The organism is Xanthomonas sp. 3498 (genome assembly GCF_014199795.1).
Classification (GTDB): Bacteria; Pseudomonadota; Gammaproteobacteria; order Xanthomonadales; family Xanthomonadaceae; genus Xanthomonas_A; species Xanthomonas_A rydalmerensis.
Map to the genome: position 1 here is coordinate 1 of NZ_JACHOH010000011.1, position 47,934 is coordinate 47,934.

Annotated in this window: 33 protein-coding genes and 1 pseudogene; 18 read left to right on the forward strand and 16 right to left on the reverse strand. The window is 69.8% G+C overall.

All coding sequences use genetic code 11. From position 1 onward, the window contains the following. Positions 1 to 339 precede the first annotated feature (339 nt). Positions 340 to 1,518 (forward strand): benzoate/H(+) symporter BenE family transporter, encoded by a 1,179-nt coding sequence (locus GGR66_RS20815; RefSeq protein WP_160968487.1) that lies wholly within the window; start codon positions 340 to 342, stop codon positions 1,516 to 1,518. Positions 1,519 to 1,539: 21 nt separating this feature from the next. On the opposite strand, the gene bphP is transcribed toward GGR66_RS20815, so the two are convergent. The 6 genes from bphP to GGR66_RS20845 all read right to left on the reverse strand — a co-directional run bounded on the left by bphP (position 1,540) and on the right by GGR66_RS20845 (position 10,540). Beyond that, positions 1,540 to 3,450 (reverse strand): bacteriophytochrome BphP, encoded by a 1,911-nt coding sequence (bphP, locus tag GGR66_RS20820; RefSeq protein WP_184450433.1) that lies wholly within the window; start codon positions 3,448 to 3,450, stop codon positions 1,540 to 1,542. Next, positions 3,447 to 4,046 carry a biliverdin-producing heme oxygenase gene (locus tag GGR66_RS20825; RefSeq protein WP_184450435.1) on the reverse strand — a complete coding sequence of 200 codons (600 nt, stop codon included), beginning with the start codon at positions 4,044 to 4,046 and terminating at the stop codon, positions 3,447 to 3,449. Before GGR66_RS20825 ends, bphP begins: the two co-directional genes overlap by 4 nt. A gap of 156 nt (positions 4,047 to 4,202) precedes the next feature. After that, positions 4,203 to 5,453 (reverse strand): TCR/Tet family MFS transporter, encoded by a 1,251-nt coding sequence (locus tag GGR66_RS20830; protein ID WP_184450437.1) that lies wholly within the window; start codon positions 5,451 to 5,453, stop codon positions 4,203 to 4,205. A gap of 423 nt (positions 5,454 to 5,876) precedes the next feature. After that, complete coding sequence (locus GGR66_RS21395) at positions 5,877 to 8,180, reverse strand: lytic murein transglycosylase (RefSeq protein WP_326521091.1); 2,304 nt, start codon at positions 8,178 to 8,180, stop codon at positions 5,877 to 5,879. A gap of 167 nt (positions 8,181 to 8,347) precedes the next feature. Further along, complete coding sequence (locus GGR66_RS20840; RefSeq protein WP_184450439.1) at positions 8,348 to 10,069, reverse strand: diguanylate cyclase; 1,722 nt, start codon at positions 10,067 to 10,069, stop codon at positions 8,348 to 8,350. A 78-nt stretch (positions 10,070 to 10,147) separates the two neighbouring features. Continuing rightward, complete coding sequence (locus GGR66_RS20845; protein WP_184450441.1) at positions 10,148 to 10,540, reverse strand: YchJ family metal-binding protein; 393 nt, start codon at positions 10,538 to 10,540, stop codon at positions 10,148 to 10,150. A 96-nt stretch (positions 10,541 to 10,636) separates the two neighbouring features. Between GGR66_RS20845 and GGR66_RS20850 the strand changes: the two genes are divergently transcribed. After that, positions 10,637 to 11,410 (forward strand): sulfite exporter TauE/SafE family protein, encoded by a 774-nt coding sequence (locus GGR66_RS20850; protein WP_160968499.1) that lies wholly within the window; start codon positions 10,637 to 10,639, stop codon positions 11,408 to 11,410. A gap of 95 nt (positions 11,411 to 11,505) precedes the next feature. On the opposite strand, the gene GGR66_RS20855 is transcribed toward GGR66_RS20850, so the two are convergent. The 5 genes from GGR66_RS20855 to GGR66_RS20875 all read right to left on the reverse strand — a co-directional run bounded on the left by GGR66_RS20855 (position 11,506) and on the right by GGR66_RS20875 (position 19,667). After that, a complete protein-coding gene (locus GGR66_RS20855; RefSeq protein ID WP_184450443.1) occupies positions 11,506 to 15,306 on the reverse strand; it encodes an SbcC/MukB-like Walker B domain-containing protein in 3,801 nt (1,266 codons plus the stop codon). 95 nt (positions 15,307 to 15,401) lie between these two features. Continuing rightward, positions 15,402 to 16,085 (reverse strand): DUF4194 domain-containing protein, encoded by a 684-nt coding sequence (locus GGR66_RS20860; protein ID WP_184450445.1) that lies wholly within the window; start codon positions 16,083 to 16,085, stop codon positions 15,402 to 15,404. Beyond that, a complete protein-coding gene (locus GGR66_RS20865) occupies positions 16,072 to 17,541 on the reverse strand; it encodes a DUF3375 domain-containing protein (protein ID WP_184450447.1) in 1,470 nt (489 codons plus the stop codon). The genes GGR66_RS20860 and GGR66_RS20865 overlap by 14 nt, the downstream gene beginning before the upstream one ends. Positions 17,542 to 17,572: 31 nt before the next feature. Then, positions 17,573 to 18,172: a GTP cyclohydrolase I FolE gene (folE, locus tag GGR66_RS20870; protein WP_017909619.1), complete on the reverse strand. Its 600-nt coding sequence runs from the start codon at positions 18,170 to 18,172 to the stop codon at positions 17,573 to 17,575. 145 nt (positions 18,173 to 18,317) lie between these two features. Then, on the reverse strand, positions 18,318 to 19,667 hold the full coding sequence (locus GGR66_RS20875) for an MFS transporter (RefSeq protein WP_160968507.1): 1,350 nt from the start codon (positions 19,665 to 19,667) through the stop codon (positions 18,318 to 18,320). A 545-nt stretch (positions 19,668 to 20,212) separates the two neighbouring features. Here GGR66_RS20875 and GGR66_RS20880 point away from each other — a divergent pair. The 4 genes from GGR66_RS20880 (at position 20,213) to GGR66_RS20895 (ending at position 26,398) form a co-directional block, all read left to right on the forward strand. Continuing rightward, complete coding sequence (locus tag GGR66_RS20880; protein ID WP_184450448.1) at positions 20,213 to 22,321, forward strand: methyl-accepting chemotaxis protein; 2,109 nt, start codon at positions 20,213 to 20,215, stop codon at positions 22,319 to 22,321. Positions 22,322 to 22,553: 232 nt separating this feature from the next. Then, a complete protein-coding gene (locus GGR66_RS20885; RefSeq protein ID WP_167088067.1) occupies positions 22,554 to 23,459 on the forward strand; it encodes a type II toxin-antitoxin system RelE/ParE family toxin in 906 nt (301 codons plus the stop codon). Positions 23,460 to 24,081: 622 nt separating this feature from the next. Further along, positions 24,082 to 24,537, forward strand: a complete 456-nt coding sequence (locus tag GGR66_RS20890) for a hypothetical protein (RefSeq protein WP_184450450.1) — start codon at positions 24,082 to 24,084, stop codon at positions 24,535 to 24,537. 598 nt (positions 24,538 to 25,135) lie between these two features. After that, positions 25,136 to 26,398 carry a lipase family protein gene (locus GGR66_RS20895; RefSeq protein ID WP_184450453.1) on the forward strand — a complete coding sequence of 421 codons (1,263 nt, stop codon included), beginning with the start codon at positions 25,136 to 25,138 and terminating at the stop codon, positions 26,396 to 26,398. 292 nt (positions 26,399 to 26,690) lie between these two features. On the opposite strand, the gene GGR66_RS20900 is transcribed toward GGR66_RS20895, so the two are convergent. Continuing rightward, on the reverse strand, positions 26,691 to 27,338 hold the full coding sequence (locus GGR66_RS20900) for a DUF2306 domain-containing protein (RefSeq protein ID WP_184450473.1): 648 nt from the start codon (positions 27,336 to 27,338) through the stop codon (positions 26,691 to 26,693). Between the two features lie 326 nt (positions 27,339 to 27,664). Here GGR66_RS20900 and GGR66_RS20905 point away from each other — a divergent pair. After that, positions 27,665 to 28,268, forward strand: a pseudogene (locus GGR66_RS20905) (restriction endonuclease); the annotation flags it as partial. A 271-nt stretch (positions 28,269 to 28,539) separates the two neighbouring features. After that, on the forward strand, positions 28,540 to 30,123 hold the full coding sequence (locus GGR66_RS20910; protein ID WP_184450454.1) for a hypothetical protein: 1,584 nt from the start codon (positions 28,540 to 28,542) through the stop codon (positions 30,121 to 30,123). A gap of 432 nt (positions 30,124 to 30,555) precedes the next feature. Here GGR66_RS20910 and GGR66_RS20915 read toward each other — a convergent pair whose 3' ends face one another. Next, a complete protein-coding gene (locus tag GGR66_RS20915) occupies positions 30,556 to 30,915 on the reverse strand; it encodes a type II toxin-antitoxin system Phd/YefM family antitoxin (protein ID WP_326521092.1) in 360 nt (119 codons plus the stop codon). A 263-nt stretch (positions 30,916 to 31,178) separates the two neighbouring features. Here GGR66_RS20915 and GGR66_RS20920 point away from each other — a divergent pair, with 263 nt between their 5' ends. From GGR66_RS20920 to GGR66_RS20935, 4 genes are all read left to right on the forward strand, one after another. Beyond that, positions 31,179 to 31,511 carry a hypothetical protein gene (locus tag GGR66_RS20920; protein ID WP_184450456.1) on the forward strand — a complete coding sequence of 111 codons (333 nt, stop codon included), beginning with the start codon at positions 31,179 to 31,181 and terminating at the stop codon, positions 31,509 to 31,511. Between the two features lie 182 nt (positions 31,512 to 31,693). Then, positions 31,694 to 31,987 (forward strand): helix-turn-helix transcriptional regulator, encoded by a 294-nt coding sequence (locus GGR66_RS20925; RefSeq protein WP_184450458.1) that lies wholly within the window; start codon positions 31,694 to 31,696, stop codon positions 31,985 to 31,987. A 17-nt stretch (positions 31,988 to 32,004) separates the two neighbouring features. Next, complete coding sequence (locus tag GGR66_RS21400; RefSeq protein WP_184450460.1) at positions 32,005 to 33,267, forward strand: HipA domain-containing protein; 1,263 nt, start codon at positions 32,005 to 32,007, stop codon at positions 33,265 to 33,267. A gap of 1 nt (position 33,268) precedes the next feature. Then, a complete protein-coding gene (locus tag GGR66_RS20935; protein WP_221236545.1) occupies positions 33,269 to 33,769 on the forward strand; it encodes a hypothetical protein in 501 nt (166 codons plus the stop codon). A 29-nt stretch (positions 33,770 to 33,798) separates the two neighbouring features. Here the strand turns inward: GGR66_RS20935 and recD are convergent, their stop codons facing one another. The 3 genes from recD to recC all read right to left on the reverse strand — a co-directional run bounded on the left by recD (position 33,799) and on the right by recC (position 43,173). Continuing rightward, a complete protein-coding gene (gene recD / locus GGR66_RS20940; RefSeq protein ID WP_184450462.1) occupies positions 33,799 to 35,811 on the reverse strand; it encodes an exodeoxyribonuclease V subunit alpha in 2,013 nt (670 codons plus the stop codon). 121 nt (positions 35,812 to 35,932) lie between these two features. Then, entirely contained in the window at positions 35,933 to 39,760 is a 3,828-nt protein-coding gene (gene recB / locus GGR66_RS20945; RefSeq protein ID WP_184450475.1) for an exodeoxyribonuclease V subunit beta, read from the reverse strand. Positions 39,761 to 39,765: 5 nt separating this feature from the next. Beyond that, complete coding sequence (recC, locus tag GGR66_RS20950) at positions 39,766 to 43,173, reverse strand: exodeoxyribonuclease V subunit gamma (protein ID WP_184450464.1); 3,408 nt, start codon at positions 43,171 to 43,173, stop codon at positions 39,766 to 39,768. Between the two features lie 215 nt (positions 43,174 to 43,388). On the opposite strand from recC, the gene GGR66_RS20955 reads away from it, so the two are divergent. The 6 genes from GGR66_RS20955 to GGR66_RS20980 all read left to right on the forward strand — a co-directional run bounded on the left by GGR66_RS20955 (position 43,389) and on the right by GGR66_RS20980 (position 47,636). After that, a complete protein-coding gene (locus GGR66_RS20955) occupies positions 43,389 to 44,180 on the forward strand; it encodes an ATP-binding cassette domain-containing protein (RefSeq protein WP_184450466.1) in 792 nt (263 codons plus the stop codon). Next, entirely contained in the window at positions 44,180 to 44,929 is a 750-nt protein-coding gene (locus tag GGR66_RS20960) for an MlaE family lipid ABC transporter permease subunit (protein WP_017909945.1), read from the forward strand. Before GGR66_RS20955 ends, GGR66_RS20960 begins: the two co-directional genes overlap by 1 nt. A gap of 103 nt (positions 44,930 to 45,032) precedes the next feature. Next, complete coding sequence (gene mlaD, locus GGR66_RS20965) at positions 45,033 to 45,572, forward strand: outer membrane lipid asymmetry maintenance protein MlaD (protein WP_017909944.1); 540 nt, start codon at positions 45,033 to 45,035, stop codon at positions 45,570 to 45,572. Further along, the gene (locus tag GGR66_RS20970; protein WP_160968541.1) at positions 45,569 to 46,234 is read left to right on the forward strand and encodes an ABC transporter substrate-binding protein; all 666 of its coding nucleotides are present in this window, start codon (positions 45,569 to 45,571) and stop codon (positions 46,232 to 46,234) included. Before mlaD ends, GGR66_RS20970 begins: the two co-directional genes overlap by 4 nt. Continuing rightward, complete coding sequence (locus GGR66_RS20975; protein WP_160968543.1) at positions 46,224 to 46,541, forward strand: STAS domain-containing protein; 318 nt, start codon at positions 46,224 to 46,226, stop codon at positions 46,539 to 46,541. The genes GGR66_RS20970 and GGR66_RS20975 overlap by 11 nt, the downstream gene beginning before the upstream one ends. Positions 46,542 to 46,544: 3 nt before the next feature. After that, positions 46,545 to 47,636 (forward strand): VacJ family lipoprotein, encoded by a 1,092-nt coding sequence (locus GGR66_RS20980; RefSeq protein ID WP_184450469.1) that lies wholly within the window; start codon positions 46,545 to 46,547, stop codon positions 47,634 to 47,636. The last annotated feature ends 298 nt before the right edge of the window (positions 47,637 to 47,934 follow it).

The window sequence follows — 47,934 nt, forward strand, 5'->3', positions numbered from 1 at the left end:
AACACCTTGTTGATCAAGGCCTTGACGCCGCTTCTTCGTCCAAACCCGTAGGCTTTTCCTCGAAGCGAGCCGGCCATATTAGCCGACTTTTTCACGCTGTCAACACCCGATGTTCGCTAGGTGTTTCCGGCCCCGCCTGCCTCTGTCGTGCCGAAGCTCGGCAGTTGCGTAGCGGGCCGCGCAGTTTAATGGCACGGGAAAAAAGGTCAACCGTTTTTTGCGGCTGCCCTGCAGCGCCGCGTCCCTGCCGCGCTCTTCTCTCTATTAGTGCGGACTTGGCACGGCCGACCCCCGGCATTTGGCCGAGAATGCAGCCTGCGCTCCACCACAGGGTTCCGCATGACCGCTGCTGCACGCTCGCTCTGGCGCGACGCTTCGCTGCCCGCGCTGATCGCCGGCTTCGTCACCGTCCTGGTCGGCTTCACCAGTTCGGCGGCGATCGTGTTCGAGGCCGCGCGCAGCGTCGGCGCCTCGCAGGCACAGATCGCCTCGTGGATGTGGGCGTTGGGGCTGGGCATGGGCCTGACCTGCATCGGGCTGTCGCTGCGCTACCGGATGCCGGTGGTCACGGCTTGGTCCACGCCCGGTGCCGCGCTGCTGATCGGCAGCGGCGGCGGCCTGCCTCTGTCCGATGCGATCGGTGCCTTCGTGGTGGTGGCGGTGTTGTCCACGCTCGCCGGCTTCTCCGGGCTGTTCGAACGCCTGCTGCGGCGCATTCCGCTGTCGCTGGCTTCGGCGATGCTGGCCGGCGTGCTGCTGCGCTTCGGCCTCGACGTATTCGTGGCGATGCAGCACCAGCTCGGCATGGCGCTGGCGATGTTCGCCACCTACCTGCTCGGACGCCGCGCCTTCCCGCGCTATGCGGTGATCGCCACGCTGCTGGTCGGCATCGCGGTGGCCGCGGGCAACGGTGCGCTGCATCTGGAGGCGGCGCAGCTGCGCCTGGCACAGCCGGTGCTGGTGTGGCCGACGCTGTCGTGGCAGGCGCTGTTCGGGATCGCACTGCCGCTGTTCGTGGTGACGATGACCTCGCAGAACCTGCCGGGCGTGGCTGCGATCCGCGCGTCCGGCTATGCGGTGCCGATCTCGCCCACCATCGGCTGGATCGGCGTGGTCAACACGGTGCTGGCGCCGTTCGGCGCCTACGGGCTGAACCTGGCGGCGATCACCGCCGCGATCTGCATGGGCCGCGAGGCGCAGGAGGATCCGCAGCGCCGCTACATGGCCGCGGTGTTCGCCGGGGTGTTCTATCTATTGATCGGCGTGTTCGGCGCCACCGTGGCCGCGCTGTTCGCTGCCTTCCCGAAGGAACTGGTGATGGCGATCGCCGGCATCGCCTTGTTCGGCACCATTGGCAACAGCCTGGCGTCGGCCTTGCGCGAGGAACACGAGCGCGAACCGGCGCTGATCGCGTTCCTGGTGACCGCCTCGGGACTGTCGCTGTTCGGCATCGGCGCGGCGTTGTGGGGCCTGCTGGCCGGGGCGGCGACACTGGCGCTGTGGCGGCGCAGCCGCTGAGGCTGCGCTGCCGGACCGGACTCAGCGCGGGTCGCGCAACTGCAGCAGCCAGTGGCTGGGCACGCCGGAGGGATCGGGCAGCGGTTCGAAGTCGAACTGACGGTGCACCGCGATGGCGCCGTCCACCCGCAGCGGCAGGGTGACGTAGGCCGCACGTCCCTGCCGCAGCAGGGTATCGATGCGCTGGGTCTCCGCCAGTACCGCGTCGCTGGCGTACAGCCGCTCCAGATCGCAGCCGATCAGCTCGGCGACCTCGCGCTCGAACAGCGCGGCGAAGGCCTCGTTGACGAAGGCCAGGCGGCTGCGCCGCGGACCCTCGCCGCGCTCGACGATCGCCACCGGCTCGCGCAGCCGCGACAGCGACGTCTCCAGCAGCGCGAAATCCTGCTGGAAGCGCTTGCGTTCCATCAGCTCGATCAGCACCCGCAGGCTGCGTGCCGATTCCAGGCTGATCGGCGACCAGGGCTGCGCGCGCCCGCGCACGGTCTCCTGCCACAGGTCGAAGCTCTTGCGCGGCGACAGCCGCGAGCCGGCGATGTCCTGCAGCTTGGCCAACTGCGGATTGCCCGCCCAGTTGACCGTGCGTACCTGTTCGCGACGGGTCCACAGCAAGGCGCTGCGCGCCTGCGGCATCAGCGGCACGAAGATGAAGCCGGCCGCCAGCGGGGCCAGATCGGCCAGCGCCGGGAAGGTTTCGCCGATCTGGTCCGAGTGCAGGGCGCCGACCGCGTCGTGGCGCAGCGCTTCGTGATGGGTGGACTCGATCTGCTCGCGGATCCGCGCCAGATCCTCGGTCGCCGGCAGCATGCCGTGGCGGGTGACGTGATCGCCGTGGAACACCGCCACGCCGTCGGCATCGACCACGTCGAGCAGGTCCGAGGCCATCTCGTCGAGCATCGGCGCGGTCAGCATCTCGGCGTCGTTGAAGTTGGTGATCAGCTTCTCGCGCACGGTCAGCAGCACCGACTCGGTGCGCGCGCGCGCCACCGCGGTGATCGCGCCGATGCGCCCGGCCAGCGCGCGGCTCAATGCGTCGGCGACATCGCGCATTTCGTGGTTGCAGAAGTACGGGCGGTAGTGGTGGCAGGCGATCAGCCCCCACAGCGCGTCGTTGACCACGATCGAGGCCACCAGGGTGGCGGTGACGCCCATGTTGGCCAGGTATTCCAGGTGCACCGGCGAGACGCTGCGCAGGCTGACGTCGCTCAGGTCCACCGGCGCGCGCAGGCGCGGATGCAGGGTGGGCTGGATCGGCGACGGCACGTAGCCGACGTTGGCGATCTGCCGCACGCGGTTGCGCAGGTACAGCGCGCGGGCCTGGGCGGGAATGTCGCTGGCCGGATAGTGCAGGCCGAGATACGGCTCCAGTTCCTTCGCGCGCGCCTCGGCGACCACATCGCCGTTCCAGTCGTCGTCGAAGCGGTAGATCATCACCCGGTCGTAGCTGATCAGGCTGCGCAGGCTCTTGGCGGCGCGGTGGCAGGCATCCTCGATGCTGTGTTCTGTCTCCAGCCGGCGCAGCACCGGCAGCGCTTCGCGCAAGGTGGCGTCGGCCAGCGGCGCGTCGCGCGGCTCCAGTTCCAGCAGCCACTGCTCCGGATACAGATGCCAGGCGCCGACCCAACGCTGCGTCGAGGCCGCGGCGGTGACCTTGAGTCCGATTTCGACATAGGCCAGGTCGCTGCGCTCTGCCCCATCCGACAGCCGCCGCGTGCGCGGATCCTCCAGCACGAGCAGGGCGTCGTAGCGCTGTCCGAGCAGTTCGTCCAGCGACCGGCCGAACAGGTCGGCGGCACTGGCGCTGGCCTGGACGATGCAACCGTCCTGCGGCTCGATCACCAGCAGGACACCGTGCGGCTGAACCGAGCCGGGGATATGGATCGGCTCGCGCGCGCATGCGTCCATGTCCAGGGGCACGACGATGTCGCTCATGCGGCGATCTCCAGGGCGAAATGGGTATGGAAGTGCGCGAACATGGCACGGGCGCCGTCGACCGCGGCCTGGCGCAGCGGCGCACTCGGCAAGGCCCGCTCCAGGCGCTGCTGGAAATGCCGCCAGGCGGCCGGATCGGCATGGCCGAGTTCGAAATAGGACAGCGCCGGCGCGGCCGTGGGGAGGGTCTGGCGCAGTTGCCGGGCGATCACCCGCCCGCCCAGGCGCGAGCCCTCGACGACATAGAGCATGCCCCAGCGGGTACCGGCCTCGGCTGCCGGCGGCAGCGGTTGCGGCGCCGGCGGGGATGCCTGCAGCGCGTGCAGATCCTGCGCCAGCAACGGCGTGCGTGGCTGGTACTGCCACTGCGCATCGCCGCAGTCACGCAGCCAGGCCGCTTCGCGCTGCTCCCAGCCGGCCAGCACCGCGTGATGGCGACGCAGCACCTGCACGTAGTCGGCCAGCGACAGCGCCGGGTCCATCAGCGTGCGCATCGCCGGCAGGTCTTCCACGGCCTGATGCTGGTGCGCAGTGGACTCGCGCAGCAGGCGCGCAGCGGTCAACGGCAGGGCGGTTCCGTCGGGAGGAGACATCATGCAGGCGACTGGTACAGCAGCCGGCCGGCCGCGACGAAAGAGAGGGCACAGCGTAACAATCGCGACCGCGCGGTGCCAGGCGAGGCCGCATGGTCCATGCCGTCCGTGCCCGCGCAAACTGAGTCGTTCATGCCGTCCGCGCTGTCCGTGCCGCCCTCAGCGACCGGGAACCGCGGCGGCCGGCACGCGCGCGCGCCGCCAGGCCACGATCCAGCCGCCGCCCAGCAACAGCGCCGCCAGCAGCCAGGGCGCACCGGGAAAGTGCAGCAGCGCGCGCGGGCCGATGAAGGCGGCGAACACCCACGCGTAGAGCAGCGGCCCGATCACCCCGGCCAGGCTGACCAGGCTCATCAGCGCGCCCTGGACGCGGCCTTGCGCGTCGGCGCCGACGTGGCGGGTGACGATCGCCTGCGCCGCCGGCCCGGCCACCGCCCACAGCGCGCTGATCGGCACCCCGAGCAGGAACAGCGCGCCGCTGCCGGCCACGCTGTAGATGGCGAAGCCGATCACGCCGCAGCCCAGGCCGAGCAGCAGCGCCCCACGCTCGCCGAAGCGGCGCACCACCCGCGCCACCAGCACGGCGTTGACCACGATGCTGCACACGCCGACCAGGGCCAGCACCCAGCTGACCTGCTTCGGCCCCCAGCCGAAGCGGTAGTCGGCGAACAGCACGAAGATGCTCGGGTAGACGTAGTGCGCCAGGTTGGCCAGGAAGATCACCGCGGCCAGCGCGAACACCTGCGGATAGCGGCGCAGCAGGCGCAGCGCGCCGAACGGATTGGCGTGCGCCCAGTCCACCCGCGCGGTGCGCCGCTCCGGCGCCAGCGATTCGGGCAGCACCCACAGGCCGTAGAGGAAGTTGAGCAGAGCCAGCCCGGCGGCGAACCAGAACGGCGCGCGCAGGTGCAGGCTGCCGAGCCAGCCGCCGAGCAGCGGACCGACCACGAAGCCCACGCCGAACGCGGCGCCGATGATGCCGTAGGCCTGGGCGCGCTTGTCGGCCGGGGTGATGTCGGCGATGTAGGCGTTGGCCGAGCTGAAGCTGGCCGAGAACACGCCGGAGACCATGCGCGCCAGCAGCAGCACCGGCAGGCTCTGCGCCAATGCCATCACCATGAAGTCCACACCCAGCCCCAGGCAGGAGGCCAGGATCACCGGGCGCCGGCCGTAGCGGTCGGACAAGGCGCCTTGCAGCGGCGAGCTGACGAACTGCAGTGCGGCGAACAGGAAGCCGAACCAGCCGACCCACCTGGCGGCGGCGGCGAAGTCGCCACCGGTGAAGCCGCGCACCAGCGAAGGCAGCACCGGAATGATGACGCCGAAGGACAGCACGTCGATCAGCAGGGTGACGAAGATGAAGGCGACCGCGGCGCGGCGCGCGCGGACGGCGGGAGTCGGAGCGTGCACGGCAGGCCTCCTGGCGGACGCGGCAGTGTAATCGGCGCACCTGGTCAGCGGCGCACCGGCGGGTGTCGGAGGTGCGGGAGTGGACCGGGTGTGGTGTCTGCCACACCGTGGTAGCTTGGCGGTTGTCGCGAGAGCAGTTTCAACTGCGGCCGGTGGGGATCATCGCGTCGGGACTGAAGTCCCTCCCACAAAAGCTCGGGGCTGGCTGATTGCATCGGGACTGCACTTCACCCCGCACCAAGCGCCCCCCTCTCCCGCCGGGAGAGGGGTTGGGGGTGAGGGTCCGGCCCCAGCGACAGGGGTGAGTACGGCCGCGGCGACATCGGCCACCGCGCACCAGCCAGTGGCGCTGTCAGCAGCGGGCCGTGGCAGTCGTCCATCCACCGAGCCGCAGCAGGCGCCGCCGCCGCCATCCGCCAGGGATCACAACGCCGCGACGGAGATGGTCTGCTGCAACACGTGCTGGGCGCCCGGTGCCAGTTCGATGACCTCGGGCCCGGCATTGGCCGCCTCCAGGCACACGAACTGGCGCCAATGCGGGCCGACGTCGGCCATCTTCTGCGCGCCGGCCTCGCCCGGATTCCATGCCACCAACGTGCGGCTGCCGGTGGTGGCGATCTCGATGCGGCGCTGCAGGCCCGGGTCCAGCAGGGTGTAGCGGCCGCCGGCCTCGGTGTAGATGCGGTCGCTGCGGCCGGGATCGCGCGGATCCTGCAGGCTCCAGTCGCCGTGCTGGCGATGCGGCGTGGCGTAGTTCTCGAACTTGTCCAGGTAGTCCAGGCCGTCCAGGCCCTGCACGCGCACCTGGGTGGCGTCGGCGACACGGAAATAGTTGTGCAGCGCCTGGGTGAAGCGGGCCGGTGCGGTACCGACATTATCGGTGACCAGGCGCTGCTCCAGGGTGGCGCCGATGCGCAGTTGCATGCGCAGGCGCAGCGGCAGGTCGTCGAAGTCGGGCGGCGCCAGGGTCAGGACCAGGCTGCCGTCGGCCTCGCGCCGCGCGTCCTGCAATTGCCAGGGCACGGTGCGCACGAAGCCGTGCGCGGGCACGGCGTCGCTCTGGCCTTGGCGGCCGAAGTACGGCCAGCACACGGGGGTGCCGCCGCGGATCGGGGTCGGCGTGGGCTGCGCGCTCGGCGACAGCCACAGCGCGTCGGTGCCGCCCTTGGGCACGAACGACAGCACCTGGCCGCCGAACAGGCTGATCGCGGCGGTGGACTGCGGGGTCTCCACCAGCAGCGAGGGGTAGCCGTGGAAGTCGCCTGTGCTCAGGCCGGGGACGTCGGACATGGGGTGGATGCTCCGTGGCGCGGGGGATTGGGCGAAGGCCGGGTAGGCGGCCGGCAGCCGGAACGCGGTGGGCGGCGTGCCGCCGAACGGCGTGGTTGCGGGCGGGGGTGTGGGTGCCGGCGTCGATGTGGGTGCGGGTGCGGGCGAAGAGGCCGGTGCAGGCGGCTGCGACTGCGGCGGCGTGGCCGGTGTCGGCGCGGGTGTCGCGGGCGCGCCACCGGCCTCGCGGCGCAGCGCGTCGAGGATGCGTTGCCCGGCGCGGCCGTCGGCCGGCTGCAGGCCCAGGCGCTGCTGCTCGGCCTGGATCGCGCGACGGGTGGCGGTGCCGATGGCGCCGTCGGCCTGGCCGATGGCGTGGCCGCGCGCCAGCAGCAGGGTCTGCAGTTCGCGCCGCTCGGGGCGGCCCAGGCCGGGGTCGTCGGTCGGCCAGGCGGCGACCAGCCCGGGCTTGCCGCGCAGCCGGTCGGACAGCAGCGCGATCGCCAGCGCGTAGCTTTCGGCGGCGTTGTAGGCGTAGATCGCGTCGTAGTTGCGGAACACCAGGAATGCCGGGCCGTGCACGCCGGCCGGGATCAGCACCGCCGCCGGCGTCTGCGCGGCCAGCGCCGGCAGCGCGCTGCCGTCGGCGGCGGTCAGGCCGCGCGCACGCCAGTCCGACAGCGGGCGGCGCTGGGTGCGCCCGGCCAGCGCCGGGTCGAAGCCCGCCGGCAACTTCACTTCCAGCCCCCACGGCTGGCCGCTCTGCCAGCCGGCCAGCTTGAGATAGTTGGCGGTGGAGGCCAGCGCATCGGGAATGCTGGCGACCAGATCGCGGCGGCCGTCGCCATCGCCGTCCACGGCGACGCGGGCATAGGTGCTGGGCATGAACTGGGTATGGCCGAAGGCGCCGGCCCAGGACCCGGTCAAGCCCTCGGGCCGCAGGTCACCGGACTGCAGCAGCTTCAGCAGCGCGAACAGTTCGCTGCGGAAGAACGGCTGGCGGCGGCCTTCGCAGGACAGGGTCAGCAGCGACACCAGCAGCGGACGCTTGCCGGAGATGCGGCCGTAGTCGCTCTCCACGCCCCACACCGCGACCACCGTCTCCGGGTCCACGCCATATTTCTGCGCCACCTGCGCGAGCAAGTCGCGGTGCGTGGTCAGCATGGCGCGGCCGTCGTCGATGCGCTGGCTGTCGACCAGGCCGGCCAGGTAGTCCCAGATCGGCGTGGTGAACTCGGGCTGGGCGTCGAGCAGCGGCAGCACGCTCGGGTCCGGCTGCAGGCCAGCGGTGAAGCGGTCGAACGCGGCGGCGGTCACGCCGCTCTTGGCCGCCGTCGTGCGCAGCGTGGACAAGCAGCCGACGAACGCGGGGTCGGGCGCCACCGGCGGCGGCGCGGGCAGGGTCTGCGCGGCGGCGCAAGGCGCGGCCAGCAGCAAGGCCCAGGCGAAACGCTTCATCGGAGTTCCTCGCCAACAGCAGGCCGGACATCATAAACAACCGTGGGCAATGGCTGCTCACGTGGCCGGATGCGCCCGCGCGGTGGCGGTCTTGCAGGGGTCGCGGGCCGGTGTGGAGTACGGTCGCCACCCGCACTGATCCCGACGCGCTGCGACACGGCGCGCATTCAATGCACGGCGACCATGCGGTTGCGGCCGCCGCTCTTGGCCGCGTACAGCGCCTCGTCGGCACGCTGCACCAGGCCGTTGGCATCGTCGGCGGGGCGCAGTTGGACCACGCCGATGCTCACCGTCGGCTGCAGTTCGGGAAACGCCAGCGCGGCCTGGACACGGAAGCGCTCACGGATGCGTTCGGCGATCGGGGTGGCCTGCACCGCATCGAGGCCGGGCAGCGCGATCACGAATTCCTCGCCGCCGTAGCGGCCGATCAGGTCGTCGCCGCGCAGCTCCGCGCGCAGCGCCTGGGCCAGCGCGCGCAGGCCGTCGTCGCCGGCACGATGGCCGTAGCGGTCGTTGAGCCGCTTGAAGTGGTCCACGTCCAGGAACATCAGCGCCAACGGTTGCCGCCGGCGCCGGCTGGCCTCTTGCAGCGCGGTCAGGCGCTCGTGCCAGGCGCGGCGGTTGAGCAGGCCGGTCAACGGATCCAGGTCGGCCAGTTGCCGCGCCTGGTCGCGGTCGCGGCGCAGCGAGGCACTGCGCTCGGCCAAGCCCAGCGACAACACCAGTGCCTCGAACGCGCCGGCCGCCAAGGCGGCCTCTTCGCTCCAGGTCCAGTGCGCCACCATGCCGAAGCCCTGCAGGCTGCCGAGCGCGGTGACCACGAGCAAAGGCGTCCAGCCGAGCAGGAACAGCCGCGCATAGCGCGCGCCGCGCCACGCCGCCGCCACGGCGACACCAAGCAGCAGCGGTCCGCCGAGGATCAGCAGCGGGTTGACCAGCGCCCGGCCGAGCGCGTCCAGCCACGGCAGCGGCAGCAGCGCCGGCAGCGCGACCAGCGCCACCAGCAGCGCATAACCGCGCAGCCAGCGCCGCGCGCGCGGCAGGTACTGCCCCAGGTCGGCGAAGCGTTCCAGGAACAGCACCGCCGCCACGATCGACGTGGCGACGCCCAGACGACCCCAGAAACGCGCGGCCTGGCCGAGCGTTTCCAGGCCCAGCGGATGCACCACGTAACCGGTCTCCAGCGCCATCACCAGGCCGTAGCCGAGCACGTAGACGGCGTAGTACAGGAACGTCGTCTCGCGCAGGCGCCAGGCAAACACCAGCGCCATCGCCGCCATGCTCAGCATGATCGCGAAGCTCAGGCTGGCGACCACCAGCCAGCGGCCGTCCTGACGCAGGTAGTCGGACTCGCTGCGCAGCTGGAAGCGCAGCGCACCCGCCATGACCCCGCGCTGGTCCACCCACAGCCGCAGCGATTGCCCGGCGGGTGGGGCGACGTCGATACGGAAGCCGAGACGGCCATTGCCGGGCAACGCCTGCGGGTCGTCGCGCATCAACCAGCGCTGCCGCGGCGCCGCGCCGGCCACCGGCGCAAACAAGGTGACCCGCTGCAACGCAGGACTGGGCACCTCCAGCACCCATGGCGCCGGCGGCCATTGCCCCTGCGCCGGCGACAACAGCACCCAGACGCCTTCCTCGCCGCCTTGCAGCTTGGTCAACCGGCTCGGATCGAAACGCTGCAGGGCCGGATCGGTGGGAGATGGCGGCACCCCGCGGTCGGTCGCGGCGACCGGGCGCCAGGCGCCTTCCAGCGCCGGCATGGGCGTGGGCGTGGGCGCCGCCATGGCGCCCTGGCTGGCGAGCAGCAGGCAGCCGCACAGGACTGCGTGGCCATGGCGACGCCAGCGGCGCAACCGGGCGAAGCGCGCGGGAAACACGAAAGGCATCACGACGGCAGGCTCGGCGAACACGACAACCCGTCTCGGCCAGCGGGCGGAACTCCGATGCCACACCTGGCCATGGCGTCAGTCCAGCGCGTCCAGGTAATACCAACGCCCGTCCTCGCGCACGAAACGGCTGTGCTCGGTCATGCGCACGGCGCTGCCGCCGCCGATGCGATAGCGCGCCAGGAAGGCGACTTCTGCGCTGTCCGCGCCGGTCTGCAGCACGCGCTGCACGGTAAGGCCGAGCCAGACCGTGCGCGGGTCGATCTCCACCTGCGGCGGGCAGGTCGACGGATGCCAGCTCGCGCGCAGGTAATCGGCATCGCGGCGCACGTAGGCGCTGTAGCGCGAGCGCATCAGGCTTTCGGCATCGGGCGCGGCGGCGCCGGCATGGTACGGCCCGCAGCACTGCGCATAGTCGCGCGGACGGCCGCAGGGGCAAGGATCGGCAAGGCGCGGGGCGGACGGAGGCATGTGCCGATTGTGCCGGCTGCGGCGACCCAGCGCACGCCGCGCACGCGCCGCGGCCGGTGGCGGCTATGCTTGCGGCCCCTTGCGCGGAGCGCCGGCGTGCTCGAGTCGATCCCCACCGAACTGCCCTGGCTGCTGTGCATCGCCTTCGTCGCCGGGCTGGTGGACGCGGCGGTGGGCGGCGGCGGCCTGATCCAGTTGCCCGGGTTGTTCGCGACCTTGCCGCAACAGGCGCCGGCGGTGGTGCTGGGCACCAACAAATTCAGTTCCATGGCCGGCACCGGCGTCTCCGCCTGGCGCTATGCGCGCCATGTGCGCCTGCCGTGGCGGCCGGTGCTGTACGCGACCGCCGCCGCGTTCGTGTTCGCTTTCCTCGGCGCCACCGCGGTGAGCCTGCTGCCGAAACAGGCGGTGCGGCCGCTGATCCTGGTGCTGCTGATCGCGATGCTGGGCTACACGCTGGTCAAGAAGGACTTCGGCGCGCTGCATCGCCCGCGCCATGTCGGCCGCCGCGAACTGGCGATCGCGCTGGCGATCGGCGCAGCGATCGGCTTCTACGACGGCTTCTTCGGCCCGGGCACCGGCAGCTTCCTGATCTTCCTGTTCATCCGCTTCTTCGGCCTGGATTTCCTGCGCGCGTCGGCCGCGTCGAAGGTGGTCAACCTGGCCACCAACCTAGCGGCGCTGTGCTTCTTCGTGCCCAGCGGCAAGATCCTGCTGGCCGCGGCGGTGCCGATGGCCGTGGCCAACGTCGCCGGTGCGGTGACCGGCACGCGGCTGGCGCTGCGCGGCGGCACGCCGCTGATCCGGCAGTTGTTCCTGGTGCTGGTAGTGGTGCTGATCGGCAAGATGGGCTGGGATTTGCTGCACTGAGTGCCGCGCGCGGCGCTGTACGGTCGCCGCGTCCCTGCCCTGCCGCCGTGCTGGCGAGCGCACGCGCCGATGAGCACGTGCGGCGCCAGCGCGGCTCAGCGGCCGCGGCGTTTGGCGCTCGCGGGAGACACCTTGGGCACCGCCGCCTTGGCCGGCTTCGCAGGTGTGCTGCCTGCGGCGGCTTTCGCGGTCTTCGCCGACGCCGACCGCGTGGCCGGCCGGGTGGCCGTGGACGCAGGTGCCACGGCCGCGGCGGCCTTAGGTGATGTCTTCGGGGCCTTGGCCGCAGGTGTCGCGGCAGCGGTGCGGGCGCGTTTGCCGGGCATCGCTGGCGGCGCCTTGCGCGTGGTCGGTGGCTTGGCGGCGCTATCGCGGCCAGCGCGCGCCTTGCCGGACGCGCGCGCCGGCGCGGCGACGTCTGCGACGGGATCCGCGGTTGCGGCAGCAGCCGGCGGCGGCGGCAGATCGGCGCCGGCCTGGTCCACCACCTCGGCCGATTCCACCGCAGGTGTCGTCGCCTCGTTACGGCTGCGCTCGGGCAACTTCAACCGGTGCGCCTGCTCGTCGTATTCGATCAGCAGCACGCCGGAGTTGTGGCGGCCGCTGATCTCGACGAAACAGGCGCCGCCGATGAACGGCTCCAGCGTCATCACCGATTTCAGCGGCGTGGCCACCACCATCTGGAAGCCGAAGTTCTCGAAGATGTTCATCGCCAGCGCGGTGAACTCGTTGTCGGCCTTGTCGAAGGCCTCGTCCAGCACCACCGCGGCGTAGCGCGGCAGTTCGCCGTCCTCGCCGCCGAGCTGGTAGCGCAGCGCCGCGGCCAGGCAGGTGGTGGCCAGCTTCTGGCGCTGGCCGCCGGACTTGCCGGCGCCGCTGCGGTAGATCTCCACCTGCGTGCGGCTGTCGGCATCCAGTTCCACGCCGACGAACTCCACGTGCTGGCGCACGTCCAGCACCTGCTCGCGCCAGCGCCGCAGCTCCGGCTCCTGCGCGCCGAGCCGCTGCACCAGGCCGCGCAACATGGCGAACTGCGCCTCGGCCAGCGCGCGGTCCTCGGTCTGCTGGTGGCCGAGCACCGCGCGCAACTGCTGCTGGAACTCCTGCACCTCGAGCAGGCGCCGGTCGCTGACCTCGATGGTCAACAGGGTGCCGCGGTTGAACGGCACCTGCTCCAGGCTGGCGTTGACCTCGTCCATGCGCTGCTTGATCGCCTTGTGCGCTTCGGCGGTGTAGCGCTGCAGGGCCAGCAGGTTGTTCTTGCTCTGGGTCTGCAGCAGGTCGAAGAAGCGGCCTTCGTGGCGCGGCAGGCCGTCGCTCTCCAGCCGCTGCAGGCGCGCCAGGAAATCGTCGGCGCTGGCCAGGCTGACGGTGAAGTCGCCACTGTCCTCCGGCCACTGCTGGCAGTAGCGGCGGAAGCAGTCCAGCACCTGCTGGCTCAGCCGCGCGTCCTGCGCCTGGCTCTGCGCCAGCTGTTCGCCGAGGCCGCGCTCGACGCTGCGCAGATGCGCTTCGAGGTTGTCCAGGCTCAACGGCGGCAGCGCCGCCAACCGTGCGTCCAACCCCGCCACCTGCGCCGGGCCGATCACCGCGGTGGCCACGCGCGCGGCGCAGGTCTCGCGCTGCGCTTCCAGGCGCGCGCGCTCGCGGCTCAGCTGCGCGCGCTCCAGGCGCACGTCCTCGTAGGTGCGGCGGGCCTGGTCGCGACGCGCGCGGACGGTGGCGATCTGCTCGCCCAGCGCGCGCAGCGCGGTGTCGCCCTCGCGCAGCTGCAGCAGTTGCTCGGCGATATCGCTCAGGCGCTGCAGCTTGGGCGCGACGTCGATTTCGTCCCACTCGCGCTCGGCCAGGGTGTGCGCGGCCAGTTGCCGGCCCTGGTCCTGCTCGCGCTGCTTGCGCAGGGCGGCGACGTCGGCATCGCAGGCGGCGATGCGCTGCGCCAGGGTCTGGCCCTCGCGCTCGAAGACCTTGAGCTTGTCGCGGTTGTCGTAGCCGAGCAGCCAGCGCTTGCGGTCGCCGACGGCGTGGCGGTCGTCCTTCTCGTAACGGTCGCCCGGATGCTTGACCTGGCCTTCGCGGGTGATCGCGCGCTCGGCGTCGCGCAGCTGCGCCACGGTGTCCACGCAGGCGTAGTCGAAGCGCCGCGCCAGTTCCTGGCGCAGCCACGGCGCGTAGGCGTGGTCGCGCAGCTCCAGCTTGCGCAGCAGCGACTTGGCATCGGGCTCGCGGTGCTGCAGCGGCGCGTTGTGGCGTACCCGGAAATACACCAGGCGGGTGCCGAGCTGGGTCTTGTTGACCCAGTCGGCGACGCTGGCGTAGTGGCGCTCGTCGACCAGCAGCGACTGCGCGAAGCCGTGCAGCACGCGCTCGATCGCGCCGCGCCAGGCAGCCTGGTCGGCCTCCACCTGCACCAGTTCGCCGACGAACGGCAGGGCCGCTTCGGACAGGCCGGTCTCGGCGCACAGCCGCGCGCGCAGCGCCTGCATCGGCGCGGGAATGCTCGAGGGCGCCTTCAGCAGCGCCTCGATCTCGGTGCGGATGACCGCGAAGCGGCGTTCGTCCTCGCGGCGCTCGGCCATGCGCTCGGCGATCGCCTCGTCCAGGCTGCTGGCCTCGCCGGCGACGCCGTCGCGCAGCGCGCGGGCCTGCGCCACCTGCTCGGCGAAGCCGCTGGCGCTGCCGGCCAGGCCCATGCCGAGCTGGCGGCAGGCCTGTTCGACCTGACTGCGGCGGCGCATGCGCTCGTCACGCTCGCGCTCGACGCGGCCGTGCTCGCGCTCCAGCGCCTCGACCTGCTCGCCGCCCTGCGCGCGTTGCTGCGTCTCCAGCTCGGCCAGGGTCTGCTCGTGGTTGTCCAGTGCTTCGCGGCGCGGCCCTTCCTCGCCGGCCAGGCCGCGGTCCTGGGTGTCCAGTTCCTGCAGGCGCGCGTCCAGCAGCGCCAGGCGGCGCTGCTCGCGGTAGCCGTCGATGCCCAGCTGCAGCTCGCGCAGTTCGCCGACGCCGCGCCGCAGCGCCAGCAGTTCGGCGTGGTAGTCGCGTGCCGGGGTCAGGGTCTGCACCTGGCGCCGCGCGGTGACAACCGCGTGATGCGCGCCGTCGAGTTCGGCGAAGTCCTCGACCAGGCGGTCGGCCGCCTCGAAGGTGCGCGGCTCGTCGAGCATGAAGCTGCGCAGGAAGGCGTTGAGATCGCCCAGGTTCTTCGCCGACTGGGTCTTGTGCAGCAACCGCAGCGCCATCTCGTTGCCGATGCCGAGCAGCTGGCGGAAGCGCTCGGCGTAGCCGGCGAAGCTGTCGAAATGGTGCACGTCCTCGCCCAGGCGCAGCTTGAGTCGGCGCAGGTCCAGGTCGAAGCCGTCCAGTTCGGCGGCCACGTCGAAGCCGCGCGGCACCACCATGTAGTGCTTGCGCACGTCGGCCGCGGCGGTGCCGCTGCCGGCGATCCAGAACAGCCGCACCAGGCTCACCGCCTGGCCGTGCGCGTTGCGGTACTCCAGCGCCAGCGCCGACCAGGTCGCGCCCTTGCGCAGGTACTGGGTGGCGATCTCGCCGGAGGCGCTGTCCTGCTGGTCGGCCCAGGCGCCGCGCACGTAGGAGACCAGGCTGCGGTCGCGGCCGCTGCGTTCGGCCTCGCGCGCGGCGGCGTTGAAGTCGACGATGCTCGGTGGCGTCAGCAGGGCCGACATCGCATCGAGCAGGGTCGACTTGCCCGAACCGGAGCGGCCGACGAACAGGAAACCCTTCTCGGCGATCGGCACGTCGGTGAGGCCGTTGAAGGTGCCCCAGTTGTGCACCTGCAGGCGGCGCATGCGGTACTGCTGCGCGCGTTGCTCGGCCAGGGTCTCGGCGAACAGGGACGGAGCGACGGGGACGGTGGACGATTCGGACAGGGACGTCATCGGGAACTCATCGGAAAACGGGGACGGCCGCCATGGCGGCCAGCGCACGGCGCCGGGGCGACGCTAGGCGCGGGCGACGCGCGGGCGCAGGCCGGTCATGGCGCCGCCTCGGCCGCGCCGTCGCGCAGGCCGCGGTAGGCCGCCGCCAGCGCCTGCACGTCCTCGGCCGAGAACAGCAGCTTCAGCGCGGGCGAGACTTCGTAGCGGTCCTCGCTGCCGCGCAGCTTGGACAGCAGATGGTTGTCGCGCATCTTGGCGATCGCCGCCAGTACCCGCCGGGCGAAGCCGGCGCGGTCGGTGGACACGTTCTTCTCGTACACCGTCAGCACTTCCAGCAGTTGCGCCTCGTCGACCACCGCGCGCTCGCCGCGGGTGTCGGCCTCGGCCAGTTGCTGGCGCAGGAACAGCAGCAGCACCGACTCGATGAAGGTCAGCGGCGCGGTGCGCAGCAGCGCCGGGGTCTCCAGCTCGCCGGTGTCGGCCTGGCGCGCGAATGCCACGCCGCCGTCGCGGTCCAGCACCAGCTCCAGGAACAGCTCGCTCAGCACGCGGCGGATCGCCACCTCATGGCGCAGCAACGCCTGCCATAGCGGGCCGTGCCGGTAGGCATCGACGCTAGGGCCGGACAGCAACTGGCACAGCGCACGGCGCGCTTCCAGCGGCAGGCTGCCGCTGTCGCCGGCGAACAGCGTAGTGCCGGCCTCGGCGGCGGTGGCGGCGGCCGTGGCGACATCGCCGGCATCGGCCTGGTGGCCGTGGAATTCGTCAGACCAGTTCATTGCGTTTTTCCTTGGTGAACCACACCAGCGGGATGCGCGCGCGCCGCAGCTGGCCGTCGCCGCCCTCCCATTGCACCGCTTCCCATTCGCCATCGACGACCACGCCGTGACGGGTGCCCAGCGCCAGGTAGCCGATCACGCTGCCCAGGCCCTGCGCCGCCGGGCGCTGCCGCAGCGCCTCGCCGATGCTCAGCTGCGGCTGCCGGCCGAGCAGGTCGTGCAGGTCGTTGCGCAGGCCGCGCAGATCGATCTCCGACTGCGCCACCAGGTCGCCGACGCTGTCCAGCGAGATCGTCGCCGCCTCGGCCGCCTGCACCCGCCCGTCCACCTGTTGGCTGCGCGGGTCGTGCAGGCGCCACTGCGACAGCGAGCGCAGCCGCGCGCTGCTCAACGGCAGCACGTAACCGGTGGCGGCGGTGGCGTGCAGGTGGTCGCGCAGCTGCAGCGCCTCGCCCTGCGCCTGCTTCAGCAACTGGTTGAGCCGGCGCTGCTCCAGGTAGCCGCGGCTCTGCACGAACCCGCGCAGGCTGCGCGCGAAATGCTGCATCACCTCGTGCACCTGGCCGCCGCGTTCGAGCAGGGTGCCGGTCAGCCCGCGCAGGAAGGCGCGTTCGTGTCGGTCCAGGCGGCGGGCGAAGCCGCGCGCCAGCAGCGCCTCCAGCGCCGCGTCCAGTTGCACGCTCTGCTCGGCGTCGTTGAGCAGGCTCCAGAACGCCTGGAAACTGCGCCCGGCCTCGCTCTCGCCGATCACGTCGATGCCGGCGAACAGCTTCTCCAGCACGTCGCCGCGCGCGCCCTCGTCGTCGATGATGCGCTCGCGGAACTCGCGGTTGAGCCGTTCGAAATCGTCGCGGACGCGGCGGAAATCCTCGGTCAGGTCGTCGGACAGGCGGATGATGTCGCGGGTGCGTTCCAGCGCGCGCTTGCCGTCCAGCGCGGCCAGCTTGCCGGCGGCCACGCGCTCGATCTCCGCGTCCAGGCGCTCGCGCTCGGCGCGCAGCGCCGCCAGGCGCGCGTCCGGATCGGTCTCGGTCTGCCCGGCCAGTTGCACCAGTTGCTGGATCACCAGCGACAGCCGGCTCTCGGTGGCCACGCTGGCGCTGTCGCGCACGCCAGCGATGAAGCGGATCGCCTGCGCCGCCTGCCGCGACAGTTCATATTCTTCCTGCGCATCGCCCTCGGGCAGGCGCCGCTCCAGCCAGCCCTGCGCCAGCCAGTGCGCCACGTAGGCCTGCGCGGTGCGCGGCAGTTCGCGCGACAGCTCGTCGTCCTTCAGCGCATCGAGCTGGCGCTGCAGGCGCTCGTGCAGCACGTCGGCCGGCAGCCGCCGCTGGGCGTCGCCGAGCAGGGTCTGCAGCAGGCCGATCAGCTCCGGGGCATGGTCGGCGGCGAGCAGCTTCCACAACGGCTGTTCGCGCAACTGGCGATAGCCGGCGATCCGGACATGCGGCTTCATGCAGGAACCGACCGCCACCGCATCCGCAGATTCAGCGCACGCGCTCGATGAAGCGCAGGAACTCGGCGCGGGTACGCGCGTCCTCGCGGAAGGTGCCGAGCATCTTCGAGGTGACCATGCTGACGCCGCGCTTGTGGATGCCGCGGGTGGTCATGCACTCGTGCGCGCCTTCCACCACCACGCCCACGCCCAGCGGCTGCAGCACGTCCTGGATGCACTGGGCGATCTGAGCGGTCATCTTCTCCTGCACCTGGAAGCGCCGCGCATAGGCCTCGACCACGCGCGCCAGCTTGCTGATGCCCACCACCTTGCCGCGCGGCAGGTAGCCGACGTGGACCTTGCCGATGATCGGCGCCATGTGGTGTTCGCAGTGGCTTTCGTACTCGATGTCGCGCAGCACGATCAGCTCGTCGTAGCCTGCCACTTCCTCGAAGGTGCGCAGCAGGTACTCGCGCGGGTCGGCGCGGTAGCCGCTGAACCAGTCGCCATAGGCTTCGGCCACGCGCCGCGGGGTGTCCAGCAGGCCCTCGCGGGTGGGGTCTTCGCCGGCCCAGCGCAACAGGGTGCGCACTGCGTCTTCGGCCTGCGCCTGGGTCACCGGGGGAGTGGAGCTATTGTCGGAATCGGCCATGGGGGAACGCCCGTGAGGGGGCTGCATGGTACCCGAGTCGCCCGGCAGCCGCCGCATGGCGGCCCCCGCGTGGCGGGGCGACCCGGCCGCTACCGGGTGCGCCGTTCAGCGTCCTTCTGCAGTGCCCGGGCCGACGCGGCGCCGGTCAGCGCGAACGCGTCCGCATCTCGCCCTCGTGGTCGAGCCAGTTGGACCCCTTGTTGGTCAGGAAGAACATGTACACCACCAGCGACACCGCGATCACCGCCGTGGCGTACCAGACGAAGGTGGTGACATGGCCGGTCTTCAGCGAGGCCTGGTACAGCAGCGGCGCGGTGCCGCCGAAGGCCGAATTGGCCAGCGCATAGCCCAGGCCCACACCCAGCGCGCGGATGTGGGTGGGAAACAACTCGGCCTTCACCACCGCGTTGATCGAGGTGTAGCCGGTGAGGATGACGAAGCCGGCGGTGAGGATCGCGAACGCGCTCAGCCAGTCGCTCTGCTTGGGCAGTTCCAGCACCAGGAACCAGGTATAGAGCACGCCGCCGATGCCGAAGAACACCAGCAGGGTCTTGCGCCCGATGATGTCCGACAGCCAGCCGCCCACCGGCTGCATCAGCATCAGCACGATCAGCGCGACCAGGTTGATGATGGTGCCGGCCATCAGGTCGTCGCCGGCGAAGGCGGTCTGGATCATCTTCGGCCCGGTCACCGAGTAGGTGTAGAACGCCACGGTACCGCCAGCGGTGATCAGGAAGCACAGCAGCAGCGGGCGCCACTGGTGCACGAACAGCTCGCGCAGCGAGCCGGAGGACGTGTCCTTGCCCTGCTTGGCCGCGGCGATGGACTCGGCCGTCAGCGACTCGTCCATCGTGCGGCGCAGCCAGAACACCACCAGCGCGCCGATACCGCCCAGGCCGAAGGCCACGCGCCAGCCCCATTCGGAGACCTGGCCCTTGTCGAAGAAATGCAGCATTCCCAGCAGCACCGCCTGCGCCAGCACGTGGCCGCCGACCAGGGTGACGTAGTGGAACGAGGACAGGAAGCCGCGCCTCCCGGGAATCGCCGCCTCGGACATGTAGGTGGCGCTGGTGCCGTATTCGCCGCCGGTGGCGAAACCCTGCAGCAGCCGCGCCAGCAGCAGTACCGCCGCCGCCCCGCTGCCGATGCTGGCCACGGTCGGCGTCACCGCGATCAGGAACGAACAGGCGGCCATCACCGACACCGACACCGTCAGCGCCAGGCGGCGACCGTAGCGGTCGGCGAAGCGGCCGAAGTACCAGGCGCCGATCGGCCGCATCAGGAAGGTCACCGCGAAGATCGCCCACACGTACAACGTGGCGTTCTTGTCCTCCTTGGAGAAGAACTGCGACTCGAAGTAGGTGGCGAACACCGAATAGACATAGACGTCGTACCACTCCACCAGATTGCCGGCCGAGCCCTTGAGCGTGTTGGACACCGAGCGGCGCAGGCTGCCCGGTGCGGCGGCGGCGGACGAAGAGGTGGATGCACTCATGCGGCGGGCCTCGTGGATGGACGTCACGGAGTATAGGCATACACGTGCAAGGATCCTGTCGCGGCAGCGCGTGTGCCAGGCGCGCGCGCCTCATTGTGCCTGCGGCGCAGCGAATGCCTTGCCGTACCTGCCCGAGCGATCGGGGCGGTAGACCTGGCGCTTGCCCGCGGCAAGCATGTCGCAAGTGCTGGAGATGCGCTTGACCTGTGCCTGCGCCTGCTTGCCGCGCCGATCCAGAACACCGCGCCACGGCGGTCGATATGTTCCAGGCGGCGCGAGCCGGGCCGTGCCGGTCGCCGCCGCGCCGCGCACGGCCTGACGTGGCCGGCGGCCATCGCCACGCAGACAGGCACCCCATCACGTTCCCCGCGCTTGGCCACGGGCGCCAAGGCCCCATCCCTTCAGTTCGACCGGGCAACGCCGCTATCCATGCGCCGGCCCGGGGACCAGCGCCCTGCGCGCGTCACGCGGGCGCAGGCAACCTGCCTGCCCGTCCGCCGTCACCTACCGTCGATCCCTCTTCCTTCCCCCACTCCCCCGATCCCATGCACGCCCTTTCGAATCTGCGCATCGGCCAGCGCCTCGCGCTCGGCTTCCTCACGATCATCGTGCTGATGGTCCTGCTCACCGTGGTCGGCATCCAGCGCGTGCACAGCATCGACCGGCGGCTCACCGCGATCAACGAGGTCAACAGCGTCAAGCAGCGCTACGCGATCAACTTCCGCGGCAGCGTCCACGACCGCGCCATCGCCTTGCGCGACGTGGTGCTGCTGGACGATGCGGCCAGCCGGCAGGCGACCGAGCAGACCATCGACAAGCTGGCCGGCGACTACGCGCGTGCCGCGCAGCCGCTCGACGCCCTTCTGGCCGCCTCCACCGACGCCCAGGAGAAAGCCATCCTGCAGCGCATCCAGGGCATCGAACAGCGCACCATGCCGCTGATCGCGCAGGTGCGGCGGCTGCGCGATGCCGGCGACACCGTGCAGGCGCAGGCGCTGCTGCTGCAGCAGGCGCGCCCGGCCTTCGTCGACTGGCTGGCCAGCATCAACGCCTTCATCGACCTGCAGGAAGCCAAGAACCGCCAGGCCGCCAAGGAGGCGATGGCCACCGCGCGCGGCTTCGCCCTGCTGATGATCGGCTGCACCGTGCTGGCGCTGCTGCTGGGCTCGCTGATCGCCCTGTTGCTCACCCGCCGCGTGGTGCGGCCGCTGCGGCAGGCGCTGGGCCTGGCCGAGCGCATCGGCGCTGGCGACCTGAGCAGCCCCGACACCGCCACCACCCACGACGAGGCCGGGCAGTTGCTGCGCGCCATGCAGCAGATGCAGCGGCGCCTGCACGAGGTGATTTCCGCGCAGCGCGAGATGGCCGCGCGCCACGACGCCGGCGCCATCAGCTATCGCATGGACGCACAACGCTTCCCCGGCGAGTACGGGCGCATGGTCGCCGACACCAATGCCCTGGTCGATGCGCACGTGCAGACCCAGCTGCGCATCACCGAGGTGATGGGCCGCTACGCCATCGGCGACCTCAGCCAGGACATCGCCCACTATCCCGGCGAGAAAGCCGCGATCACCGCGGCGATGCAGCAGGTCAAGCAGAACCTGCACGCCATCAACGTACAGATCCAGACCCTGGCCGAGGCCGCCTGCGCCGGCAATTTCGCCCACCGCGGCCAGCCGGAGAAGTTCGAACACGCCTTCCGCATCATGGTCGAGAACCTCGACACCATGATGGCCACCGCCGACGCCAACCTGGCCAAGTTCTCCGCGCTGCTGCGCTGCATCGCCGACGGCGACCTCACCGTGCGCATGAGCGGCAACTTCCACGGCGTGTTCGCCGCCATGCGCGACGACGCCAACAGCACCGTGCACCGCCTGACCGACATCGTCGCGCACATCCAGCGCACCACCAACAGCATCGGCTTCGCCGCCGAGGACATCGCCAGCGGCAACCAGGAGTTGGCCAAGCGCAGCGAACAGCAGGCGGCCAGCCTGGAAGAGACCGCCGCCTCGATGGAGGAGCTGACCTCCACCGTCAAGCAGAACGCCGAGCACGCCCAGCGCGCCAACCAGCTGGCACTGGGCGCGGCCGGCGTGGCCAGCGAAGGCCGCGACGTGGTGGGCCAGGTGGTGGAGACCATGGATGGCATCCAGGCCGCCTCCAAGCGCATCGCCGACATCATCGCGGTGATCGACGGCATCGCCTTCCAGACCAACATCCTCGCCCTCAACGCCGCGGTGGAAGCCGCACGCGCCGGCGAGCAGGGCAAGGGCTTCGCGGTGGTGGCCGCGGAGGTCGGCACGCTCGCGCATCGTTCGGCCGGCGCCGCCAAGGAGATCAAGACCCTGATCGACGACTCGGTGCAACGCGTCGCCCACGGCGCCACGCTGGTGCACCAGGCCGGCGCCACCATGGACCAGGTGGTGGCCAGCGTGCAGCACGTCACCGACCTCATGGGGCAGATCTCCGCCGCCTCGCACGAGCAGGCCAACGGCATCGCGCAGGTCAACCAGACCATCGCGCGCATGGACGAGACCACCCAGCAGAACGTGGCGCTGGTGGAAGAAGCCAGCACCGCGGCGCGCTCGCTGGAAGAGCAGTCGGCGCAGCTCACCCAGGCGGTGGAAGTGTTCAAGGTCGGCGCCTACGTCTGACCTGCGGGAGCCGCGCCGCCACGTTTCCCACGCCGATTCGCGGCGCGGGCGACCCGCTGCCGCCGCGGGCCGGCAGCGCCCTAGCGCGTGAACGGCAGGTGTCGGCCGATGCCGGCCGTCGCATCGGCTGCCATGGCCGTTGCCGGCGCAGGCGGTACGATGGCGGCTTCCCACGTTCGCCCCCTCCCCGGAACCGCATGAAGGCTGGCCTCCCCGACGGCGCCGCGACGGCATGAGCCGCGCGTCGCACCGCGCGCCCGTCGCCGCCGAGACCCGCAGCGAGCGCTGGCAGCGCTGGATCGCCTGGGTGCTCAGCGCGCTGCTGCACGTGCTGATGGCGCTCGCCCTGCTATATGCGGCCAAACCCACCATGTCCACGCCGCAGGGCGCGGCCGGCGGCAGCCGGATCCGCGTGGACTTCCTCGGCGAAAGCGACAAACCGGCGAAGCCGCTGCCACCGAAGCCGACCCCGCCACCGGCCTCCGCCACGCCCAAGCGTCGCCACGCCACCACCACCGTGCAATCCACCCTGGTCGCGCAGTCCGACGACCCGGTGCCGCCGCCCGATCGCGCCGACACGCCGAAAGCGGCCGACACCCCGCGGACCGCCCCGGCGCCGCAGCCGCGCCCGGCACCCCCGGCACCCACCCCGCCCGCGGACGCCCCGGCGCCGAGTCCGGCGCAGACCGCTGACAGCAATCCGCCGCCGCCGACCGAGCGCCGCCCGCAGACCTGGACCGGGCGCCCGCCCGGCGCGCTCGACACCGACACCGCGCCGGACAACAGCGGCCTGGCCGCCGGCCCCGGCAGCCGCGGCAATCGCCATGACATGGACGCGGCCCAGCCCAGCCTGGAGGTCGGCGGCTACCTGGTCTATTACGACCTGGGCAGCGAGAGCCAACTGCGCGCCTGGCAGCAGCAGGGCATGAAGGAGCTTTTCATCCTGCTGCCCGGCACCGAGTACCGCATGGTCTGCCCGCTGGAGATCGCCCTGACCCGCGGCTCCGGCAAGTGCCGCGCACTACCGCCGGACTCGCCGGAACTCAAGGGCATCGGCGACGCCCGCCAGGTCATCACCATGCTGCAGGTCTACCACCAAGGCGAACTGGTCTGGCGCGGGCCGGGGCCGTATCGATGAGCGGGTGCGCGCGGGAGATCGGTGCGTCCACCTGACTGCAGTCGGGACTGAAGTCCCTCCCACAAGGGGTGGCCGGCCTTCGACGCAGCCGTCAGCATTTGCCGGAGACACAGGCGTTGTCCCTGTAGGAGCGGCTTCAGCCGCGACGACCGAAGCCAGTGGGCCATCCGATCCCACTGCAGTCGGGACTGAAATCCCTCCGACAAGGGATTGCCGGCCTTCAGCACGGCCACCAGCATTTGCCGGAGACACAGGCGTTGTCCCTATAGGAGCGGCTTCAGCCGCGACGGGCGAAGCCAGTGGGCCATCCGATCCCACTGCAGTCGGGACTGAAGTCCCTCCCACAAGAACTGCCGGCCTTCGGCGAGGCCGCCAGCGCTTGCGCAAGACATCAGGCAATGCGCCGACTGTAGGAATGGGGTTAATCACGACGCAGGCGATGCGAGACGAAGCCGGTGCGGGGCTCCGCATCCGCAACAGTCATTGCCCACACCCTCACGCCCGCTTTGCATTCGCCGCCGGCACCATTGCTAGAGTCGGCCCGCGCCGCCGTGGCCGCCTGGCCCTCGCTTTGCGGGTACCACCAGGCCCGGCGTCTTTCCTCCATTGAAGGAGTCTCGACATGCCCTGGAAATTCCCTCTCGCAACGCTCACCCTCGCCGCCGTCGCCCTACCCGCGCTGGCCCAGTCCGACCGACAGGTGGCCGAGGACATGCTGACCCGCTCGGCCAACGTCTGCCCCGGCCACAGCACCGACCGCACCTCACCGACGGTGAAGGCCGTGCCGGTGGGCGCGCTGCGGGTGATGCTCGACCGCGGCCTGGTGATGTGCCCCGACCGGCGCCTGGACGCCGCCGCGCCGGCCGTGTTCTACGGCAGGCTCGGCGTATTCGCCTGGAACCCCGAGGTCGCCGCCGGCTCCAGCGTGATCGTCAAGCAGATCGATGCGATGACCCGCAAGGACGAATACCCGTCCGAAACCATGGTGTGGGACGCCAAGGGCACGCCGCTGAAGCAGCAAACGGTGCCCGCGTTCGAACCCAAGCCCGGTGCCACCGTGCTGTACCAGGTGCGCTGACCCTGTTCCGCTGGCGCCGTGCAGGGCCAGCAACATCGACCGTAGCCGGCGCGACCCCGCAGGGTCCGCCGGTTTTTTTGCGCCACATGTTTCTCGTCGCGACCGCACGGCAACGAACAAGACCCGCTGTGTCGTACAGGACATCGACCATGTCCTGCTTCTGTCCTGTCACCACCCACTTCGCCCCAGCATCGGACAACGATCGACAAAGCTCAGGCAATTATCTCGTGTCGCGGCCCGATTATCTTAAAATCAAGATTATTAACTTCTAAAAAGTCTGCTTCAGAAACGTAGACAAACGATCGCAACGTGCGTTCATCCAGCCGAAACAGTCGAATTCGGCTGGATTCCTTCGAAACCATGCGGATGTTTCATCCTTTCCTTGTCGCCACTGTGGCGTAGCGCACGCCGTAGTATCGATGAGCCGCGGGTTTTTCCAGCGCGATGTGTCGCGTAATGCCGTCGCGTGCGATGCGAATCAATACCGCAGATAAATATTATCTCCGCGTGTCGCGAAAATAATGCGGACGACATAGTAGCGTCTGCGCCCTCCCCCACCCCCCGGGCGACGACCGGGATTCAACACGAGGATGTTTCCATGGCCACACAGCGGAATCGGCTGGCGCTGCGCGCACTTTCCCTCATCGGCGTCGTAGGCGCGTTGCTCCCCCTGGCCGCCACGGCGGCGCCGGCGCGCGGCACCGTGCTCAAGAGCAACGTCCTGACCAGCTACACCCGCCAGGCGATCGGCACGCTGCTGACAAACGCCCAGTCCACCGACCAGGCCAAGTGCGACGTGCGCGTGGCCGAGTTCACCTACGCCACCATCGGCGTCGATGGCGAACCCACCACCGCCTCGGCGGCGCTGCTGGTGCCGGGCGGCAGCCAGTGCCCCGGCCCGTTCCCGCTGGTGAGCTACAGCCAGGGCACCGAGTCGCAGCGCCGCGCCGAGCAGGCCAAGGAAATCCGCGACGACAAGGGCGACGACACCATGGTCACCCACCTCGCCACCCAGGGCTACGTGGTGGTGAGCAGCGACTACCTCGGCATCGGCCAGTCCACCTATGCGTTCCACCCCTACCTGCACGCCGCATCCGAGGCCAGTGCCACCATCGATGCGATGCGCGCCGCGCGCCAGGTGCTGCAGCGGCTCAACACGCCGCTGTCGGGCAAGGTCATGCTGACCGGCTTCTCGCAGGGCGGGCATGCCGCCATGGCCACCCAGCGCGAGATCGAGGCGCACCTGCCCCACGAGTTCAACCTGGTCGCCAGCGCGCCGATCTCCGGCCCGTATGCGCTCAGCCAGACCTTCCGCGACAGCTGGAGCGGCCGCAACGCCGTGGGCGAGAACACCTTCGGCATCGTCCTGGCCAGTTACGCCATCGTCGGCATGCAGCACACCTACAAGAACCTCTACCTCGACCCGTCGCAGGTGTTCCAGGATCCGTGGGCCAAGCAGGTGGAGAAGCTGTTCCCCGGCAACCAGAGCCTGACCGACCTGGTGCTCGGCGACACCCTGCCCGGCGTGGACAAGATCCGCCAGTACTTCCAGCCCGGCTTCTACAAGGACTTCGCCAGCAACGCCAACGACCCGTTCCTGCGCGACCTGGAGCGCAACGACCTGCTCGACTGGGCGCCGCGCACCCCGACCCTGCTGTGCGGCTCGGACAACGACGCCACCGTCCCGCTGAAGAACGCCACCACCGCCATCGCCGCGTTCAAGGCGCGCGGCAGCAACCAGGCGACCGTACTCGACCTGGGCACCGGCAAGCCCAGCGACAACAGCGCGGTGGAGCACCTGCTGACCGAAGACGCCTGCGCCGTGGCCGTGCGCCAGCAACTGTTCGACAAGCTTCGCTGAGGTCGCGGCGGACGACAACGCAGGCGCATTCCCTCCCCCGGCGCCTGCGATCGTCCGTCCCGCTGGCTGCCACGCCTGGGCGCAGGCGTGGCAGTGTTTTTTGTGCGGTGCGAGTGCGGCACGACCCTCATGCCGAGGCTGACGACGGCGTTGGCCGCGCGTTGTGCGGAGCTGCGCGATAGCGCGTGCGCGAGCGCTGGCGCACCCGACTCAGGTTAGGAATGACGGCAGATCGGCGTGGCTGCCGGCAGCGGTCATCACAGGCCGGCCCACGTCCCCGGGCACCTGGGCATCATCCCGCGCCGAGACCGGCTCCACGCGGCACCATCGACATCAGCTTTCGTCGACCCCGCGCATCGGCAACCGCGCGACCCACGCCATACACCGACAACGGCACCACCCAACTGGCCCACAGCAGCAGCGCGATCAAGCCCGGCGAAGGCGTCAGGCCCAGGCCGATCGCCGACGGCAACGCCAAGCGAAACACCACCGGCGCCAGAGTCGCCAGATAGGCCCGCACCATCCAGCGCTGGTGCCGCAGCACCTGCCCGCGCCAGATCGCCACCAGCCCGACCGACCCGGTGACCAGCCACGCCAGCGCCGTGGCCGCGAATGCCACCCGGATCGAAGGCGGCGCCGGCGAAGTCGCGATCAGCCCCACCACTCCGATCATCGCCACCACCATCCCCGCGAAGTACACCCGCCCCACCCAACGATGCAGTTGCGGCCAGCGCCGCCACCGCTGCGTCGCGAACTGCAGCGCCCCCAGCAACAAGCCGACCGCCCCGCCACCGAGATGGCACCACAGCCACCCGCGGCGGGTCATGAACATCGCATAGGCCGGCGACTGCAGCGATGCATATTTCAGATACACCGAATGTACAAACTCGGCGGCGAGCAGGGCCAGGGCGAGCCAGAGCAGCCACCAAGCGAGGCGCATGGCCGGGGCGGTACGCGGTGGCGCGATTTGATGGCTCGTCGGCTCGATGCTCATCTACTGCCCCGCGCTGCGCCGGACCCTCGGCAGCGAGACGCTAGCACGCAAGTCTTGACTACATGGAAGGCGGCGACGAGCGGTGGGCGGGCATGTCAGCAAGGACTGCGGCACGCGTCGCCTGGCGGATCAACGCCGGCGACCCAGGACGGGTCAGGAGACCGACTCTCCTACCGATATAGCGGAGTGCGTCTCGATTTGTAGACGACACAGTTAACAGTACAGACATCTCCCGCGCACAGGACTATGGTCGATCCAGGGACGGGGGTCGCATGGGACGCAAACGGGGAAAGTCAGGATTCGACACGCTGGCGGCGTTGCCGTGGCCAATGGGAATCATGGCCGGCATCGCCGGCTTCCTCGCCGTGCGCGACGGCATCCCCTGGTGGTTCTCCCGCCACGACGGTGCGTTGTCGCAGGCCATCGCCCAGCAAGCGGAAGGCGCATTCGCTCCGATGGCGTGGATCCTGCTGCTGCTCTGCTGGCTGGCAGCGCTCGCCTCATTCCTCAAGGCGCGGCACCGCCGCCGCCTGCTGGACACCCGCACCACCCTGGAAAGCGTGGCCACTGGCGGCTGGCGCCAATTCGAACTCCTGGTCGGCGAAGCCTTTCGCCGCCAGGGCTACGCCGTGGAAGAAACCGGCCTCGGCGGCGCCGACGGCGGTATCGGCCTGATCCTACGCAAGGAAGGCCGCCGCACGCTGGTGCAATGCAAACAGTGAAAGCCGCAGCAGGTCGGCGTCAGCGTCGTGCGCGGGATGTATGGGTTGCTGGCGCATCACCAGGCCGATGCAGTGAAGATTGTTTGTGTGGCCGCTATACGAACATGCAGAAAGGTTTGCGCAGCAAGACTTGATCGAATTGGTCGTTGGCAATTAGGTGCTTGAGATAATCAAAGTGGCGCCATTTTGGCGGCGCTCTATTGGCATCTTCAAGGCTCTGCATCGAAAATACGTTTGTATTGGTGAACAATACGGCATGTCAATTAAATAAATTTCCATAGGATGCAACCGCTCTATTTTAGCGAACCAACCAGGCAAAACCCCTTTAACTCATTCACCTTAAAGCGAGGAGACAATAGTCAGCAGGCATTGATAATTATATAGGCATTGAAAAATTGAAATCTACTAGTTGAAAGGATAATAAAATGCAAGTATATGCAAATAAGTTGTCTATCGAGGGCGCAGAAGCACTTCACGCATGCCTTCGAGCGATCCATGGTTGGTTTAAATCACTTATGCAGGCTGATTTTGACATCGAGGATATTTGTCGTAATGGCGGGGAGTATCGTGGAGGAGCACTTAACGCAAGACTTCGTTGCTACTCATGCACCGACGCAGAGTTGAGTTCGTATGCATGGAGAATTAAACACCGTGATCGTGACGTCAAAGGAAGACAATGGGTTGTTGATCTAGCATTAGAGGGGGATAGCCAAAATGCAAGGTTTTACTGCTCTCTAGCTGTAGATGACATGAGTACCCTTATTAGGGTTCCGGTTGTAGCGAGCCGACCCCGTGTGATTACCTATATAAAGAAGAATGTCGATGATGAAAAAGGGTTGAGTTTCAAAGGCGCAATTGGAACCTCAATAAAAAGTGTAGCCGCGGACAGGCTTCAATATATCGCGCTTGTTGCCGAGATAGAAAGAGCAGATCGGGACTTCCCACTAGTACTGTTAACTCCCATGCTAAATGGGAACTACTTGATTTCACCTGAGAGCTTGCAGGAGTCCTTGTTCGGTTTAGCACAAGTAGTGGTCGCTCAAAAAGACTACGATCACTATGACCTGCAAGTCACTTTAGGGCGACGCTTCTCCTCGAAAAGAGGCGAACCTTGCATCATTGGCACAATGGGAGCGGACAACACTTTTTCCGTGGCAAGGATCTCAACAGATGTCGATGATATCCATGCAGAAATAATCGCAGCGGTCACTCATCGAACCAATGTACCTAAATTGCGGCGCATGCTTCGTCCCGAAAATGTAGTGTCAAAATCACTCTACCAAAGGATGAGTGCAGCAAAGGCCGCCCTGGCAGATGGTGAACAAACCGTTAATAATAGGCAGGAGTTGGAAGATCTTTGGCGACAACTCCTTGAACATTCGGAACAGGAAAGAGATCAATTACAAGAAAATTTTGACGATACATCTTATAAAATTATGCAGCTAGAAGATGAACTTAATTTTTCTCGCGATGAGAATCGAAATTTGAGGTATATCAATGAATCACTAAGATCAAACTCCAGGACGGAAGAGATTTTCCATAATCCAAGCATGGCAACATGTCTAACATTGCTTCGAAACAGTTCAAAACCTTCCCCCAGGGAATGCCTTGAACTAATTTCAGCTAGCCACTCGAAAAACTGTGAAATTCTCGACAGCGCTTACGACAGTGCTGATAAAGTGCCTCATTTCCAACATGGCGGTAGATTGCTTGACATGCTACTTCGGCTAGTCAACGAATATGCTGATATTTTAAAATCGGGAAAAGGTGATAGCGAAGCGAGGAAAACATTCACGCCAAACGAGTTTTCTGCAACAGAGTCTGATAGTGTTACAAAGTCATCATTGAAAGAAAAGAGAAAATTCAGATACAACGATAAAGATATATATATGTTTAGCCACTTGAAGGTAGGCGTGGCTGACAACGAGAATCAAACCATAAGAGTTCACTTCGAGTGGATAGATGAAAAGATAGTTATTGGCTATTGTGGCTTCCATCTTCCACTGTGATGGATAGAAACTGATTGACAGAATGAGAGTCCGGAAACAAGAGACCAGGAGTCGAAGTGCACATTTGCCCCTGCCCATGGCTCCACAGTCCAGCGAAATCAAACGAAAGCTGTCGATAGTGGCGGATGGAGAGTAGAACACGGTGGCGGATGCCTCCACCGCCGTGTACAGCATCACGTAATCGCCGTGCAGGCAGATGCGCAACGCATCCGGCGCTCCCGCCGGCATTGCGGCCAGTTGCGCCAGCGCCTCGGCCGATTTCGGTGGGGTGTCCAGGTAAGGCCGGCCGATGCGTGGGAAACGCCGCAGGTTCGGGATCACGGCCGCCAGCTGGTCATCAAAGGCCGTGGCGGCATCGGCGTCCAGCGGGAACGCTTCGATCGCATCGAGGCACGAAAGGAAGTCCGCCGTCAGTTAGACGCGATGCAACGGTCAACCCCGCTTCTTGGCCCCGCGCTTGCCTGGGCTAACCCCGTCAGGGATCTTGATCGCCGCGCGCCGCTGCTGCAGTTGGCCGATGGCGGCATCGGCATCGACCGTTCGGCCTGCGGCGATGTCTGCCAAGCCGCGCTTCGCATCGTCGAGCAACAGCAGGTGGATGCGCTCGCGCTCGAGCCGGTGGTAGTAGTCCAGCCGGTCGGCGTCGATCAGGGCGACGTAGCTTTCGCCATTCTTGGTGATGATCTTCTCGGCGCCGGCCTTCGCCTGGTCGGCCAGCTCGGAAAGATTGGCGCGCGCCAGAGTGAAAGGCACACGTCGTTGACGGAAAAGCCAATGACCGGCTCCTTCCACTGTTGATTACAGGATTCTGTACAAGCTATCACCTGCATAGTGTCAGTGCCAGGGCATACGGAAGCTCATGGGGGCAAGGCCCAATGCGTGGAATGGCGATGGGCAACACCGCATCAGCGCAGGCCGCACCCTCCTCCTGAGCGCTGCGGGCGCTCCAGCCCGCCGACCGGATTTCTGCGGCTCCGTCCTTCCCCGGAATCTTGACCTCCCATACATCCAGCCCACCGCATCCTCGCCACGATTCCAACACCGGAGGCGGGGACATGACGAAGTGGATGGGGGCGGCACTGGCCGCGGCGATGTTGATGAGCGGCTGCGCCAGGGTGGAGGGCGAGAAGTTCGTCGGGCACTGGGTCAACGTGGAGTCGAAGGACGACACGATGGACATCGTGCGCAACGGGGAGTCGTTCATGGTGCGCAACACCACCCCGCGCTTCTTCAGCCGCAAGCCCAAGACCGAGAGCTACCCGGCCATCTACAAGGACGGCGTGCTGCAGGTCACCAACGACGGCGAGACGGTGAACTTCGCCATCGACGAGGCCGATGGGCACCTCAACACCGGCAGCGACGAGTACCAGCGCGTTCCGGCCAAATAACGGTGCAGGGCGTGTGCGCTCTGGCGTGAGCGCACACCCCTCTCGACTCAGGACCGCGCGGCGGCGTTGCAGCCCGATGCGACCGCAATTCCCTGAGCAAGCCCCCGGAATAGAAATTAAATTTGCATTTTGGCCTGGGAAATGTAATTTAATTTGCCATGGCCAAGCGAACTCCTCCGACGATGCCGCGTGCCCAGCGCCAGATCCGCGGCCTGGGCGAGCGCCTGCGCGCGGCGCGCATGCGCCGGCAAATGACCCAGGCCGAGTTGGCGGAGCGGGTCGGCGTCAGCGTGCCGACCGTCGGCAAGCTGGAGCGCGGCGATCCGGCCACCAGTCTTTCGACCGTGCTGCGGGTGCTGACCGCGTTGGGCCTGGACAAGGACATCGAGTTGCTGGCCCGCGACGACGACGTGGGTCGTCAGTTGCAGGACAGCCAGTTGCGCCGCCCTGGTGCCCGACGCGGGAGTCCGCCGTGAACGGAGCGGACGACGCGGTGCAGGACCTCGCCCAGGTCGAGGTCTGGCTGGACGACGCCGACCTTGGCGATCCCGCGCTGGTCGGGCACCTCATCCGCCGGCCCAGCCGGACCGGCGACACCCTGCATTTTCAGTACGCGGACAGTTGGTTGAGCCGGGCCGCGCCGAACCGCGCTTTTGCACTGGACCCGCAATTACCGCTGCATCGCGGCGCGCTGATCGCCCGCGCCGGTGCCAGCGCGCTGACCGGCGCCTTCCTCGACTGCTCGCCCGATCGTTGGGGCAAGCGTCTGATGGATCGGCGCGAGGTCATCGACGCCCGCGAGCAACATCGTAGGGTGCGTGCACTGCGGCCCTGGGACTACCTGCTTGGGGTCAACGACGCGTCCCGCATGGGCGCATTGCATCTGCGCACTCCCGAGGGCCGCTATCTGGACGACCATGTCTTGAGTGCGCCGCCCATGACGGAGCTGCGGACGCTGGAGGCCATCGCGGTGCGCGTGGAGCGCGGCGACACCGACGACAGCGACCATGACGTCACCTGGATCAGGCAACTGGTCGCGCCAGGCGCGTCGCTGGGCGGCGCCAGGCCCAAGGCCAGCGTGCGCGATACCGACGGGACGCTGTGGCTGGCCAAGTTTCCCTCCAACGACGATCGCCACGACGTGGGCCTCTGGGAATACGTGACCTATCGGCTGTCGCTGGCTGCGGGCATCGTCATGCCCGCAGCGCGTGCGCTACCGCTGTCGGAGCTGGGCACCACCTTTGCGGTGCAACGTTTCGACAGGAACGGCGCGCACCGCCGCGCCTACGCCTCGGCCTTCACGCTGCTGGACGTGGACGACAGCGAGCACAGCAGCTATGCGGAGATCGCGCACGCCATCGAGAACCATGGGGCGGTGGCGGCGATCGCCGACGATCTGCGCCAGTTGTTCCGCCGGGTCGTGTTCAACGTGCTGATCGGCAATCGCGACGACCATCTGCGCAATCACGGGTTCCTGCGCACCGCCGACGGTTGGCGGCTCTCCCCCGCCTTCGACGTGAACCCCAATCCGGACAAGGATGCGCACGTGCTGGGCGTCGGCCTGGACGATCCCACGCCGGATACGCGGCTGCTGCTCGATACGTGCGCGTACTACCGCCTGAGCAAAGCACAGGCCGGCGAGATCATCGAACAGGTGCGAACCGCCGTGCGCGGCTGGCCGTCGGAAGCCCGGCGCTGCGGCGTGCGCAATGCCGAAATCGCCGCGATGGGCGCCGTCATCGATCCGGAGCGCTGAGATGCCACGCAAGCACTTGCTGCCGCCTTTTCTCGTCGGTTGCGTCACCGAGGCGGCCTACGAGCGCTGGCTGGACCGCAAGGCGATCGCACACATGCGACGCGACCGTTTGCGTGGCCACACCTGTACGCGCGCCACTTACAAAGAAGCCATCCACCTCGCGGTCCTGGCGAGCGAGGGCAAGGACTACTACACCGGCGAAGCGTTGGACTGGTCGCTGATCAGCACCTACACGAATGCCGAATCGCAGGACGGTCGGCACGCTTACAAACTCGGCTTCGCGCTGCTGCCGACCATCGACCATGTCTCTGCCTCTGCAACGCAGGCCACCTTCCAGATCTGCGCCTGGCGCACCAACGACGCGAAGCACGACTTGTCGGTGTCGGATTTCGTGGCGTTGTGCCGACGCGTTCTCGAGCATCAGGGCCATACGGTGATGCCGCCAGCCGGCGCATGCGACACGCACGGATCGCTGCCGGCGCTGCTGCCCGACGCACCCTAGGGCAGCCAACGCCGCTAGTGCATCGGACATCAGAACAACGTGCCCTGCGTGGGGGGCGTCGAGATCGGGGCAGGCGGCGGCACCGCGGCCGCATCGACAATGCTCGGCCGCTCCACCCCTCCCAACCGCCACGCCAACCCCGAGATCCGCGCCGCATGCCGCGCCAGCGCGGCGCGCAGCACCGGTTCGCTGGCGGCGATGTGCAGCGCGCGGCGGGCGCGGGTGATGCCGGTGTAGACCAGTTCGCGGCTGAGCACGCGGGCGTCGCGGGTCGGCAGCTGCAGCCAGACTTCGTCGAATTCGCTGCCCTGGGCCTTGTGTACGGTCATGGCGAAGGCGCTCTCGTGCGCGGGCAGCGCGGCCGGGTGGAAGCCGCGGACCTGGCCGTCGCCGGCGCCGTCGAACCAGGCGACCAGGGTGCCCTGCGCGTCGCGCAGGCAGATGCCGACGTCGCCGTTGAACAGGCCGTGGCGGTAGCTGTTCTCGGTGATCAGCAGCAGGCGGCCGTGGAACCAGGGCGCGGCAGCGCCGAGACGGCGCGCGCCGCTGGCGGTCTCGGCCAGCAATTGCTCGATACGTGCGTTGAGCCCGCGCGCGCCCTGCGGGCCGGCGCGCACGGCGGTAAGCAGGCGCAGGCGGGCTGCGGCGCGCAGAGCCTGCGCCGGATCGTCGGCGTCGCCAAGGGCGCGCCAGTGCGCGAGCAAGGCATCGCCGCCGGCGGCGAGCGGATCATCGACGCCGTCGTGGAACTGCACGCCGGCGAGCTGGCCGTCGCGCAGCAGGCGCAGCGTGCCGTCGGCATCGCCGCTGCGCACCGCGTCGGCCAGCGGCGCCAGGGCGAAGTCCTGGGCCTGACGGTAGCCGCGCAGCAGGTGCACCCGGTGCCCGACCAGGCCGCCATGGTCGTGCGCGACCGCGCTGTCGCCGAGCAGCGGCTGCAGCGCCTGCGCGTCGTCGGCCTGCAGCGCGTCGCCGGGGCCGGCCGCCTGCAGGATCGCGGCGAGCACGTCGCCGGCTTCCACCGAAGGCAACTGGTCGGCATCGCCGAGCAGGATCAATTGCGCGCCGTCGGCCACGGCTTCGACCAGCTTGCACATCAGCGGCAGGTCGACCATGGAGGCTTCGTCGATCACGATCAGGTCGAACGGCAGCGGGTTGTCGGCGTCGTGGCGGAAGCGCGGCAGGTCGGGAATGACGCCGAGCAGGCGATGCAGGGTGCTGGCGCCGGCCGGCAGTGCTTCGGCCAGGGCCGGGTCGACGCCGTCGGCGAGTGCGCGCGCCACCGCGGCGCGCAGGCTCTCGGCCATGCGTTCGGCGGCGCGGCCGGTGGGCGCGGCCAGCGCGATACGCGGCGGCGGCAGGCCGGTGGCACGGGCCTGGGCGATACACAGCAGCAGCAGGCGGGCGATGGTGGTGGTCTTGCCGGTGCCGGGGCCGCCGGTGATCAGCAGCAGGGCGCGGCGCAGCGCGAGCGCGGCGGCCTGGGCTTGGCGGTCGGGGTGGGGATCGCCCGCTGATTGGAGATCGCCAGTGGTCGTACCCTCACCCGCCCTGCGGGCACCCTCTCCCGGGGGGAGAGGGAAGAGCTGGGCGAACAGGGGTACGAGGGCCGACAGGTCGCTGTGTGGCAGCGGCTGCGTTGCCAAGCGGCGCAGGCCCAGGGCCAGGCGTCGCTCGTACTCGCGGTAGCGGCGCAGGTAGAGCAGGCCGTGTTCCAGCACCAGCGGGCAGTCGGCGCTGGCGGCGTCCTCGGCGACGGGTTGCGCGACCCAGCGCGAGGCGGCCAGGGCGCGGCTCCAGTCGTCCGCGGTAGGTAGCGTGGGGGCGGCGCCGTCGCGGCTGTCGAGCAGGAGGCTGGCGCGTGCCGGGTCCAGGCCGGCGTGGCCGCTGGCGACTGCCAGCGAGGCCAGGGCGGCGCCGGCGAGGACCAGGTCGGGGGTGTCCGGGTCGAGGCGGGCCAGGCTGTGCGCGAAGGCGTGGTCCAGCGTGCGCAGGGTGCCGTGGCGGTAGAGGGCGGCGAGGAGATGGTTGGGTTGACTCACGGGGTGTGGACTCCGTGGGCGGACGGACCCTCACCCCAACCCCTCTCCCGGGAGGAGAGGGGCTTGAGCGGGCGCAGGGTGCCGGTGCGGTACACGACGGCCAGTAGGTGGGTGGGTTGGCTCACGGGGGGGCTCCGTGGGCGGGCGGACCCTCACCCCAACCCCTCTCTCCCACGGGGACTTCCTGCGGTCGCCGGGGGGAGAGGGGCTCGAGCGGGGCGCCGGCGAACAGGGCGTCGACGCCTTCGATCAGGTCCGGGTCGAAACGCCAGGCGTGCATGCCCGGCGACGGGTCGCGTGCGGCATCGAGGCCGCGGCAGAACAGGTAGCGCACGCCGCCGAATTCGCGCGCGTAGTCGTAGCCTTCGCCTAGGCGGAAGCGCAGCCAGCGGTGCAGCGCCACGGTGTAGATCAGCGCCTGCAGGGTGTATTCGCTGTGCGCCATCGCCCGCGCCAGTGCGTCGGGATCGTAGGCCGGCAGGCGGTTGGACTTGTAGTCGAGCACGTACCAGCGGCCGTCGTGCTGGTAGGTGAGGTCGATCAGGCCGGTCATCAGCCCCTCCAGGCGCTGCCGCGCGCCGAACGCCTGGCGCTCGCCGGCCACGCCGAAGCGGTGCAGCAGCGCCAGCAGCGCATCGACCCGGGTCGGGCGCATGGCGAAGTGGAATTCCATTTCGTTGCGTCGCTGCGCTTCCGGCACCGCGGCCAGGCAGGTGCCTTCGGGCAGCGCCACGGTGAGGGTGTTGCCGACCAGGGCGGTGAGCATGGCGGTGCCGTCTTCCAGTTCGTCCTCGGCATAGCCGCCACGCTGCAGCGCTTCGACGATGGCGGGGACCTGCCCGGCCGGCGCCGGCTGGCCCGGCCGCCAGCCGCGCCAGGCGGCGAAGTCGCAACGCTCGAACACGTCGTGCATGGCCACGCCGAAGCGGTTGCCGACGAAGCGGCGGTCGACCATGTCCACCTCCACCGCGGCGCTGACCGGCTCGCTGGCGGCGGGTTCGTCGCTGCCGCCGCTGCTGGGCACGGTGGCGCTGGCCATCGGGTCGCTACCGGCGTCGGCATTGGCCAACTGGGTGAAGCTGTACACCCACCACTCCGGCAGCACGCGCCGCTGCGGCACGCGGGCCGGCGGCACCGGCGGCGCCGGCTCGGGCGGCAGCCGCGGCAGCTGCGCCGGCGGCGGCGTGGTGTCGAGGGCGATGGCGCCTGGGCCGGCGGCGGCCTGCAAAGCGTCGAGGTCGCGCAGCATCGGTGCCAGCGCAGTGCGCTCGTGCTGCGGGAAGGCGCCGGTGGCGATCCACAGCGCGTGTTCGGCACGGGTCAGGCCGACGTAGAGCAGACGCGCGTCCTCGGCGCGCTGTTCCTGTTTCCACGCGGCTTCGGCGGTGTCCCAGGCCGGGTCGGATTCGCCGCCGCTGCGGCCGGTGTTCCACTGCAACTGGCGCCCGCCCTGCGGCGCCGGCACCACGCAGTGGCGCCCGGGGCTGCGCTCGCTGCGGCCGATGCCGGCGTACGGCAGGAACACCAGCGGATACTCCAGGCCCTTGCTCTTGTGCAGGGTGACGATCTGCACGCGGCGCGCGTCCGACTCCAGGCGCAGCTGCTGCGCTTCGTCGCTGTCGTCGGCATTGGCGATACGCCGCGCCAGCCAGTCGACCAGGCCATGCGGACCGAGCGCGCGGGTGTCGGCTTCCTGCAGCAGTTCGGCCAGCTGCAGGTAGTTGGTGAGGCGGCGCTCGCCGTCGACCAGCGCCAGCAGGCGCTGCCCGTGCGCGGCGCCGAGGTCGCCGATCAGCGCCAGCGGGCCGCCGCGCTGCCAGCGCTCGCGCCAGTCCAGCGCCTGTTGCTGCCAGCGGCGATGACGCTCGCCGTCGTGGTCGAGCGCGGCGATGGCCGCGGCGTCCTCGCCGATCAGCACGGTGGCCAGCGCCGCGCGCAGGCGGCCGTCGTCGCCGGGGTCGAGCAGTGCCTGCAGCAGCGCCAGCAGTTCCAGTGCCTCGTCGGTGGCGAACAGGCTGCGCCGCCCGGCGGCGACGGCGGGAATGCCGGCGGCGGCCAGCGCCTGCTGGATGCGCGTGGCCTCGCCGTGGCTGCGCACCAGCACGGCGATGTCGCCGGCCTGTACGGGACGGCCGAGCAAGCTGGCGCTGCCGTCGCGGGCCTCGGCCAGCCAGCCGCGGATGGCCGCCACACAGGCGGCGGTGCACAGCTCGCGGGCGCGGCCGGCGCTCCATGGCTTGGGCTTGCCCGGCTTGGCGGCGGCCGGCGGTGGCGGTTCCGGCGCGCGCCACACGGTCAGCGCCGGGGCCGGCACGCCGCCGCGTTGCAGGTCGGCATCGGCGCGCTTGCTGCCCGGCTGCACCGGGTGGAAGGCGATGCCGTCGGTGAGGAAGGCGTCGGCGTAGCCGGCCTGCGCGTACAGCGCGTCGATCGCCGCCAGAAGCGCCGGGCGCGAGCGGAAGTTGTGCGCCAGCGGCGGCGCGCGTTCGGCGTCCGCAGCGGCGGCCAGGTAGGTGCGCACGTCGCCGCCGCGGAAGCCGTAGATGGCCTGCTTGGGATCGCCGATCAGCGCCAGCAGCGGCGGCGTGTCGTCCGGCGCGAGCAGCGATGGCGCGATCGCATCGCCCTGCGCTGCAGCGGGGCCGGCCGTCTCCGGGGCGAACACCTTGCGGAAGATCGTCCACTGGCGGTCGTCGGTGTCCTGGAATTCGTCGACCAGGGCGACCGCATACTGCGCGCGTAGCCGCTGCGCCAGTGCATCGCCGTGCGGGCCTTCCAGCGCGCGGGCCACGCCCTCGACCAGATCGTCGTAGGTCTGCACGCGGCGCTGGCGTTTGAGATAGGCCAGCCGTTCCGCGGCGTCGGCGCGCAGCGCGTGCAAGAGACAGATGCGACGTTGCGTACGCCACTGCGCCAGCTGCGCCAACGCAGCCAGGTAGCCGTCGATGGCATGACCCAGCGGCGAGGCCGGGGTGCGCTCGGCGTGCTTCTTGTTGGTGCCGGCGGCCAGTTCGGCGGCGGTGAGCTTGACCAGCTTCGGATGCGGCGGCACGTCCGCCGCCGGCGCCGCGGCGAACGCGTCCAGCCAGTGCCACAGCGCGGTCAGCCAGTCGGGCTTGTAGCTGACCTTGCTCAGCACGCCGGCCTCGATCGCCGCGGCGATCGCCTCGAAACAGGCCGTGCCGTGCGCGCGGAACGCCTCGGCCAGCGCCACGCCAGCGCGCTGCGCGGCGTGCTGCAGCACATCGCCTTCTTCGGCGGCGAAGGCCGGCGCGGCCGGCAGCAGGGTCGGATGCCGCACCAGTTCGCGCAGATCGATGGCCATGCCGTCCGGTCCACCCGGCCACAGCGCCACCAGATCCTCGGCCATCGCCGCATCGGCGGCGCGTTGCCGCCACAGGTCGGCGGCGACATCGCGCAGCAGTTCGCGGTCGTCGGTGAGCAACTGCGGCGCGGCGAAGGCCTGGCCGCTTTCCAGCGCGTGCTCGCGCAGCACGCGCGCGCAGAAGCCGTGGATGGTGAAGATCGCGGCGAGGTCGATGTCCTCGGCGGCCTGCTGCAGGCGGCGGCGCAGGGCGGCCGGGGTTTCGGTGTTGGTGGCCAGGTGCGCGGCGAGGATGGCGCGGGTGAGGGCGACGTCGGGTGGGTCTTGTTGCGGTGTTGGATGCGAGGGGTCGGTCGCGGCTAAAGCCGCTCCTACAAGACCCAGGTCGGTGTCGGGCACCAGGCTGGCCGCGAGCGCCAGGCGCTCGCGGATGCGCCGGCGCAGTTCCTGGGTGGCGGCTTCGGTGAAGGTGACGGCGAGGATCTGGCCCAGGCGCAGGCCGCGCTCGACCACCAGTCGGGTGAACAGGGTGGCCAGGGTGAAGGTCTTGCCGGTGCCGGCGCTGGCCTCGATCAGGCGCACGCCGTGCAGCGGGAGCTGCAGGTAGGGGTCGCGGTCGGGCATGGCGCTCACTCGGCGTCTTCCTGCGTGCCGCGCCAGCGCTGCCAGCTTTCGCTCAGCCGTTCGGGATCGAGCGCAGGGCCGGCGTCGCCCTGTTCGAGCAGGCCGAACACGCGCTGGCTGGTGGCGGCGAAGTCGGCGAAGCGCTGCGCGTCGGCGAACGGGTCGCGGCCACGGCTGACCAGGCGCAGTTCCGGGCTGTCCGCCTCGCTCCAGCCGAAGCCGGCCTGCCATTGCGCGGCGGCGTCCTTGATCGCCTTGTCCAGATCGCCGGCGCGCGCGGCCTGGTAGTACTTCCAGCTGCTGTACGGCGCGAACGCCAGCGGCGCCTGCCGGCCATGCCGATACAGCTGCAGTAGCTCGCCCAATGCCTGCTGCGCCTGGGCAGTGGGCAGCGGTTCGCGGTCCATCGGATGCGGACCGAGGCCGTCGTCGTGATCGAAGAAACGCACGTAGGGCACCGCTTCGCCAGCGGCGCGCAGCAGCAGCCATTCCAGGCCATGGCGGATCGCGCTGCGCCCGCTCAAGGCGCCGACCTGCACCCGCGCCACGCCGGGCGCGTACCAGCCGGGAAGGCGGCCATGCAGCGCGGTGCCGTCGAGGTCCACCTGCAGGCGCGGCGCCAGCGGTGCGGCGTCGCCTCCGCGCCACTGCCGGAACGCCTCGGCGTAGGGGCGCAACTGGCGCACGCGCTCGTCGAGCTGGCGCCGGCCCAGCGGCCCGGACGGCAGCAGCGCGCGGGCGCGCAGGCGCTCGTACAGGGCGTCGGTGTCCTCGCGCAGCACCGCCTCGAACACCTGCTGCTGCAGGCCGTACTGGTCGAGCCCGCGGCTGGCTGCCAGCAGCGGTTCCAGGTCGCTGTCGGCCTGTGCCGGATCGGGCAGGCGCAGGCCCAGGCGCTGGCGCAGGAACTGCCCGGCCGGATCGACCAGCAACCGGCGCAGGTCGTCGATGGACAACTGCGCCGGCGGCGCGTCGTCGGCCGCGGCCGGCAGCGCGTCGATCCACGGCGCCAGCGGCTGGCGCTGGCCGACCAGGCTGTCCACCGCCGGCCGCCACTGCCGGCGGTAGCTGAAACGGCGCGGGTCGGCATCCTCGGCACCGGTGGCGCCGAACGCGGCGGCGGCAAACGGCTGCAGCGGATGCCGTACCACCAGCGCCGCGGCCGCGGCCGGGTCGGCGTGGTACTGCGCGGCGCAGGCCAGCAGTTCGCCGACCAGCGGCGAGGGTTCGCGCACGCTGCCGTCGCGCGCATCGGCGCCCAGGTAGCTCAGGTAGAACACTTCCTGCGCCGAGGCGAACAGCTGCAGGAACAGGAAGCGGTCGTCCTCGCGGGTGGAGCGGTCGCCGTGGCGGCGGCGCGTGGTGCCCAGTTCGGCGGTGAGGCGGTTGAGCCCGGCGGCCGGATCGCGGCGCGGGAAATCGCCGTCGTTCATGCCCAGCAGGCAGATGACCCGGAACGGCAGCAGCCGCATCGGCACCATGCGGCCGAAGCTGATGCCGCCGGTGAGCAGCGGCGCGCGCGTGTCCGATTCGCCCAGCACCGCGGCGAAGTGCGCGCGCACCACCTCGGCCGGCACCGCGTCGGCGTAGTCGGCGCGGGCGGCGTCGCGCGCGAACTGGTCGATCAGCGCGCGCAACCGTTCCAGCGCGCGCTGCTGGCGCGGCGCCGACGGGCTCTGCGGCAACAAGGCCTCGAGCAGCCCCAGCAGCACTTCGCGCCACTGCGCCGGCGGCATCGGCTCGGCCAGCGCGGCCTGGTGGCGGTCGAGCACGCGCAACAGACGCAGCAGCGTGTCCAGCGCGGCCAGCGCGCTGCCTTCCAGCTGCGGCCACGGCGCCACGCCGTCGATGTCGTCCTCGGCGCCGCTGGCGTGGCCGAGCAGCAGCCGGTCCAGGGCGAAGCGCCAGGTGTAGGCGTCGTCGGCCGGCGCCTGGTGACGCTGCCGGTGCGCCGCGTCCAGGCCCCAGCGCGCGCCGGCGGCGTGCAGCCAGCCGCGCAGGCGTTCCAGCCCGGCCTCGTCCAGGCCGGCGGCCTCGGCGATCGGCGCACTGGCGAGCAGGTCCAGGATCTCGTGCAGGCCGAACCGCGCGATCGGCAGGCCGAGCAGCGCCAGGAACACCTCGGCCAGCGGCTCGCTGGCCAGCGGGCTGGCGTCGGCCAGCGCATAGGGCAAGGGGTCGTCGCCGCCATGGCTGCCGAACACCGCATCCAGGTACGGCACGTAAGGGTCGATGTCCGGCGACAGCACCGCGATCTCGCGCGGCTGCAGCGGCGGCTCGAAGCGCGGATCGTCCAGCAGCGCGCGCAGCTGGTCGTGCAGCACCTGCAGTTCGCGCAGGCGGGTGTGGCAGGCGTGCACCTGCAGGCTGGGATCGTGCGGATCCACCGCGACCAGCGGCGCCGGCCGGGCCGGCGCGCGGCGATGGAACAGGTCGCTCTGCATGCGCCGCAGCAGGCTGTCGCCGAGGCCACCGTCGGCCAGCGCGCGCCGGCCCGATTCCAGCGGATCGGCATAGACCGCGATCTCGGCCAGCGGATGCACCACCTCGTAGTCGCCGATCAGCGCCATGAAGTCGCGCCCGGCCGCGCCCCAGGCCTGCAGCAGCGGATTCTCCTGCACCTGCTCGGCGAACAGCTCCACCGCCCCGCCCTCGCGGCGGCGCTGCCACAGCGTCTGCAGATCGCCCCAGTAGCCCTGGGCCGGGGTCGGCAGGTAGAAGTGCAGCGTGCCGGCGCGCGCCTGCGTGGCCAGCACGCGCAGCACGTCCGGGGAGATATTGAGCACGGCGAAGGCGAACAGCCGCCGCGGCAGGCCCTGCGGCAGCGGCCCGTCCGGCCGCGCGTAGCGGTCCAGGTACTGGCCGATGCGCCGCGCGCGGTAGGCGCGGCCACTGGCGATGCGCCGCCACAGCCGCGCCTGCGGATCGTCCGGGTCGGCGCCGCCTTCCCAGCGCAGCAGCCAGTCGCGGCGCCAGGCCTGGTACTTCTCGAACACGTTGCTCAACTCGCCGGCCAGGCTCCACGGCTTGAGCGCGTCGCCATCGGCCAGATAGCCGGCCAGCGGCGCCAGCGCCGCATCGGTGCCCAGGTCGCCCTGCAGCGCGGCATACAGGCGCCAGTGCATGGTCGCCATGTCCAGATCGTCGGCCGCCGCGCCGAGATTGCGCTCCAGCGCGCGCGCGACGAATTCGCCGGGGGTGAGGAACTCCAGGTTCGCCGCCACCCCGTGCACCGCGGCCAGGGTCGACTGCAGCCAGCGCCGCATCGCCACCTGCGGGATCAGCACCACCTCCGGCGCCAGCAAGGGCTGCTCCGGCGGCGGCCGGCGCAGTTCTTCGGCGAGCAGGGCGGCCAGGGTATCCAGCGCGTTGGACGGATACAGCCGGAAATCGGGCGCGGACGGGGCAGGCATGTGCCGGGCATTGTGCCGGATGCGTCCCACCCGCGCCGGCCCGCCTCGCATGGCGTGACGGACAGGCCGCCCAAACGCGACACGCTGTTGCGTAGACGGGCATATGCGCCGGGCGCGCACAGGGGCGTGAGCAGTGCCACAATACTGGACGGGCCAGTTCGGTTAAGTTCAGCCGAACGGATCGATCCTATGTTGTATTTTCGTTAAAGGCCGCAATGGCGTCTTCCGAATCCAATCTGGTGCAGTTGTCGGGTGTGCGCATCGACCGCGGCGGTCGCGCGATTCTGCGCGACGTCTCGCTGAGCGTGCCGCGCGGCAGCATCACCGCCGTGCTGGGCCCGTCCGGCAGCGGCAAGTCCACGCTGCTGGCGGCGTTGACCGGCGAGCTGGTGCCAGCGGCGGGCACGCTCGAGGTGTTCGGCAAGCCGTTGCCGCGCGGCAGCCGCGCGCTGCGCGAGACGCGCAAGAGCATCGGTGTGCTGCTGCAGGGCAATGGCCTGCTCACCGACCTCAGCGTGGCCGAGAACGTGGCGCTGCCGTTGCGCGCCCACACCCGCCTGCCCGAGCCGGTGCTGCAGCGGCTGGTGGCGCTGAAGCTGCATGCGGTGGGCCTGCTGGCCGCCGCCGATGCCTGGCCGCGCGAGCTGTCCGGCGGCATGGCGCGGCGCGTGGCGCTGGCGCGGGCCCTGGCCCTGGATCCGCCGCTGATGATCTACGACGAACCCCTGACCGGCCTGGACCCGATCGCCTCCGGCGTGATCATGAGCCTGATCCAGCGCCTCAACCACACCCTGGGCCTGACCAGCATCATCGTCAGCCACCACGTCCACGAGACCCTGCCGATCTGCGACCAGGCCGTGGCCATCGCCAACGGCGGCGTGGTCTTCGCCGGCACCCCGCAGGACCTGCAGGCCAGCAGCGACCCGCTGCTGCAGCAGTTCCTGCACGGCCGTCCCGACGGCCCGATCCCGTTCGATGCGCCGCAGCGCGCGCGGAGCGCCGCCTGATGGCCATCGTTGCCCCGATCCGTTCCCTGGGCCGCGCCGGGCTGTTCTTCCTGACCGTGCTGCGTGGTTCGCTGCCGACCCGCGACCTGCTGGCCGAGCTGATCCGCGAGATCTACAAGGTCGGCGCGCGCTCGCTGCCGATCATCGCGGTGGGCGGCGCCTTCGTCGGGCTGGTGCTCACCCTGCAGGGCTACCGCACGCTGCAGACCTACGGCGCCTCCGATGCGTTGTCGACCCTGCTCGGCCTGTCGCTGTACCGCGAGCTGGCGCCGGTGCTGACCGCGCTGCTGTTCATCGGCCGCGCCGGCAGCTCCATCGCCGCCGAGCTGGGCCTGATGCGCGCCACCGACCAGATCAAGGCGCTGGAGCTGATGGCGATCGACCCGGTGGCCAAGGCAGTGGCGCCGCGCTTTTGGGCGGCGGTGCTGACCGTGCCGCTGCTGACCGGCATCTTCTGCTCGCTGGCGATCAGCGCCAGCTACTTCGAGGCGGTGGCGGCACTCGGCCTGGACCGCGGCACGTTCTGGTCGGCGCTGTCGAGCAGCGTGGATTTCTGGGACGACTTCGGCGTGGCGATGCTGAAGTCGGCGGTGTTCGGCGGCACGGCGGCGCTGGTCGCGGCCTATGTCGGCTTCCACGCCGAGCCGACCATCGAGGGCACCTCGGTGGCCACCACCCGCGCCGTGGTCAACGCCTCGCTGCTGGTGCTGATGTTCAACTTCGTCATGTCGGCGCTGCTGTTCCGCTGAGCGGCGCCAACGCGGAGCCGGCCGGCGACGGCAGGCCCCGCGGCAACATCCCGGTCGCGGCACTGGCGCCGCGGCCACGCTGAATCAACAAGGTAGACACGTTATGGCTCTCCGTGGTCCCCGTCTCGAGTTCGCCGTCGGCGCCTTCCTGCTGCTGGGCCTGGCCTCGCTGCTGGTGCTGGCGCTGGCTTCCACCAACCGCCAGTGGGGCTTCGGCGGCCACCGCTACGACCTGGTCGCGCGCTTCTCGCAGATCGGCCAGCTGCGCGCGCAGGCGCCGGTGAAGATCGGCGGCGTCATCATCGGCCAGGTCGCCAAGATCGACCTGGACCCGACCAAGTTCGACTCGGTGGTCACCCTGTCCATCGACGACAAGTACAAGGACCTGCCGGCCGACACCTCGGCGGCGATCCTGACCAGCGGCCTGCTGGGCGAGAGCTACGTCGGCCTGCAGCCCGGCGGCGACCCCGACACGCTCAAGCCCGGCCAGGAAATCGCCTTCACCCAGCCGGCGGTGGACCTGATCCAGCTGGTCGGCAAGTACATGTTCGGCGGCGGCAGCGCCGGCGGCGACAAGAACGCAACGCCCGCTGCCGCACCCTCGGCCGACCCCACCACGCCCGCAACGGAACCCAAGCCATGACGATCAAACTGCTTTCCGCCGCTCTCGCCGCCGCGCTGGCCGTGGCCGCGCCCTCCGCCGCCCTGGCCCAGGCCGCGCCGGCCGCCGCCGCCGCCCAGGCCGGTTCGGCCAGCAAGGTGGTGCTGGAGAACAGCACGCGCATCCTGACCACGCTGGAACAGCGCCGCAGCGAGTTCAAGAGCAACCCTTCCGCGCTGCGCCAGTTCATCGACAGCGAGATGAACAAGTCCTTCGACCGCGACTACGCCGCCCGCCTGGTGCTGGGCGTGCACGGCCGCGGCGCCTCCGACGGCGACGTCAAGCTGTTCGGCGACGCGATGGCCGACAACCTGATGCAGCGCTACGGCACCTCGCTGCTGACCTTCGAAGGCAAGCCGCAGGTGCGCGTGAAGTCGGAAACCCCGCTGCCGGGCGGCCGCGGCGTCAAGGTCTCCACCGAGCTGCTGCGCAGCGGCGGCGACCCGGTGCCGGTGGACTACCTGCTGCGCAACACCGGCGCGGGCTGGAAGATCTTCGACGTGATGGTCGAAGGCGTGTCCTACGTGCAGACCTTCCGCAACCAGTTCGACACCCCGCTGCGCAACAAGTCGATCGCCGAGGTCGCGGCCGAGCTGCGCAACGGCACGCTGCAGGCGGCACCGGCGAGCAACAGTGGCAAGTGACGCGCCGCAGGTGCGCCGCGACGGCGACACGCTCGCGCTGAGCGGCGTGCTCGACCGCGCCGCGGCCACCGCGTTGTGGCCGGCGGCGCTGCGCGCGCTGCCGGGCGCACGCGCGCTGGACCTGCAGGCGGTGTCGCGGGTGGACAGTGCCGGCCTGGCACTGCTCGCCGAACTCGCCGCGCGCCTGCGCACCCAGGGCCAGGCCGAGGTCGCCATCCATGGCGCCCCGGCCGGCCTGACCGACCTGAGCGCCGCCTACCGGCTGGCCTCGACCCTGGACTTCCACTCTCCCCCTGCGGCGAGCTGACACATGAACGTGCTGCGTATCCTCACCTCCCTGACCCTGGTCGCCGCGCTTGGCGCCTGCGCCGGTGCGCCCAAGCGCACCCCGCCTCCGCCTCCGCCTCCGCCGCCGACGGCGCAGACCGCGCTCGCCGCCAGCGACAGCGCCCCCACCGCCGATGCGAACGCCATGGCGGCGTCCACCGACAGCACGACCGGCATGGACGCCAGCGCCACGCCGGCGTCGTCCAGCGCGACGGTGGCCACGCCTCCGGCGAGCGCCAACGGCACGGCGGGCGCCAACGGCGCACCGACCTCGGCCGAAGACGACTACGCCGCGCTGTACGGCAGCGATCCGTACAACCCGGTGGCCGATCCGACCTTGCCGGCGGGCGTGCAGGCGCCGCCGAGCTACGACCCGTGGGAGAAGTACAACCGCAAGGTGCATGCCTTCAACAACGTGGTCGACCGCGCCGTGGCGCGGCCGCTGGCGCGTGCCTACGTCAACGTGGTGCCACGGCCGGTACGGCTGGGCGTGACCAACTTCTTCGACAACCTCAGCTCGCCGCTGACCATGGTCAACCAGCTGCTGCAGGGCCGTCCGCTGCAGGCGGGGCAGACCCTAAGCCGGTTCCTGATCAACAGCACGCTGGGCATCGGCGGCATCTTCGACCCGGCCACCGACGCCAACCTGCCGCGACGCAGCGAGGACTTCGGCCAGACCCTGGGCGTGTGGGGCTGGCGCCGCTCGCGCTACCTGGAACTGCCGCTGTTCGGTCCGCGCACGGTGCGCGATACCTTCGGCCTGGTCGGCGACGCGCCGCTGTCGCCGCTGCAGCAGATCGAGGAAGACCGGGTACGCGTCGGCCTGCAGGGCCTGCAGTTGGTCGACACGCGCGCGCAGTTGCTGTCGTTGGACAGCCTGCGCGACCAGGCACCGGACGAGTACCAGCTGACCCGCGATGCGTGGCTGCAGCGCCGCAACTATCAGATCGAGAGCGACATGCGCGGGCACAAGCGTCAGGACGACGATCTGCCGGCCTACTTGCGCGAGGAAGAGACCAACCCGACGGTGCCGGTGGACGCGATGCCGGTCCCGGAGTGGCGCGGCGGCCGCTGAGTCCGGCGTACCACGCACCTACGAAAAGCCCGGCCTCGGCCGGGTTTTTTGTGTCTGCAGCTTTTGCTGCCATCGTCCTTGGGCGCAGCGCGATGTGCGGGAATGAGTGCTCGGTTTGCAGTGGGTGATGCGATGTCGTGGCGGACGTCAGCATGCGGCCGGCGTTGCTGTTGCTCCTGCTGTTGCTGTTGATTTATCGGGGTCCCCTCGGCGCGGCAGCCACGGCGGGCGAATACCCGAAGGGCGACGCGCAGGATGCGCGTCGTTTTTCGCCGGCACATGGATGTGCCGTCGAAAA

Coding starts and splice junctions, on each gene's coding strand:
- GGR66_RS20860 (WP_184450445.1), bottom strand. CDS start 16,085: ATGAACTGGTCTGACGAATTCCACGGCCACCAGGCCGATGCCGGCGAT.
- GGR66_RS20955 (WP_184450466.1), top strand. CDS start 43,389: ATGGCGTCTTCCGAATCCAATCTGGTGCAGTTGTCGGGTGTGCGCATC.
- GGR66_RS20880 (WP_184450448.1), top strand. CDS start 20,213: ATGCACGCCCTTTCGAATCTGCGCATCGGCCAGCGCCTCGCGCTCGGC.
- GGR66_RS20855 (WP_184450443.1), bottom strand. CDS start 15,306: ATGACGTCCCTGTCCGAATCGTCCACCGTCCCCGTCGCTCCGTCCCTG.
- GGR66_RS20935 (WP_221236545.1), top strand. CDS start 33,269: ATGCCACGCAAGCACTTGCTGCCGCCTTTTCTCGTCGGTTGCGTCACC.
- GGR66_RS20980 (WP_184450469.1), top strand. CDS start 46,545: ATGAACGTGCTGCGTATCCTCACCTCCCTGACCCTGGTCGCCGCGCTT.
- GGR66_RS20875 (WP_160968507.1), bottom strand. CDS start 19,667: ATGAGTGCATCCACCTCTTCGTCCGCCGCCGCCGCACCGGGCAGCCTG.
- bphP (WP_184450433.1), bottom strand. CDS start 3,450: ATGAGCGACATCGTCGTGCCCCTGGACATGGACGCATGCGCGCGCGAG.
- GGR66_RS20815 (WP_160968487.1), top strand. CDS start 340: ATGACCGCTGCTGCACGCTCGCTCTGGCGCGACGCTTCGCTGCCCGCG.
- GGR66_RS20865 (WP_184450447.1), bottom strand. CDS start 17,541: ATGAAGCCGCATGTCCGGATCGCCGGCTATCGCCAGTTGCGCGAACAG.
- GGR66_RS20920 (WP_184450456.1), top strand. CDS start 31,179: ATGACGAAGTGGATGGGGGCGGCACTGGCCGCGGCGATGTTGATGAGC.
- GGR66_RS20960 (WP_017909945.1), top strand. CDS start 44,180: ATGGCCATCGTTGCCCCGATCCGTTCCCTGGGCCGCGCCGGGCTGTTC.
- recB (WP_184450475.1), bottom strand. CDS start 39,760: ATGCCCGACCGCGACCCCTACCTGCAGCTCCCGCTGCACGGCGTGCGC.
- GGR66_RS21395 (WP_326521091.1), bottom strand. CDS start 8,180: ATGAAGCGTTTCGCCTGGGCCTTGCTGCTGGCCGCGCCTTGCGCCGCC.
- GGR66_RS20925 (WP_184450458.1), top strand. CDS start 31,694: ATGCCGCGTGCCCAGCGCCAGATCCGCGGCCTGGGCGAGCGCCTGCGC.
- GGR66_RS20890 (WP_184450450.1), top strand. CDS start 24,082: ATGCCCTGGAAATTCCCTCTCGCAACGCTCACCCTCGCCGCCGTCGCC.
- GGR66_RS20845 (WP_184450441.1), bottom strand. CDS start 10,540: ATGCCTCCGTCCGCCCCGCGCCTTGCCGATCCTTGCCCCTGCGGCCGT.
- GGR66_RS20970 (WP_160968541.1), top strand. CDS start 45,569: ATGACGATCAAACTGCTTTCCGCCGCTCTCGCCGCCGCGCTGGCCGTG.
- GGR66_RS20825 (WP_184450435.1), bottom strand. CDS start 4,046: ATGATGTCTCCTCCCGACGGAACCGCCCTGCCGTTGACCGCTGCGCGC.
- GGR66_RS20885 (WP_167088067.1), top strand. CDS start 22,554: ATGAGCCGCGCGTCGCACCGCGCGCCCGTCGCCGCCGAGACCCGCAGC.
- folE (WP_017909619.1), bottom strand. CDS start 18,172: ATGGCCGATTCCGACAATAGCTCCACTCCCCCGGTGACCCAGGCGCAG.
- GGR66_RS20895 (WP_184450453.1), top strand. CDS start 25,136: ATGGCCACACAGCGGAATCGGCTGGCGCTGCGCGCACTTTCCCTCATC.
- GGR66_RS20910 (WP_184450454.1), top strand. CDS start 28,540: ATGCAAGTATATGCAAATAAGTTGTCTATCGAGGGCGCAGAAGCACTT.
- recC (WP_184450464.1), bottom strand. CDS start 43,173: ATGCCTGCCCCGTCCGCGCCCGATTTCCGGCTGTATCCGTCCAACGCG.
- GGR66_RS20900 (WP_184450473.1), bottom strand. CDS start 27,338: ATGCGCCTCGCTTGGTGGCTGCTCTGGCTCGCCCTGGCCCTGCTCGCC.
- GGR66_RS20840 (WP_184450439.1), bottom strand. CDS start 10,069: ATGCCTTTCGTGTTTCCCGCGCGCTTCGCCCGGTTGCGCCGCTGGCGT.
- mlaD (WP_017909944.1), top strand. CDS start 45,033: ATGGCTCTCCGTGGTCCCCGTCTCGAGTTCGCCGTCGGCGCCTTCCTG.